The organism is Micromonospora sp. CV4, assembly GCF_003667455.1.
Lineage (GTDB): Bacteria > Actinomycetota > Actinomycetes > Mycobacteriales > Micromonosporaceae > Micromonospora.
On the sequence record NZ_RCVI01000204.1, the window covers coordinates 1 to 57671 of the forward strand.

36 protein-coding genes and 1 riboswitch (1 of these 37 running past the window's edge) are annotated in these 57671 nt (G+C 71.7%); of the genes, 11 read left to right on the forward strand and 25 right to left on the reverse strand.

Annotated elements, in window-relative coordinates:
* The coding region (locus tag EAD98_RS07500; protein WP_233583747.1) for an LLM class flavin-dependent oxidoreductase at positions 1-1020 on the reverse strand (1020 nt) is incomplete at its 3' end.
* A gap of 70 nt (positions 1021-1090) precedes the next feature.
* Here EAD98_RS07500 and EAD98_RS07505 point away from each other — a divergent pair.
* Positions 1091-1687 carry a MarR family winged helix-turn-helix transcriptional regulator gene (locus EAD98_RS07505; protein ID WP_199723331.1) on the forward strand — a complete coding sequence of 199 codons (597 nt, stop codon included), beginning with the start codon at positions 1091-1093 and terminating at the stop codon, positions 1685-1687.
* Positions 1688-1788: 101 nt separating this feature from the next.
* On the opposite strand, the gene EAD98_RS07510 is transcribed toward EAD98_RS07505, so the two are convergent.
* From EAD98_RS07510 to EAD98_RS31480, 3 genes are all read right to left on the reverse strand, one after another.
* Positions 1789-3297 carry a phosphoesterase gene (locus EAD98_RS07510; RefSeq protein WP_121653327.1) on the reverse strand — a complete coding sequence of 503 codons (1509 nt, stop codon included), beginning with the start codon at positions 3295-3297 and terminating at the stop codon, positions 1789-1791.
* Positions 3298-3484: 187 nt separating this feature from the next.
* Complete coding sequence (locus EAD98_RS07515; RefSeq protein WP_121653328.1) at positions 3485-5482, reverse strand: Xaa-Pro dipeptidyl-peptidase; 1998 nt, start codon at positions 5480-5482, stop codon at positions 3485-3487.
* 154 nt (positions 5483-5636) lie between these two features.
* Positions 5637-6296 carry a hypothetical protein gene (locus EAD98_RS31480; RefSeq protein WP_233583748.1) on the reverse strand — a complete coding sequence of 220 codons (660 nt, stop codon included), beginning with the start codon at positions 6294-6296 and terminating at the stop codon, positions 5637-5639.
* 288 nt (positions 6297-6584) lie between these two features.
* Between EAD98_RS31480 and EAD98_RS07525 the strand changes: the two genes are divergently transcribed.
* The gene (locus tag EAD98_RS07525; protein WP_147457352.1) at positions 6585-7547 is read left to right on the forward strand and encodes an AraC family transcriptional regulator; all 963 of its coding nucleotides are present in this window, start codon (positions 6585-6587) and stop codon (positions 7545-7547) included.
* A gap of 60 nt (positions 7548-7607) precedes the next feature.
* Here EAD98_RS07525 and EAD98_RS07530 read toward each other — a convergent pair whose 3' ends face one another.
* The 3 genes from EAD98_RS07530 to EAD98_RS07540 all read right to left on the reverse strand — a co-directional run bounded on the left by EAD98_RS07530 (position 7608) and on the right by EAD98_RS07540 (position 11531).
* Entirely contained in the window at positions 7608-10400 is a 2793-nt protein-coding gene (locus EAD98_RS07530) for a BTAD domain-containing putative transcriptional regulator (protein ID WP_121653330.1), read from the reverse strand.
* 158 nt (positions 10401-10558) lie between these two features.
* The gene (locus EAD98_RS07535) at positions 10559-11056 is read right to left on the reverse strand and encodes a GNAT family N-acetyltransferase (protein ID WP_121653331.1); all 498 of its coding nucleotides are present in this window, start codon (positions 11054-11056) and stop codon (positions 10559-10561) included.
* A gap of 70 nt (positions 11057-11126) precedes the next feature.
* On the reverse strand, positions 11127-11531 hold the full coding sequence (locus EAD98_RS07540; RefSeq protein WP_121653332.1) for a helix-turn-helix domain-containing protein: 405 nt from the start codon (positions 11529-11531) through the stop codon (positions 11127-11129).
* Positions 11532-11618: 87 nt separating this feature from the next.
* Between EAD98_RS07540 and EAD98_RS07545 the strand changes: the two genes are divergently transcribed.
* Positions 11619-12476, forward strand: a complete 858-nt coding sequence (locus EAD98_RS07545; RefSeq protein WP_121653333.1) for an NAD(P)H-binding protein — start codon at positions 11619-11621, stop codon at positions 12474-12476.
* A 54-nt stretch (positions 12477-12530) separates the two neighbouring features.
* Here EAD98_RS07545 and EAD98_RS07550 read toward each other — a convergent pair whose 3' ends face one another.
* Positions 12531-13229 carry a TetR family transcriptional regulator gene (locus tag EAD98_RS07550; RefSeq protein ID WP_121653334.1) on the reverse strand — a complete coding sequence of 233 codons (699 nt, stop codon included), beginning with the start codon at positions 13227-13229 and terminating at the stop codon, positions 12531-12533.
* Between the two features lie 58 nt (positions 13230-13287).
* On the opposite strand from EAD98_RS07550, the gene EAD98_RS07555 reads away from it, so the two are divergent.
* From EAD98_RS07555 to EAD98_RS07585, 7 genes are all read left to right on the forward strand, one after another.
* Positions 13288-14124, forward strand: a complete 837-nt coding sequence (locus EAD98_RS07555) for an alpha/beta fold hydrolase (protein WP_121653335.1) — start codon at positions 13288-13290, stop codon at positions 14122-14124.
* Positions 14125-14293: 169 nt separating this feature from the next.
* Complete coding sequence (locus tag EAD98_RS07560; RefSeq protein ID WP_233583749.1) at positions 14294-15241, forward strand: ion transporter; 948 nt, start codon at positions 14294-14296, stop codon at positions 15239-15241.
* A 145-nt stretch (positions 15242-15386) separates the two neighbouring features.
* A complete protein-coding gene (locus tag EAD98_RS07565) occupies positions 15387-16556 on the forward strand; it encodes an acyl-CoA dehydrogenase family protein (protein WP_121653336.1) in 1170 nt (389 codons plus the stop codon).
* Positions 16556-17401 carry a phosphate/phosphite/phosphonate ABC transporter substrate-binding protein gene (locus EAD98_RS07570; RefSeq protein ID WP_121653337.1) on the forward strand — a complete coding sequence of 282 codons (846 nt, stop codon included), beginning with the start codon at positions 16556-16558 and terminating at the stop codon, positions 17399-17401. Before EAD98_RS07565 ends, EAD98_RS07570 begins: the two co-directional genes overlap by 1 nt.
* A complete protein-coding gene (locus EAD98_RS07575) occupies positions 17398-18615 on the forward strand; it encodes a ferritin-like domain-containing protein (protein WP_121653338.1) in 1218 nt (405 codons plus the stop codon). Before EAD98_RS07570 ends, EAD98_RS07575 begins: the two co-directional genes overlap by 4 nt.
* 55 nt (positions 18616-18670) lie before the next feature.
* The gene (locus EAD98_RS07580; protein ID WP_121653354.1) at positions 18671-19024 is read left to right on the forward strand and encodes a TraR/DksA C4-type zinc finger protein; all 354 of its coding nucleotides are present in this window, start codon (positions 18671-18673) and stop codon (positions 19022-19024) included.
* A gap of 87 nt (positions 19025-19111) precedes the next feature.
* Positions 19112-20440 carry an alpha/beta hydrolase gene (locus EAD98_RS07585; protein ID WP_121653339.1) on the forward strand — a complete coding sequence of 443 codons (1329 nt, stop codon included), beginning with the start codon at positions 19112-19114 and terminating at the stop codon, positions 20438-20440.
* 53 nt (positions 20441-20493) lie between these two features.
* Here the strand turns inward: EAD98_RS07585 and EAD98_RS07590 are convergent, their stop codons facing one another.
* The 5 genes from EAD98_RS07590 to EAD98_RS07610 all read right to left on the reverse strand — a co-directional run bounded on the left by EAD98_RS07590 (position 20494) and on the right by EAD98_RS07610 (position 33916).
* Positions 20494-22410 (reverse strand): ABC transporter ATP-binding protein, encoded by a 1917-nt coding sequence (locus EAD98_RS07590; RefSeq protein WP_233583750.1) that lies wholly within the window; start codon positions 22408-22410, stop codon positions 20494-20496.
* Complete coding sequence (locus EAD98_RS07595) at positions 22407-24149, reverse strand: ABC transporter ATP-binding protein (RefSeq protein ID WP_121653340.1); 1743 nt, start codon at positions 24147-24149, stop codon at positions 22407-22409. The genes EAD98_RS07590 and EAD98_RS07595 overlap by 4 nt, the downstream gene beginning before the upstream one ends.
* Before the next feature lie 163 nt (positions 24150-24312).
* Positions 24313-25308, reverse strand: a complete 996-nt coding sequence (locus EAD98_RS07600) for a ribonucleotide-diphosphate reductase subunit beta (protein ID WP_121653356.1) — start codon at positions 25306-25308, stop codon at positions 24313-24315.
* A 41-nt stretch (positions 25309-25349) separates the two neighbouring features.
* Positions 25350-27683 carry a ribonucleoside-diphosphate reductase subunit alpha gene (locus EAD98_RS07605; protein WP_233583754.1) on the reverse strand — a complete coding sequence of 778 codons (2334 nt, stop codon included), beginning with the start codon at positions 27681-27683 and terminating at the stop codon, positions 25350-25352.
* A 199-nt stretch (positions 27684-27882) separates the two neighbouring features.
* Positions 27883-28100, reverse strand: a riboswitch (cobalamin riboswitch).
* Positions 28101-28297: 197 nt separating this feature from the next.
* Positions 28298-33916 (reverse strand): GH92 family glycosyl hydrolase, encoded by a 5619-nt coding sequence (locus tag EAD98_RS07610; protein ID WP_121653342.1) that lies wholly within the window; start codon positions 33914-33916, stop codon positions 28298-28300.
* A gap of 423 nt (positions 33917-34339) precedes the next feature.
* Between EAD98_RS07610 and EAD98_RS07615 the strand changes: the two genes are divergently transcribed.
* Positions 34340-35362 carry a LacI family DNA-binding transcriptional regulator gene (locus EAD98_RS07615; RefSeq protein WP_121653343.1) on the forward strand — a complete coding sequence of 341 codons (1023 nt, stop codon included), beginning with the start codon at positions 34340-34342 and terminating at the stop codon, positions 35360-35362.
* 28 nt (positions 35363-35390) lie between these two features.
* Here the strand turns inward: EAD98_RS07615 and EAD98_RS07620 are convergent, their stop codons facing one another.
* From EAD98_RS07620 to EAD98_RS07675, 12 genes are all read right to left on the reverse strand, one after another.
* On the reverse strand, positions 35391-36419 hold the full coding sequence (locus EAD98_RS07620) for a LacI family DNA-binding transcriptional regulator (protein ID WP_121653344.1): 1029 nt from the start codon (positions 36417-36419) through the stop codon (positions 35391-35393).
* A 345-nt stretch (positions 36420-36764) separates the two neighbouring features.
* Positions 36765-39863 carry a beta-L-arabinofuranosidase domain-containing protein gene (locus tag EAD98_RS07625; RefSeq protein WP_233583751.1) on the reverse strand — a complete coding sequence of 1033 codons (3099 nt, stop codon included), beginning with the start codon at positions 39861-39863 and terminating at the stop codon, positions 36765-36767.
* A gap of 41 nt (positions 39864-39904) precedes the next feature.
* Positions 39905-40966 (reverse strand): hypothetical protein, encoded by a 1062-nt coding sequence (locus EAD98_RS07630; protein ID WP_121653345.1) that lies wholly within the window; start codon positions 40964-40966, stop codon positions 39905-39907.
* A 65-nt stretch (positions 40967-41031) separates the two neighbouring features.
* Positions 41032-41664, reverse strand: coding sequence for a hypothetical protein (locus EAD98_RS07635; protein WP_121653357.1), 633 nt, complete (start codon positions 41662-41664; stop codon positions 41032-41034).
* Between the two features lie 24 nt (positions 41665-41688).
* Complete coding sequence (locus tag EAD98_RS07640) at positions 41689-44883, reverse strand: family 43 glycosylhydrolase (protein WP_121653358.1); 3195 nt, start codon at positions 44881-44883, stop codon at positions 41689-41691.
* Between the two features lie 59 nt (positions 44884-44942).
* Positions 44943-49682 carry a discoidin domain-containing protein gene (locus EAD98_RS07645; RefSeq protein ID WP_233583752.1) on the reverse strand — a complete coding sequence of 1580 codons (4740 nt, stop codon included), beginning with the start codon at positions 49680-49682 and terminating at the stop codon, positions 44943-44945.
* 93 nt (positions 49683-49775) lie between these two features.
* Positions 49776-51698, reverse strand: coding sequence for a glycoside hydrolase family 127 protein (locus EAD98_RS07650; RefSeq protein WP_121653346.1), 1923 nt, complete (start codon positions 51696-51698; stop codon positions 49776-49778).
* Between the two features lie 2 nt (positions 51699-51700).
* Positions 51701-52609, reverse strand: a complete 909-nt coding sequence (locus tag EAD98_RS07655) for a carbohydrate ABC transporter permease (protein ID WP_233583753.1) — start codon at positions 52607-52609, stop codon at positions 51701-51703.
* Positions 52610-52614: 5 nt separating this feature from the next.
* Positions 52615-53493 carry a carbohydrate ABC transporter permease gene (locus tag EAD98_RS07660; RefSeq protein WP_233579001.1) on the reverse strand — a complete coding sequence of 293 codons (879 nt, stop codon included), beginning with the start codon at positions 53491-53493 and terminating at the stop codon, positions 52615-52617.
* Positions 53494-53648: 155 nt separating this feature from the next.
* On the reverse strand, positions 53649-54893 hold the full coding sequence (locus tag EAD98_RS07665) for an ABC transporter substrate-binding protein (protein ID WP_233579007.1): 1245 nt from the start codon (positions 54891-54893) through the stop codon (positions 53649-53651).
* Between the two features lie 531 nt (positions 54894-55424).
* Complete coding sequence (locus tag EAD98_RS07670; protein WP_199723332.1) at positions 55425-56885, reverse strand: GTP-binding protein; 1461 nt, start codon at positions 56883-56885, stop codon at positions 55425-55427.
* Positions 56882-57671: the 3' portion of a dynamin family protein gene (locus tag EAD98_RS07675; protein WP_121653349.1), read on the reverse strand. Its footprint extends 1067 nt past the window's final position; 790 of the gene's 1857 nt are visible here — the last part of the coding sequence; its start codon lies off the right edge, out of view; its stop codon occupies positions 56882-56884. Before EAD98_RS07675 ends, EAD98_RS07670 begins: the two co-directional genes overlap by 4 nt.

A 57671-nucleotide genomic window follows, 5' to 3' on the forward strand; every position in this document is an offset into this window, starting at 1 on the left:
GTGCCGACCCCCGACGACGGCCGGCGGCGGCTCGGTGACCGCCGCCGGCTCGGTGACCGGCGTACGCTCCGGCGCCGTGGCCCGGTCGCGCTCGGCGGCGACCAGCTCACGGACGGCGGGGGCCACTTCGCCGGCGAACCGGCGCAGGTCGTCGGGATCGTCGCTGCCGAGGATGAAGGCGCTGATGCCGTCGTTGAGCGCGAGCTCGGCCAGCTCCCGCACCCACTGCTCGGCGGGCCCGTGCAGCGGGCCGCGCTCCGCGGACGCGAACTGGCCGGAGATGTTGAGCAACCGACGGACCTCCCCGGGCGAGCGGCCGGCCCGCCGCGCGGCGTCGTCGATGATCTCGTTGCCCTTGGCCAGGTCACCGGACTGGAGGTAGCCCAGCGACGGCAGCCACCCGTCGGCCCGGCGGCCGGTGAGCTCGAGCATGCGCGGCTTGTACGCGCCCAGCCAGATCGGCACCGCGTGCGCCGGGGCCGGACCGCGCTTCGCGCCGACGACCCGGTGGAACTCGCCGTCGACCCGTACGCCGCCCCGCGCCTCGGCGTCCCAGAGCTGGCGGATGACGTCGATGGCCTCCTCCAACGCCCGCACTCCCTGCCCGGGGGTCAGCCGTCGGCCGCCCATCGCCTCGATGGCCTCCCAGAACGCTCCCGCGCCGAGGCCGAGCTCGACCCGGCCGCCACTGAGCAGGTCCAGGCTGGCGACGCTGCGGGCGAGCACGGCCGGCGGGCGTAGCGGCAGGTTCGTGACGTTCGCCGACAGGTGCACCCGACCGGTCCGCGCGGCGACGTAGCTCAGCAGCGTCCAGGTGTCGAGGAACCTCGGCTGGTACGGGTGGTCCTGGAAGGTGACCAGGTCCAGCCCGACCTGCTCGGCCAGGACGGCGAGGGCGACGGTGCGCTCCGGATCGTCGCTGCCCGGCGTGATGAACGATCCGAAGAGCAGGTCGTGGCCGTAGTCGCCCATCTGCGGAGCCTCCCGATTTTCGCGCGACGCCTCGGTACGACGCGTCATGACCTAAACCTTATGCCACACAGAACATCTTCTGCCAACAAGGTCTGCGGTGCTGCGCTACTGTCGACGCATGACGGCTGCCACTGACACGCGGGACCGGCCCGATCCGCTCGACGAGGACCTGGGCTGGATGCTCGGGATCGTGTTCCGTGGCTACGTCCGGGCGGCCGAGCACGCGCTCACCGATTTTCCCGGCGGCCCGCGCGGCTACCAGGTGCTCACCGCCGCGATCAACGCGCCGGCCCGGAACCAGGGCGCGATCGCCGAGGAGCTCGGCATCGACCGCACCGTGCTCACCTACCTGATCGACGACCTGGAACGCCCCGGGTTCGTGGCCCGTCGGGCGGACCCGGCCGACCGGCGCAGCCGGCTGGTGGACGTCACCGACGCCGGCCGCGCGGCGTGGGAGGAGCGCCGGCGTGCGCTGCGGACCGTCGAGTCGCACCTGCTGGGGGCACTCGCACCGGCCGAGTCGGCGACGCTGCGGGCCCTGCTCCAGCGGGTCGCCTGCTCGGCCCAGGCGGTCGACCCGCTGCGCGACCTCTGCGAGGCGGTCGAGCAGGTTCGACCCGACCCCGCCACCCCTCCCCCGAGCCGGTCCGGGGCAGCGCGCGAGCCGGGCCGGCCGGCATCCGTCGCCCGCGCCCGCCGCCGCGGCACCGACTGACCCACCGACTGCCCGCCGAACGCGGCGCGGGTCCGCCGGCACCGCCCGACCGTCGTACGTCGAGCCGTGCCGGCGGACCCGCCGAGTCGCTGTCGTGTCGGTCAGCGCACGTGCACGAACACCGGGTTCGAGTAGAACCACAGGTCGTCCCACGGGCTCTCCAGCCCGTCGGCGAGGGGCTCGGCCTCGTCGGTGCTGGTGCCCCGTACCCGCGCGTAGGTATCGGCCTCGACGTTGCGCAGCGTGTGCCGAATGACGTAGTCCGCGCCCTGCCGGCGCCAGTCCCGCGGGCCGAACCGGGCCACCACCTTGGTGGTGGGGTTGGTGTCGGCGTCCGGGCTCGCGCTCGGGCCGGTGATCTGGCCGACGATCAGGTCGACCCGGCGGACCTCGGGACGGTCACCGTTGGCGTTCTCACCGTCCAGCGGGCGGAACTTGATCTCGATCTCGACGTCGGTGCGACTGCGGCGGCTGACCGTGATGGTCTCGCCCACCTCGGCGGTCCGGCCCTGGGAGCTGGCGGTGACGTCGAGGCTGCGGACCAGGTCGCCGGTGGTGACCCAGATCCGGCCGTTGCGCAGGCCGTCCATGATGTCGCCGTAGTCTTGGCGGGCGTGCACGTAGGTCTTGCTGTACTCGCCCGGCCAGAAGTCGGAGCCGCCACGCGTCCAGTGCACGTGCGAGTCCGAGGTCGCGGTGATCCACCAGCGCCGGCCCTCGCCGAGCAGCGAGTCCCACAGCCCACCGACCCGCGCGGTCATCTGGTCGAAGCCGCCGTAGGTGGGGTGGTTGCCGTACCCGCCCCGAGCGCCGCCGTTGAGCGGACCCGCCTGGTGCCCGGGCGCGCCCTCGAAGCCGATGTAGACGTCCGGCGCGGCGTTGTTGCCGTTACGGAACTCGCGCGGCGTGTCCTGGCCGTACACGCCGAGCCCGGGCGCGGAGCGGGACGCGTGGTGGGCGATCACCAGCGGCTTGTGCGGCATGCCCCGCGCGACCTTGAGGAACTCCACCATCTTGGCCTCGGTGTCCCGGGCCGGGTCGGTGGGGAACGCGTCGTACTTGGCGAACCGGCTCTCCAGCTCGAACAGCTGCTTCGCCTCGTCGTCGTGGCGCGGGATCATCAGCGTGTGGTGGTCCAGCGAGGGCGCGTCGAACTCCATGCCCCAGAACTGGAGCACCTCGGGGACCAGTTTGCGCGAGCGCAGCAGGTCGGGGTACGCCTGCTCGATGTTCACCTTCGAGTGGGTGGGTCCACCGTGGTCGGTGCACATGGCCCAGCTCAGGCCGAAGTTCTTGGCCATGATGGCGTTGGTGACGATCGGGTAGACCGCGTCCGCGCCCTTGTGGAACACCACCGGCGACTTCGTGGTGTCGAACTCGCCGCTGTACTCCGAGTGGACGTGGTGGTCACCGGCGCGCCACGCCCGGGCCTTCGAGTTGCCCCGGTCGTCCCTGTCGTCGCCGGGCCGGCGCTCCTCGTCCGCCCAGGCCGCGCCGGCGCCCACCAGCGGGCTGGCCGCGGCCAGCGTCGCGCCGACGCCCGCGTACTTGACCAGCTTGCGCCGCGACAGCTGCGCGCGCTCGACCTCTTCGGGTTGCTTGTCCCTCACGTGAGAGCCTCTCCTCGATCAAGCGAATGCTCTTTCGATCAAGGAGCCTCGGAGAGGGTCATGAACGGCGGCTGTACGTGACACGGGTCCACGATGAACACCCTGACCGGACCCACGGCGAGCGCTCGGACGCCACCGGCGGGACGCCCGTGCGGTCAGGCCGGGACGGCGCGGCGTGCCCGCCCGGTCACGGCACCTGCCGGGTGTCCCGCGTGGTCCGGGCGGCCGACGGGTCGGCCGGAGCGGTGGCCACCCGAGGCGCGACGTCGACCGCGGGCAGCCCGGCCCGGCCGGCGAGCGGGAGGATCAGCTCGCTGCGACCCAGGTCGACCCGGACGGTGGCGTCCCGGTCGTCGGTCTCGGTGAACTCCGGGTCGGTCTGGCCGAGCACCAACCCGAGCACGTGGCCGGCGGGCACCAGCGCGTCGTACGCGTTCAGCGGCACGGTCACCGTGTACCAGCGGTCCGGCCGCAGCGGGGTGCTGAACCGCAGTGAGCGGTGGTGGGCGGCGTCGAGCCAGCCCCGGGTCAGCACCGCGTGGTCGGAGACCTCGGTGATCTCCTCGGTGTCCCGGTAGCAGGCGTCGTCCGCGGCCGTGGAAGCTCCCCAGCAGGACTCGGTGTTCAGTGTCCGCACGCCCTCGGAACTGTCGTACCGGATCCGCTCGGCGGTGCCGTAGTCGACCAGCCGGGCGGTCAGCTCGGTGGTCGGCCGGTCCACCCGGACCCGCAGCCGCACCGAGGGTGTGCCGGAGATCCGCACCGGCGCGGCGAGCGCGCCGGAGAGGAAGACCAACCGCCCGGCGGTCGCGGTGCTCGGCTCGGCGACCAGCTCGGCCTCGGTCAGCGACTCGTCGACGTACGCCTGCTCGCGGCCCGGCCGCGCGCCCCGTCCCCCGAGGGTGCCGGTCACGCCGTCCCCGGCGCCGAGCGCGACCCGGACCGACCGGGTGCCGGGCGCCGGCCAGTCCCGCTGCGTCGTCCACGTCCCGGGCGCGGTCTCCAGGTCGACCCGCGGCTCGTCCATGACCCCGTTGCGCAGCCCCTGCAACCAGTAGTCGAACCAACGGTGCAGGGAGTTCACCCACTCGGCGCGCCGGACGTCGAACGGGTCCTCGTGGCCGGCCTGGTAGAGCCAGAGCTTGCGGGGCACGCCCTGCTCGGCCAGCTCCTGCCACCAGCGGGCGAACTGGCTGGTCGTGACGTTCAGGTCGTTGACGCCGTGCGCCACGAACACGCTCGCCCGGACCCGGCCGGCGTCGGGCCGGTAGTCGCGCTGCGCCCAGAAACCGTTGTAGTCACCGGTCTCCTCGGCGCTGTCCGCACGCAGCCGGGCCAGCACCTCCGCGCAGGCCTCGTCGGTGCGGCCGTTGACGTACGAGTGCAGGTATCCGGGGTAGTCGGCGGACCGCAGCACCCCCTGGTAGCGCATGTAGTCGTACCAGCTGGAGATCGCGGAGATCGGCACGATGGTCGCCAGCCCCGGCACCCCGGTGGCGGCGACGCCGTTGGCGACCGAGCCGTCCCAGGACTTGCCGATCATGCCGACCCGCCCGGTGCTCCAGGCCGCGCCGACCGGCCGTCCGTCGGCGGTGAAGGCGCGGGCCCGCCCGTTGAGCCAGTCCACCACCGCCTTGGCGCTGCCCACCTCGGCCGGGCCACCGACGTCCTCGCAGCCGGTGGACCGGGCGGTGCCGGCGAGGTCCACCGCGGCGAACGCGTAGCCGCGCGGCACGAAGTAGTTGTCGTAGAACAGCGGCGCCTTGGCGATCACGCCGGCCGCGTCGTACGTCTTGCGCTCGCTCTCGTTGCCCCGGCCGCAGCAGAGGTAGTAGGGCGAGGCGTCCATGATGACCGGCACCCGGACTCCCGCGGCGGCGGCCTCCCGGGGCCGGACCAGGTCGACGGCCACCCGGTCCCGTACGCCGTCGCCGTCGCTGTCCGCCCGGGTCTCCACCCAGACGCTCTCCCGGATCGCGTCGGCGTAGGAGTAGACGGGTACGGTCTTGTCGCCGACGACGTGCGGCGGGGTCGGGCGGTGCCGAGCTGCCGCCTCGGTTGCCTCGACGGTGGTGGCCGCCGAGGCGGCGGCCACCGGAGCGGTGGGCAGCGCCGCGACCAGCAGTCCGGTCAGGACAGCGGCGGTGAGGGCACGGGTGCGGGCGGGCGACGGTGCGGGCGACATCGGTGTCCTCCCCAGGGTGCGACGCGTGGATCACATTCCACCGCATCGATGTCCCTCTTGCCTAGTGTCCACGTCGATCCGGTCGGCTGAGCGCGCGCCTTCCCCGATGGTCGGAAGCGGCGAGCCGCGAGCGGCGGGACCGGGCGGGGCGTCGTCAGATCCGGGCGCGGGGCAGCCAACCGAGGAAGCGGAGCCGGGCCCCGGGCAACGGCAGCGTGGGCAGGTCCTGGGCAGCGGCGACGAGGCAGGAGCCGAGGTACACGGCGAGGGCGGCGCGGGCCCCGCCGAACTCGGCGAGGAGCTGACTCTGCTTGGTGGCGCAGGGCCAGTCTCGACCGCACCCGGTGCACGTCCAGCTCGGCGGGCTGGGCAGGTGCTCCGGCAGCCTCGGCCGGTACCGGCCGACGACGTTGTTGTCCGCGCGGCCGTGGCGGCGCCGCGGCACCGGCCGGTCGTTGCGGCGCCCGGGCCGCAGGGCGGCGGGCAGGTAGCGCCGGACGGTGCCGAGGAGCGCGCCCACGCGGATCAGGGCGTCCGGCCCCACGTGGTGGGTCAGCAGCGCCGTCAGCAGGTGGTGCCCCAGCAGGTCCAGGGAGTCGCGGTTCAGGCCCAGGTCGCGGCACAGGTCGACGAAGCGGGGCGTCGTGAGCGGCACCCGGTCGTCGAGCGCCCGGCGCAGTACCTCGCGCAGCGCACCGTCGAGGCTCCGCACCGCGTCCGTCCCGCCCAGCGCCAGACCGTCCTCGCTCGCCACCCGTGCCAACGTCTCGGCCACGGCCAGCCGGACGACCCGGTCGGATTCGGTGCTGTCCAACGGTTCCCCCCTAGGTGCGAGCCGCCCGGCAGTCGCGGCATCCCGGGAAGTCGTGACCAGAATTCCGCCGGTGCAAGGTGCACGGCTAGGTCAGCAGACGCAGGATCACCGGACGCGTTAGTCGGAAAGCGAAGTCCACGAAGGGCTGATTGGACGAGGGCGAGCGGCACAGCCGCGGCCTATCGTATTGTGAAATTCCCATCAATGGCTATTGCCATAGTGGGAATTCGATCCTCGTCGGTCCTGGTTCACCTCCCGGCAGCACCATCCCGGACGGAGACACAGCGGATGACGTCACCAGTGCAGACCCGCGGGTTCGACAGCGGCGATCCGTCGGCCATCCACGCCTTCCTGACCAGGACGTACGGTACCGACCTGCGCATCCGCGGTGGGGACGACGGATACCGTCTCGTCCACCAGCGCGTCGACGCAGGGCCGTTCGCCCTCGTGACCATCGAGCAGACGGCCTCCCTCGACATCGGGGTGGGCGAGATCGACGGCCTGGTCATCTGCCGTGCCCGCACCGCCCGCGTCGACCGCACCTGCGACGGCGCGACCCACCGACTCGTTCCCGGTGACGTCTTCCTCGCCACCAGACCCGAGCTGCCGTTCGCCGTCAGTTGGCACCCCGGCGAGGTGGAGATCTGCGTGCTGGACCTGGCGGTGCTGGCACAGGTCGCCACCGCCGCGCCCGCCCGACGCCCCGGCCGGATCCGGTTCACCGACATCAGCCCCGCCACCGCGCCCCTCGCCCGGCAGTGGCGCAACACCACCAGCTACGTCCGCGACGTCGTCCTGACCAGTCCGACCGGCCCCGCGCAACCGCTGGTGATCGGCAACGCCGCGCGGATGCTCGCCGCGTCGGCGCTCACCATCTTTCCCAACACCGCGGTCACCGATCCGACCATCGAGGACCGACGAGACGCGACCACCGCCACGCTGCGCCGGGCGGTCGCCTTCATGCACGAGTACGCGGACCGGGACATCACCGCGGCCGACATCGCCGACGCCGCCGCCGTTTCCCTGCGGGCGGTGCAGCTCGCCTTCCGCCGTCACCTCGACACCACCCCGATGGCGTACCTGCGTCGGATCCGGCTCGACCGGGCCCACCACGACCTGCTGCGGGCCGACCCGGGCCGGGACACCGTGTCGGCGATCGCCAGCCGGTGGGGGTTCGCCAGCCACAGCAGGTTCACCGCCCGGTACCACGCCAGCTACGGCGTGCCCCCGCGCGAGACGCTCAACGCCTGACCGGGCCAGCTCGGATCGCCCGTCCAGCACCCCCTTCCGGGCGCCGCCCGGGAACCGGCGCTACGGTGACCCGCCGAGCCGGTCGAGGTCGGCCCGTACCTGCTCGGCATCCGGATGGTCGAGCTGCCTCAGCAGGGTCAGGGCCGCCTCCAGGCAGCCCCGGGCCGCGTCGGGATCTCCGGTCGCCTGCCGCGTCTCCGCCAGGTGGCGCAGGATGTCCGCCTCGTTGAACCGGTCGTGGAACCCGCGGACCAGCTCCAACGCCCGTTCGTAGCATCGGGCGGCCTGCGCGTACTCCCCGAGGTGGTGGTGGGCGAAGCCGAGACTGTCCCACGCGCCGGCCTCCGCGTGCGCGTCGCCGATCTTCTGGTGCACCGCCACGGCCTCGGCGCAGAAGGCCAGCGCCTGTCGGTGTTCGCCGAGCAGCACGTGCAGCCAGCCGAGGTTGTTCAGCGCCAGCGCCTGCCCCGGCCGATGGTCGAGATGCTGGTAGAGCTTCAGGGCCTGCTGGTTGAAGTCGAGCGCCTCGGCCCAGTTGCCCCGCTGGTGGCAGATCCAGCCCAGCCCACGCGCGATGTCCGCCTGCCGACCCTCGTCACCCAGCTCGCCGAAGAGCGCGAGCGCCCGCCGCTGGTTGTCGTACGCCTCGTCGAGCAGCCCCAGCTGGGTGCCGGCCAGGCCCAGGCTGCGGTAGGCGTGCGCCTGCCGCAGGGGGTTCTGGAGTCGCCGGGCGGCGTCCAGCGCGAGGCGCTGGGTCTGCGCCCAGTCCCGCCAGTGACCCTGGTAGTCGAGGAAGGTCTCCAGGGTCCACGCGAGGTGCCAGGTGTGCCGGTCGAGCCCCTGCGCGGCGGTGTGCTCCAGGGCGGCGAGCAGCATCGGGTGCTCGCGCGCGAACCAGGCCAGCGCCTCGGGCTGGCCGGAGAACTCCGCCACCGACCAGCCGGTCGGCGCCGGCCACGCGGCCACCGGCTCCCGCTGGGGGTCGAGCACCCGCGCGGCCCGCTGCGCGGTGTGCAGGTAGTGCTCGACCAGCCGGAGCAGGGCGGCGGCCAGCAGCTCCGGCGGCTGGTCGCGGTGCGCCCGGTCGGCGGCGTACAGGCGCACCAGGTCGTGCAGCCGGTAGCGCTCCGGCCGGTGCTGCTGGACCAGATGGTGGTCCTGCAACGTCTGCATCAGCAGCCGGGCCCGCGTGGCCGGCAGGTCGGCCAGCCGCGCCACGGCCGCGAGCCCGATCTCCGGCCCGGGAGCGAGCCCCAGCAGCAGGAACAGGCGGCTCGGCGCGGCGGCGAGGCGGTGGTGCGAGGTGGCGAAGACGGCACGGAGGTCGGCGGTCAGGTCGCCCGCGTTCAGCGCGTCCAGCCGGGTCGCCTCCTCGCGCAGCTCCTCGGTCACCGCGTCGAGCGGCAGGCCGGGCTGCATCACCGCCCGCGCGGCGACGATGCTCAGCGCCAGCGGCAGCCCGCCACAGCGCCGCACGATCTCCCGGAGGCTGGCCGCCTCGGCGTCCGCCCGCTGCCGGCTGAGCAGCCGGGCCAGCAGGTCGTGCGCCTCGTCGCCGTCGAGGACGTCCAACCCGACCCACCGCGCGCCGTAGGTGGTGATCAGCCCGCCGAGTCGGACCCGGCTGGTGATCAGCACGACGCAGCCGGGGCCACCGGGCAGCAGCGGCACCACCTGCTCCAGGCCGTGCGCGTTGTCGAGCAGGATCAGCATCCTCCGGCCGGCGACCAGGCTGCGGTAGAGCGCGGCGCGGGCGTCCAGGTCCGCCGGTACGGACGTGGCCGGCACCCGCAACCCGTCGAGGAACCCGCGCAGCGCGACCTCGGGAGGCATCGGGCCGGCCGGATCGAAGCCGCGCAGGTTCACGTACAGCTGGCCGTCCGGGAAGCTGGCGAGATTGTCGTGGGCCCAGCGCAGCGCGAGGGAGGTCTTGCCGACGCCACCCGGCCCGCCCACGGCGCACATCGCCACCGCCTGCCCGCCGTCGTCGCGGACGGACAGCAGGCGGGTCAGCTCCGACAGCTCGCGGGCGCGGCCGGCGAAGTGGGGCGGCGGCGCGGGTAGCTGACGCGGGACCGTGGCCTCGCCGACCACGACCGTCCCGGCCCGGTCCGGCAGCTCGGTGTCGCCCTTGAGGACGTCCGTGTGCAGCCGTTGCAGCTCCGGCGTCGGGTCGACGCCGAGCGAGTCGGCGAGACGACGCCGCAGCCGGTCGTACTGGTCGAGCGCCTCCGCCTGGAGACCGGAACGGCTCAGCGCGAGCATCAGCTGACCGACGAGCCGCTCGTCGAGTGGGTGCTCGTCGACGCACGCCATCAGGTACGGCGCCAGCGTGGCGTGCTGACCGTGGCGCAGGGCCAGGTCGCTGCGGTCCCGGTCGACGGCGATCCGGTCGCGCTGCAACGCGTCCCGCAGGCCGTTCGCCCAGGGCGTGTCCAACGGCGTGAGCGGCTCGCCGCGCCAGAGGTTCAGCGACTCGTCGAAGATCCGTAGCGCCTGCGCGGCGTCCGGTGTCGTCCGGGCCAGCCCCGCCAGGCGGTGGAACCGGTGCAGGTCCACCGAGTCGGGGTCGGCGGCGAGCAGGTATCCACCGGACTGGCGGACGATCCGCACGTCGTCGGCGGTCGTGAGGCAGGCGCGCAGCCGGGAGACGTAGCTGTAGAGCGTGGCATTCACGCCCGCCGGCGCATGCTCGCCCCACACCCGGTCGACGAGTTGCCCGACCTGCACGACCTGGTTGACGTCGACGAGCAGCGCGGCCAGGACGCAGCGCTGACGGACGTGACCGACGTTGAGCGGTTGGCCGTCCACCTGCGCCTGGAGCTCACCGAGCAGGCCGAATTCCGTGGGCATCCACACCGTTCCTTCACCCGGGCATCACGCCGGGAAGCCGCGCCAGCCAAGCCTTCAAGCCTGTCCAAGGATTGTCCAAGATGGACGGGCTACGCGGGCCCCCGTTCCACGGCTCGGGAAGCGGGGCGGGTGCGTGGTCCAGGCGCCCGCCCCGGGTGTCAGGAGGCGCGCGGCAGGGCGAGCCATTCCTGCCAGGTGATGTCGCGGCCCAGGAAGCGGGGCTGCTGGAAGGGCCAGTCCGCGGCGATCCATCGCGGTACGAGCGCGTCGAGTGCGCGCTCCGCCTCGCCGCCGACCAGGTCGTCCACCACCCACCAGGCGATCTCGCCGTCGGAGCCGGTGCGCTCGGGCGGGTCGATGTAGACGCAGCCGAGGATCGCCGTCTCGTCCTCGTCGAGCAGCGCGTAGTTGAACGACTGGTGCGCGGCGATCTCCTTCTCGTGCCGCAGCAGGTCGACACGGTCCTCTTCGAAGGTCATCGTCTCGCTGGGCCACGCCCAGGCCGGGCCGAAGATCTCAAACAGGCGTTCCCGGGAGCCCATCACGGCGGGGTAGTCGAGCGCCGTGTCCGATTCCCGGATCGGCCGCAGGTGCAGCGTGGTGTTCGGCACGGGCACGTGGACGGGGTGGACGAAGGCGTCCGGCAGCCAGCTCATGAGGGCTGAGGCTACAACCCGCGATGATCTTCAGGGCGCGGGCGATCGACGAGACGCCTACCGGCAGGGGCTAGCCCCGGTCACGCTCGTGGGCGTCACGCGCCGTCTGCAACTCGGGCACCGAGGCCTCCAGCAGGTCAGCGAGGCCGCGAAGCTGCTCGGCGACCCGGGCGCCGAGGGGCGTGAGCGAGTATTCGACGCGCGGCGGGATCGCCGTGAGGACCTCGCGGGTGAGCATGCCGTCGCGCTCGAGGGTCTGCAGGGTCTGGGAGAGCATCCGCTCGCTGACCCCGTCGATGCGGCGGCGCAGCGCGTTGAACCGGTACCGACCCTCACCCAGTGCCAGCAGGGCCAGCGAGGCCCACTTCGAGGTGACGTCCTCGAAGGCCGCGCGGGAGGTGCAGCCCCGCGCGAAGACATCGCTGACGAGTTCCTGGGTAGGCCCCGCCGGGTCCCGGGCCGGCTTGTCGCTCACCGCACCAGGTTACCTCACGATTACGTAGTAGCATGCGCTGTAGATTAGTAAGTGCTTACCCGTTTGCATCACCCATCGGAGGTCGTCATGCCCACCTATGCCGTCACCGGCGCCACCGGCCGCCTCGGCCGCCTGGTGATCGAGCAGTTGCTCGACACCGGTGTGCCCGCCGCCGAGATCGCCGCCGTCGTCCGCACCCCGGAGAAGGCCGCCGACCTCGCCGCGTGTGGCGTCGAGATCCGGCGGGCCACCTACGACGACCCGTCGACGCTGCCCGGCGCCGTGGCCGGCGTACGTCGACTGCTGCTCATCTCCGGTGACACGCCCGGCCGGCGGGTGGCCCAGCACACCGCGGTCATCGACGCGGCCAGGCTCGCCGGGGTCGAGCGCCTGATCTACACCAGCATCCTGAAGGCCGACACCACCACCAATCCGCTGGCGCCGGAGCACAAGGCCACCGAGGAGGTCCTCGCCGCCTCGGGCCTCCCCCACACCGTGCTGCGCAACAGCTGGTACACCGAGAACTACACCGACCAGCTCCCGCAGTACCTGCGGACCGGCACGATCCTCGGCGCCACCGGTGGTAGCAAGGTCTCCGCCGCGACCCGGGCCGACTACGCGGCGGCCGGCGTCGCGGCTCTGACCCGCGAGGAGGACGGCAACGCGGTCCACGAGCTGGGTGGCACCGCCTTCACCTTCGACGAGCTGGCGGCGGCCGTCACCGAGGTCACCGGCACCACGGTCGTCCACCAGGACCTGTCGGCCGCCGAGCTGGCCTCGGCCCTGGAGAACGTCGGGCTCGACGCCGGCACCGCCGGGTTCGTCGCCGCGCTCGACCACTCAATCGCCATCGGCGAGCTGGCGACCGACAGCGACGACCTCCCCCGGCTGATCGGCCGGCCGAGCACCCCGCTGCGCGACGCGATCCGGGCGGCGCAGGCCTGATCATCGTTCGCGTCGCCACCACCGATGCCGGACCGCCCGACGTCGCGTCGAGGTTCAGCCCGACTCCGGGGGCTCGGCGAGGAGCAGACCGGTCAGCAGGCCACGCAGGGTCCGCTCGAAGAGGTCCGTCCGGGGCACGGGTGGCGACGGCTGGCTGAACGCCGCGACCAGGTGCGGGTACGCCGCGAGGTCGGCGCCGGCGAAGGTGACCGACCCGGCCGTGGCCTCGCTGCGGGCGAAGAGGCTCACCACGCCGGTCACCATCGCGATCGCCTCGAATTTCGCGGTCGCGGCGCAGCGGACGGGTTCCAGGATCCGGAGGCAGTTGTCGAACCAGGCCAGACTCTCCGGACCGATGCCGGACGGCCGGTGGATCACGTCGATCAGCCACGGATGACGCCGGTGCAGCGCCAACTGGCGGCGGGCCAGCAGCAGCATCGTGTCCAACCAGTCGCCCGCCGGCGGCGGGTACGGCCGCAACTCCCCCACCGCCCGGTCGGTCATCAGGTCCAGCAGGTCGTCGCGGGACGACAGGTACCGGTAGAGCGATCCCGCGCCGGTGCCCAGCGCGGTGGCGACGCCCCGCATCGACACGGCCGCGAGGCCGTCCGCGTCCGCCAAGGCGATGGCGGCCGCCACGATGGCGTCGCGACTGTGCGCCGGGGCGGGCCCGCGGCTGCCGCGTTCCGGCCTGGTCCAGATCGGCTGCCGGTCGGAGTCGCCGTCGCCGGATCTCGTGGGTGCGTCGCTCACCGATCTACTGTAAACTGCAAACGTCGTTCGCAGTTCAATCACGGGAGGTGGGCCGACGATGGAGCGGATCACGGCACGGGACGGCGCGAGCATCGTGCTGCACTCGACGGGCACCGGCCCGGGTGTGGTCGTGGTGCACGGCGGCGGGGTCACCATCGACGTCTACCGACGGCTGGCCACCGCGCTGGCCGACCGGTTCACCGTGCACCTCTACAACCGGCGGGGGCGCGGGGACGCCCCGGCGAGGTCGGAGCCGTACACCTTCGAGCAGGACATCGACGACCTCGCCGTGGTGCTGGAGCACACCGGGTCCGGCAACGTCATCGGCCACAGCTCCGGCGGCTTCATCGCACTCCAGGCCGCGCTCCGGCTGCCGATCCACCGGCTCGCCCTCTACGACGCCGCTGTCTCCATCGACGGGGGCTTCCCCGCCGCGTGGCTCGACGCCGCACAGGAGGCGCTGCGGGTTGGGGACACCGCTCGGAGCTTCGCCATCACGGCCGCCGGCATCAACCCTCAGATGGCGGCGGCGAAGCTTCCGCTCGGCGTACGACTGGTCATCATCCGCGCGTTCCTGCGGACGCCGATCGGACGGATGATGGGCGACCTGCTGCCGATGACCCTGGACGAGTCCGCCCTGATCCGGGCCAACGACGGCCCCGCCAGCCGGTGGGAGGGCGTCACCGCGGAGGTGCTGCTGACCTGCGGCGCCGACGGCCCGCCCTACTACGTCGACCTCAACGAGGCGCTGGCCCGCACGCTGCCCCGAGCCCGGACCCTGGTGATTCCCCGCAGCGGTCACGACGCCGTCAACCGGGCCCACCCGAGGCTCGTCGACCCGCTCGCCACGTTCTTCGGCGCGCCGGTGACGCCGGAACGTACCGGCCACCCCTGACCCGCCGCCCGGTCGCCCCCGCCCGCAGCCGAGCGCGAGACGCTCGGCTGCGGCTCGTGCGCTTGGTTAGGGTGATGGGCATGCCCGCACGCCCCCCGCACCGCCACGACGACGGCCGGAGGTGGGCCCGCCCGGCGGCCTCGGCACGCACCAGCGAGCCGGGCGTCTGGTGAGTGGCGCGCGCGTGCCCGTGCAGCGCGGCGAGCCGACCGCACCCGCACGCCCGACGTCCAGAGTGGTCGACGCGTGCGCACGGCTCGCCCGGTCGCGCCCGTTCGAGATCGGCATCGTCGTGGTCATCCTCGCCAACGGGGTGGTCCTCGGCCTGGAGACGTACCGCGACCTGACCGTGGCGAGCGCCGCGCTGCACTGGCTGGAGTTGCTCTTCCGCGCCGTCTTCGTCGTCGAGATCGGCATCCGGCTGGCCGCCTACGGCCGCCGCCCACAGGACTTCTTCCGGCACGGCTGGAACGTGTTCGACTTCGCCGTGATCGCGGCGATCTTCATTCCGGGCCTGCACGGCGACCCGGCCCTGCTCCGCGTGGTGCGGGTCGCCCGGATGGTCCGGTTGGTGCGTTTCTCCCCGGGCCTTCGTACCATCGTGTCCGCCCTGTGGCGCAGCCTGCCCGGCGTGGGTGGCTTCCTCGCCCTGGCCGTGGTGACGCTCTACGTGTACGGCATGGCCGGCTGGCTGATCTTCGGGAGCAGGTTCCCGGACCAGTACGGCGACATCGGCCGGTCCCTGCTGACGTTGTTCGTGCTGTTGTCCCTGGAGACGTTGCCGGACCTCATCGAGCAGGGCATGACGATCTCGCCGTGGACGCTGCTCTACTACGTCAGCTACGTGGTCATCACCGTCAACCTGCTGCTCAACATCCTCATCGCGGTGATCGTCAACTCGATGGAGGAGGCACGCCGGCTGGAGATGACCGAACGCCTGGCCCCGGGGTTCGACGAGGACGGCGACGGCGTACCGGACGAGGTGGACCGCATCGCGATCAGCCAACGCCTGGACGACCTGCGCGCGGTGATCGCCGAGCTGGAGCGGGAGCTGCGGATCGACCGCGAGGACGGGCACGGCCGCCCGCACCGCGAGGACGCCCGCGCCGGACGCTGAGTCTGCCGCGGTGCTGCTCGTCCTCCGCGGCGGCGCCACCGGAACGACTGGCACGCATGACGGGCATCCGACGTTCTCGCCTCTCGACCCTCGGCTGGGTTAGCCTCGATGGCGGTGCCATCGGTCCGGCCGAAGGGACATCCACATGACCGCCAGTGTCGACAATGTCCGCTCGAACACCGACGATCTGGATCCGCTCGGCAGGCTGATCGACGACGTGATCCGTCCGCAGGCCGCGACCGTCGACCGGGACGGCACCTTCCCCCGGCAGAGCGTGGACGCCCTCGCCGCGGCTGGTCTGCTCGGCCTGGCCTCCTCGACCGAGGTGGGTGGTGGCGGCAGGGGCATGCGCCCGGTCGCGGAGGTCGTCGAACGGTTGGCCGCCGAGTGCGGCTCCACCGCGATGGTCGTTCTCATGCACTACGCGGCGACCGCCGTCATCGAGGCGCACGGCCCGCGTGATGTCCGTGCGGCCATCGCCGCCGGCCAGCATCTGAGCACGCTGGCGTTCTCCGAGTTCGGCTCGCGCAGCCACTTCTGGTCGCCGACCGGCACCGCGACGGCCGGCGATGACGGCGCCGTCCGGCTCGATGCCAGGAAGAGCTGGGTCACCTCGGCCGGCGAGGCCGACAGCTACGTCTGGTCGAGCCTCCCCCTCGCCCCCGGAGCGGGCCCGATGACGCTGTGGCTCGTTCCCGCCGGCAGCGGCGGCCTCCGCATCGCCGGTGAGTTCGACGGGCTCGGCCTGCGTGGCAACGGCTCCCGGCCGATGACCGCCGACGGGGTCCGCGTCCCGCCCGGCGCGATGATGGCCGCCGACGGGGCCGGGCTCGACACCGCGCTCGGCGCGGTCCTCCCCCGGTTCCTGGTGCTGAACGCCGCGTTCTGCCTCGGCCTCGCGGACAGCGCGGTCGGCGAGGCCGGCCGGCACCTGACGAGGACCACGCTCGCGCACACCGGCGCCGCCCTTCGCGACGCGCCGGTCACCCGGCGCGCCTTCGCCCAACTGAAGATCCGCACCGACGCCCTGCGCGCCTTCCTCGACGACACCCTGACCGCGCTGGAGACCGGCCGGGAGGACGCGATGCTGCGGGTGTTGCAGGTCAAGGCGCTCGCCGGTGAGACGGCCGCCGAGGTGACCGACGGCGCGATGCAGCTCTGCGGCGGCAGCGCGTTCCGCAAGGAGTTGGGTCTGGAACGCCGGTTCCGGGACTCCCGCGCGGCCCGGGTGATGGCACCCACCACCGACGCCCTGCACGACTTCGTCGGCAGGGTCGCGACCGGGCTGCCGCTGCTCGACGAGACCAACCGCTGATGCCGGCGCCAGCTGTCCTGATGGGCGCGGTCGCGTACGACCCCAAGGTGGTGACCATCTGGGAGGGCTTCCGCGCCTGGCTGCGAGGGCGCGGCCTGGACTTCGACTTCGTCCTGTACTCGCACTACGAGCGGCAGGTCGAGGATCTGGTCGCCGGGCGGATCGACGCGGCGTGGAACTCACCGCTCGCCTGGCTGCGGGCCGAACGGCTGGCGGCGGCCAGCGGCGGCACGGTGAGTGCCCTCACCATGCGCGACACCGACCGTGACCTCACCTCGGTCGTGGTGGTGCGCGCCGACTCACCCCTGCGACAGGTCGAGGACCTGTCCGGCTCGCTCGTCGGCGTCGGCGCGGTCGACAGTCCACAGGCGACGCTGATCCCGCTCGGGCACCTCGCGGCGGCGGGAGTCGAGGTGGACGTGCGCCGGTTCGACGTCGGTGTCGGGTTGCACGGTGACCACATCGGTGGCGAGCGCGACGCCGCCCGGGCCCTGATGGCCAAGGAGGTGGACGCCGCCTGCATGATCGACGCCAACCACCTGGCGTTCGTCCAGGAGGGCACGCTGCCGCCCGAGGGCACCCGGATCGTCGCGCAGACCGCACGGTACGACCACTGCAACATGACGGTGCGCGATCCGGCGTCCGCCGGGGTCCGGCTCTTCGGCACGCTGCTGCGCGGCATGTCGTACGCCGACCCGGAGGTACGCCCACTGCTGGACCTCGAAGGGCTGACCGCCTGGGAGGACGGCCGCACCACGGGATACGACGCCCTCGCCCGGGTGGTCGACGCCAGCGGGTTCTACGCGGCCGACGGGCGGGTGACCGCCGCGGACTACCGGCCGTGACCGGCGCGCCGGCCACCGACGCCGAGGTCCACCTCGAGGGTCTGGGCTTCGGTCGGGGCGCGCACCTGCTGGTGCAACGCGCCCTCGCCGCACTTCCGCCCGGCGGCCGGTTGGCGGTCTCCGGCCGCGACCCGACCCTGCCCGTGCACCTGCCGGCCTGGTGCCGCAGCCGCGGCCACCGGGTCGAATGGCCGGATCCGGCCGACCGGAGCGAGCTGGTCGCGGTGGTCGTGCGCGGCACGGCGGATGACGACCGGTGGTTCGGCGCGGAGCGGGCGGGGCCTGCCCTGCCGTCGGCGCTCAGCAGGCGCCCCCCGCCACGGTGGGGGCTCGGCGCCCGAGGTGCGCTGCTGGAGGCCGGTGGCCCCGAGGCGCGGTTCGACCTGGACGAGCGCGACCTGGTGTGGGCCGACGTCGCACCCAAGCTGTACGCGCAGGCGGCGGCCCGGCAGTGGGACCCGGAGACCGCCGTGCCGTGGGACGACGCGTTCGCGCTGCCGGCGGACGTCGAGGCGGCGGTGGTGCAGGTGATGACCTACCTGGTCGAGAACGAGCAGGCCGCACTCGTCGTGCCGGCGCGGTTCGTCGGGCGGATACACCCGCACTTCCGCGAGGTGATGCAGCTCCTCGCGGTGCAGATGGCCGACGAGGCCCGGCACATGGAGGTGTTCAGCCGGCGGGCGCTGCTCCGGGGCGCCGCACTGGGCACGTCGTCGGCGGGCGGTCGGCAGTCGCTCTTCACGCTCGTCGCCGAGTCCGACTTCGCGTTGGCCTCGTTCCTGCTCTCCGTCCTGGGTGAGGGCAGCTTCGTCGACCTGCTCTCCTTCCTGGAGCAGCATGCGCCGGACCCGGTGACCCGTCGCGTCTGCTGGCTGGCGATGCAGGACGAGCGCCGGCACGTGGTGTTCGGCATGGCGCACCTGGAGCACCAGGCGACCGTGGACCCGCTGCTGCGGGACCGGCTCCGCGCGGCCATCCACCGCCGCCACGACGCGCTCGTCGACACCGCCGGCCTCAACGCGGACGTGTTCGACGCGCTGGTGGTGCTCGCGGCCGGTGGCTGGCACCCCGATGACGTGTCCGCCGGCTTCGAGCAGGTGCAGCGGTTGCAGCACGTGATGGACCAGGGCCGGCAGCGCCGGCTGGTACGGCTGGGCTTCCGGCCAGACGAGGCGGCGGCGCTCTCCGCCCTGCACACCCGCAACTTCATGTAGACGCCGTCGACGGGGCGACGCCGGGATGGGCCGTCCGCAGTACGGTGGAACGGCCATGAACAGGGATGTCAGCCCGATCCGTGCGGAACTGCTGCACCTACGCGACCAGAGCCGGGCTCAGGCCGCCGCGTTGGACAGCGATCTGCGGAGTCTCTTCGAGGCCTCCCGGTCGTCCAACGCCGACGACGAACACGACCCGGAAGGCAGCACGATCGCGTTCGAGCGGGCCCAGCTCACCGCCGTTCTGGAGGCGACGCGCCGACGCCTGGCCGAACTCGACGTCGCCCTGCGGCGGATCGAGGCCGGCACCTACGGCGTGTGTGAACGATGCTCCCGCCCGATTCCCGCTGAGCGACTCGCCGCCCGCCCCTCAGCGAGCACGTGCGTCGGCTGCGCCGGCCGGAAGTAGCGAGGAAGGTGTGGACCACCGACCGCCACCCTGAGACGATACCTGCACTGCTGGTGCAGACAGTTCGTCTACCGAGGTGGAGGATCGATGCACACGTTCCGACGGAGACTGCTCTCCCTGATCGCCGGTGTGGCGCTCGCCGCAGGCCCGGCCGTCGCCGCCGTCCCGAGCGTCGCTGAGGCCGCCGCCGCGCCGGCGTACCGTCCAGTGATCTTCGTGCACGGCAGCGCGGGGTCGGCGTCGCAGTTCCAGACCCAGGCCAAGCGCCTGGCCAGCAACGGCCACCCGATCGACATCATCGAGGCGCACGAATACGATTCGCCGAACATCGCCTCGATCCTGCCTCAGGTGTACGCGGGACTGGACGCGCGGATCTCCCGGCTGCTGGCGGCGACCGGAGCGGACCGGGTGGATCTGCTCGCACACTCCCTGGGCACCTTCGTCATGCAGGGCTACCTCAGCAGTTCCCCCGACCGGGCCGCCCGGGTCGCGCACTACGTCAACCTGGACGGGCGCACCGCGGCGTCACCACCGGGCGGCGTACCCACGCTCGCGATCTGGGGCGAGGGGGACCCGGCGCGGGCCGTCGCGGGCGCGCGCAACGTCTACTTCCCGGACCAGTCCCACACCCAGACGGTGTCGTCGCGGGAGTCGTTCCGCGAGATCTTCCGGTTCCTCCGGGACCGCGCGCCACGCACGACGAGCATCGTGCCCCAACTCTTCGGCACCGCCCGGGTCTCCGGCCGCGCGGTGCTCTTCCCGAGCAACGCCGGCGTCGACGACGCGACCCTCGAGGTCTACCCGGTCAGTTCCCTCACCGGCGGTCGACTGTCGAACCGACCCGCGCATCGGGTGCCACTCGGCGGCGACGGCTCGTTCGGACCGTTCCCGGTGCTCGCGACCGCCCGGTACGAGTTCGCGATCGTGCGCGCCGGAGCGGCGACCCACCACTTCTACTTCCAGCCGTTCCTCCGCTCCGACTCGTTCCTGAGGCTGGCGACGAGCCGGCCGGGCGAGGGCCTCGGCGCGCTGGTCGACACCAGCGACCGGCACACGGCGCTGACGATCCAGCGCCAGAAGGAGTGGTGGGGCGACCAGGGAGACGCCGGCGACCACCTGTGGATCAACGGCCGGGATGTCCTGAACCCGGCCAACACGCCGCGCGTGAAGCGGACGATCGCCGTCTTCGCGTTCGACGACGGCAGTGACGGCGTCACCGACCTGACCGCTCCGCTGCCGGAGTTCTTCAGCCAGACCTTCATCACCGGCATGGACGTGTTCATACCGGCCGCGCCCGCGCACCTCGGCGTCGTGCGGATCACCGTGGGTCAGCGCGGCGGCGGATACGACGTGATCAACGTGCCCAACTGGAGATCCAGCGAGCATCGCGTGTCGGTGAACGTCGACGACGTCTGAGCGGGCGCGACGACCCGGCCGACCGAGAGCTCGACCAGAGGACGGCCCGACGGCTACGGGGCCGTCGTCGACACGCCGATTCCGTCCAGTGGGCCGCCCTCGGCGTACTCCTCGCTCCCGCGCCGCTGCCGCATGACCGGATCGGGCGTGCTCCAGGAGCGCCACAGGCGGCTGTAACCGCCGCCGGCCTCCAGCAACTGGTCATGCGTGCCGTGCTCGGCGACGCGCCCGTGTTCGAGGACGACGATGCGGTCCGCGGTGGCCGCCTGGCTGAGGCGGTGGGCGACGATGAGCGTCGTGCGGCCCTCGGTGGCCGCCGACGCGGCGCGGTCGAGGTCGCGTGCGCCCGCGCTGCCGGCCTCCGCGGTGGCCTCGTCGAGAACGGCGACGGCGGCGTCGGCGAGGACGAGCCGAGCCAGGGCGAGCTGCTGCGCCTGGGCGGCGGTGAGGTGCCAGCCGCCCTCGCCCACGGCAGTGGCGAGGCCGTCCGGAAGGGTACGGATCCAGGCGGTGGCGCCGACCAGGTCGAGGGCGGCGGTCATCTCGGCGTCCGTGGCGTCCGGGTCAGCGAGGCGCAGGTCGTCCGCGAGCGGCCCGGCGAAGACGTGCACCTCCTGGCTGATCAGGGCGATCTCACGGCGGACCCGGTGCTCGCCCAGCTGCGCCAGCGGCACGCCGCGCAGCCGCACCGAGCCACGGGTGGGCGCGATGAGCCCGGCGGTGATGCCGGCGAGTGTGCTCTTGCCTGCCCCGCTCGCCCCGACGAGCGCGACGCGTTCCCCGGGCGCGAGCCGGAGCACGACGTCCTGCAACACCACGGGTCCGTCGTCATAGCAGTGCTGGTCGACGACCACCTCCAGCGCCGCGGGCTCGGCCGTGCCACGACCTGCCGTGCCGCGAACCGCCGTGCCGGACCGTCCCTCCCGGGCGGGCCCGCGACCGTCGGCGGAATCGGTGCCCGGCAGCGAGGTGACGCCGACGAGCCGGGCGAGGCTCGCCCCGGCCTGGAGCACGGAGTCCGACTCGAGCAGCAGCAGGCCGATCGGGTTGAAGAGTCGGTGGAAGTAGAGGGCGGCCGTGGTGGCGGCGCCGACGGTGGACAGGTTGTCGCGCACCAGCAGGAAGCCGGCGAGCAGCACGGCGGCGAGTCCCACGAACTCCGCCCGATTGATCCGCAGGCCGAACCGGGTGTGCAGGTTGAAGATCTCCAGCGACAGGTCGCGGGCCACGGCGGAGCGGTCGGCGATCCGGCCGACGTGGGCGTCTTCCGTCCGGTAGGCGCGCACCGTCGCCGAGCCGCGCAGCGCACCGGCCATCGCCTGCGCCCGCTCCCCCGTCGCCACCCGCTCACGCGCGTAGTACGGCACCGAGCGCTTCAGGTACCAGCGCAACGCCAGCGCGTAGGCCGGGGCCGCGGCCAACCCGGCGAGCCCGAGCCGCCAGTCGAGGGCGAAGAGACCTGCCGCGGTCAGCACGACGGACAGCAGCGCGCCGAGGAAGGCGGGGCCACTGGTGGTGATCACGTTCGTCACGACGGCCACGTCGTCGCCGGCCCGTGCCACCAGGTCCCCGGTCCCGGCCCGCTCCAGGGTGGCCGAGGGGAGGTGCAGGGCACGGTCGAGGACCCGCTCCCGCAGCCGCGCCAGCACGGTCTCGCCGAGGCGGGCGGCGACCGTCGCCCCGGCGGCGGTGAGGAGACCGGCGAGCCCGGCGGCGCCCGCGATCACACCCGCCCAGGACACGACCTGCCGCGTGCCGGAGCCGGCGATGACGTCGTCGACGAGGCGACCGAGCACCCAGGGGGCGACGAGCCCCGCCCCGGCCGCGGCGACGAGCAGTGCGCCCGCGGCGGCGCTGAGGCCGGGCAGCCGGGCGAACTCGGTTCGGAGAGCGGCCCAGGTCCGCCGGCCGGTGGCTGTCGGGAGCAGTTGCCGGGACGCGTCGCCGGGCACAGTCGTCTCGTGGGTCACCGCAGGACCTCCTCCCGGTAGCGGGCGTCGCTGGCGAGGAGGTGCTCGTGGGAGCCCTCGGCGACGACCCGTCCTCGATCGATGACGGCCACCCGGTGCGTGACCCGGAGCAGCGCCGGGCTACTGGAGATCAGCACCGTGCTGCGGGCCCCCGCCGTTCCGTGGGCCCCCGCCGTTCCGCGTGCCGAAGCCAACCCGTCGGCGAGGTACGCCTCGGTCACGGCGTCGATCGCCGTCGTGGGGTTGTGCAGCACCAGCACCGGGGGGTCGGCGACGAGTGCCCTGGCCAGCCCGATCCGTTGCCGTTGCCCACCGGAGAGGTTCGCCCCCCGCTCGGTGAGCTGGCGGTCGATGCCCTGTGGGTGCGCGTCGAGGACGTCCTCGGCGGCCGCGGCGCGCACCGCCGCGCGCAGGACCGTCTCGTCCACGTCGGCGCCGGCGGCGAGGTTGTCGCGCAGCGTCCCCTCGAACAGCGCCACGTCGTGCTGCTCAACCAGGACCGCGCCACGCAGGGCGTCGATGTGCAGGTCTTCGGCGGGCACGCCGTCGACGTACAGCGTCCCCCGGTGGTCCTCGCGGGGCACGCGACCGGACAGCAGCGCGACCAGCGCCTCGGCCTCGCTCGGATCGTAGGCGAGCACGCCCAGAACCTCGCCGGCGTCGACGCGCAGGCTGAATCCGTCGAGCCCCGCGTACCCGACGCTGTCGAGGACGAGTCGCGACGGGCTCGGGTCGGGCGGTCCGGCGGTGCCCGGCCGGACGACCGGCGCCGCTCCCAGGACCCGGGCGACCCGTCCCGCGGAGCCGCGGGCCATGGCGAAGAGCTGGACGCAGTACCCGAGTGTCTGCACGGGCTCGGCGATGAACTGGGCCAGGCCCACGACCGCGACGAGTTCACCGATGGTGAGTCGACCCTGTAGCGCGAGCCAGCCGGCGACGCCGGCGACCACCGCGAGGAAGAGGCCGTTGACCGTGGTGGTGAGCCCGGCGTGCAGGCCCTTGGTGGTGGCCGCGCGCAGGGTGACCCCGAGTGCCTGCTGGCTGGTGGCCGCGTACCGACGTGCGGCGTGGTCCTGGGCGCCGATGCCGCGCAGGACGCGGAGACCGCTGACGAGGTCCACGGCGAGCGCGGTCGTGGTGGCCAGCGCCTCCTGCTGACTCGCGCTGCGCCGGGTGAGCAACGGCGCCATCCGCTGCAGGGCGACGACCACCAGGGGTACGCCGACGAGCACCCCGAGACCGAGCGGAACGTCGACGACGAGCAGCGCGACCGCCGCGACCACGATCGCGGTGATCGCCGCGGCGGAGAGCCCCGCGACCCGCACCACGAGCGCGGACAGCTCGGCGTCGGAGGCGGTGACCGAGAGCAGTTCGCCGTCGCGCATGCCCGAGCGGTGTCCGCGCGGGTCCAGGGCGCGCCCGGCGATCTCGACCCGCACGGCGTGCGCCTCCCGTTCCACGGCGGCGTAGGCCAGCCGGGCGCCGGTCCGGTAGGCGAAGGCGAGGACGGTGAAGAGGGCGGCGAGGCCGGCGAGCGAGAGCAGCAACGCCGGCACGTCCCCGGTGGCGACCGCGCGGTCGATGATCACGCCGATCGCCACCGGGACGAGGACCTCGGTGACCTGGTGCAGACAGAGCAGCAGGGTGCCAGCCAGCACCCGGCCGCGCTGGCGCCGCAGGGCGCGGCGCAGCACGACACCACCGCTGGTCTCGCCGGCCGCCACGGGCGGGCGGATCATGACAGCCGAGCCGATGGTCGGGCCGCGCCGTCGACGAGCCGGACAGTTGCGTACACGAGATGAACCCTCCCTGCGACCACGACAGGTTAGCCTCACCTAATTTCGGCGGCGTCGGGGCCCGTCGAGCAGGCGACGGCGGTCTCCCGCCGTCGCCTGATCGGCACTAGAAGTCGTCGTCGAAGGCGACCGTTCCGCTGACCCCGACCTGGTACGCCGACACCCGCCGCTCGAAGAAGTTGGACAGCTCCTGCACGTCCTGCAACTCCATGAAGGCGAACGGGTTGGCCGACCCGTAGTGCGGCGCGATCCCGAGCTGGGCGAGACGCCGGTCGGCGACGTGCTGGAGGTACTCCCGCATGTCGGCCAGCGTCAGGCCGGGCACGCCGTGGCCGAGCAGGTCCTCGGCGAACTGGACCTCGCACTCCACGGCCTCGGCGAGCATCTGACGGACCTGGTCGGCGAGGTCGTCGTCGAACAGGTCCGGCTCCTCGGCGCGCACCGTGTCGACGACGTCGAACGCGAAGGCCATGTGCATGGACTCGTCGCGGAACACCCAGTTCGTGCCGGAGGCGAGGCCGTGGAGCAGACCGCGGGAGCGCAGGAAGTACACGTACGCGAACGCGCCGTAGAAGAACAGCCCCTCGATGCAGGCGGCGAAGCAGATCAGGTTGAGCAGGAACATCCGCCGGTCCTCGCGGGACCGCAACTCGCGCAGGTCGTTGAGGGAGTCGATCCACCGGAAGCAGAAGTCGGCCTTGCGGCGGATCGAGGGGATGTTCTCGATGGCGGCGAAGGCGGCGAACCGCTCGTTCTCGTCGGGCACGTACGTGTCGAGCAGGTTGAGATAGAACTGGACGTGCACCGCCTCCTCGAACAGCTGCCGGGACAGGTAGAGACGGCCCTCGGGGCTGTTGACGTGCTGGTAGAGGTTGAGCACGAGGTTGTTGGCGACGATGGTGTCGCCGGTGGCGAAGAACGCCACCAGCCGGCTGACCAGGTGCCGCTCGGCGGGCGAGAGCTTGTCGAGATCGGCGAGGTCGGCGTGCAGGTCGACCTCCTCGACGGTCCACGTGTTGCGGATGGCGTCGCGGAACCGGTCGAAGAAGTGCGGGTAGCGCATCGGGCGGAGGGTGAGGTCCATCCCGGGGTCGAGCAGCATGTGCGTGGTCCTCGTGTCGGTGGTGGCGTCGGCGGCGGCGGTCACTGGCAGGCCTCGCACGACTCGGGGTTCTCCAGGGAGCAGGCCAGCGCCTCGGCGTCGGCCGTGGACGGCGCGACGAGAGCGACGGCAGTGGGCGCGACGGTGGCCTGCTGGATCCGGGTGGCCGGGCGGGACCGCAGGTAGTAGGTCGTCTTCAGGCCGGCCTTCCAGGCGTACAGGTACATCGAGGAGAGCTTGCCGATGGTGGGCGAGGCCAGGAACAGGTTCAGCGACTGCGACTGGTCGATGAACGGCGCGCGGGCGGCGGCCAGGTCGATCAGCGCCCGCTGCGGCAGCTCCCACGCGGTGCGGAACAGCTCGCGCACGGCGGCCGGCAGCTCCGCGATGTCCTGCACCGACCCCTCGGCCCGCTTGATCGCCGACCGGACCCGCTCGGTCCACAGGCCGCGGGCCTTCAGCTCGCGTACCAGAGCGGTGTTGACCTGGAGGAACTCGCCCGACAGGGTCTCGCGCTTGAACAGGTTGGACACCTGCGGCTCGACGCACTCGTAACACCCGGCGATGGAGGCGATGGTGGCGGTCGGGGCGACCGCCACCAGCAGCGAGTTGCGCAGCCCGTGGGCGGCCACCCGCTCGCGCAACGCGGTCCACCGGGCGGTCTGCGTACCCTCGACACCCCACAGGTCCGGCTGCAACCGGCCCCGCGCGGCCCTGGTCTGCCCGTACGCCGGATGCGCGCCGAAGGGGCGGGCCAGGTCGGCGGAGGTCTCCAGGGCGGTCAGGTACAGCTCCTCGCTGACCCGGGTGGACAGCTCCCGCGCCGCCGGGGAGTCGAACGGCAGCCGCAGCGCGAAGAACACGTCCTGCAGGCCCATCAGCCCGAGCCCGACCGGCCGCCAGCGGGGGTTGCTCGCCGCCGCCTGCGCGGTCGGGTAGTAGTTGATGTCGATGACCCGGTCGAGGAACGTCACCGCGGTACGGACCGTGGCGCGCAGCCGCTGCCAGTCGATGCCGCCGTCGGTGAGGTGCGCCGCGAGGTTCACCGAGCCGAGGTTGCACACGGCCGTCTCGGCGTCGCTGGACACCTCGATGATCTCGGTGCAGAGGTTGGACAGGTGCACCACGTTGCCCGGTTCGGCGGTCTGGTTGCACAGCCGGTTGGCCGCGTCCTTGAAGGTCATCCACCCGTTGCCGGTCTGGGCCAGGGTGCGCATCATCTTGCCGTACAGCTCCCGCGCCGGGACCTGCCGCACGTAGCGGCCCTGCGCCTCGGCCGCCCGGTACGCGGCGTCGAACTCGTCGCCCCACAGGTCGGGCAGCTCCGGCACCTCGTGCGGGTCGAACAGCGACCACACCTCGTCGGCCTCGACCCGGCGCATGAACTCGTCGGGGATCCAGTTGGCCAGGTTCAGGTTGTGGGTGCGCCGGGCGTCCTCGCCGGTGTTGTCCCGCAGTTGCAGGAACTCCTCGACGTCCGGGTGCCACGGCTCCAGGTAGACGCAGGCGGCGCCCTTGCGCCGGCCACCCTGGTTGACCGCGGCGACGCTCGCGTCCAGCGTGCGCAGCCACGGCACGATCCCGTTGGACTGCCCGTTGGTGCCGCGGATCAGCGCCCCCCGGGACCGGACCCGGGAGTACGCGATGCCGATGCCGCCGGCGAACTTGGACAGGTTGGCGACCTGGGCGTACCGCGCGTAGATCGAGTCCAACTCGTCGCGCGGGGAGTCGACCAGGTAGCAGGAGGACATCTGGGTGTGCCGGGTGCCGGAGTTGAACAGCGTCGGCGAGCTGGGCAGGTAGGCCAGGCTGGACATCAGCCGGTAGAAGTCGATCGCCTCGTCGGGCGTACGGGACAGGCCGCAGGCCACCCGCAGCAGCCAGTACTGCGGCGTTTCCAGCACCAGCCGGCTGGTCGGGTGGCGCAGCAGGTACCGGTCGTACACCGTGCGCAGGCCGAAGTACTCGAACCGCCGGTCGCCGTTCGGGTCGACGGCGTCGTCCAGCGTCCGGGCGTGGGCGGCGACGAAGGCGGCGGTCTCGTCGCCGATCAGTCCCTCGGCCTGGCCGATCCGGATCGCCGCGCTGAACGAGGTGATGCCCTGCCGGCGCACCTCCTTGTCGACGTAACCGGCCAGCAGACGGGCGGCCAGGCGCGAGTACTGCGGCTCCTCGCCGATCATCTCGGCCGCGGTCTGGATGGACAGCCGGTCCAGCTCCGCCGTCGTCGCACCGTCGTAGAGGCCGCTGATCGTCCGGGTCGCCACCCGCAGCGGGTCGACGTCGGTCAGGTCGTCGGTCCACCGCTCGACCGCACGGACGATCTTGTTGACGTCCACCGGTTCGCTGGCGCCGTCGCGCTTGCGGACGTGCATCTGCGTGCGCCGCCGGCCCGGCTGGGCGGTGTCGCCGCCGGTCGGGACCACCTGGGTGACTGTCACCACTCACTCCTCGCGAGTTCGAGACCTGATGGCCCTCGGACGCGAGGAGACAGACACCGGCGGACGCCACGCCGGGCGTGGGTCAGGGGGCGTCGGCCGTCCCACGCGGCGTCGGACCGCCGCACACCCGGGTGCGGGTGCGCGGCGCGCTGGCAGGTCTTCGGACTCGTGGGCACGACCGGGATCGCCGGTCTCCTACTGGCCGTCGCTTCCCAGGCCGCGTGGCGGCCCAGTGCTGATGACGGCGGTCGTTCCCACTCACCGCTGCGGGGCAGTCCCGGATTTCCACCAGGTTCCCTCTTGCCTCGACCACTGCGGATGAGCGGCCGAACCAGCTGCGCTCGACACCATATATAGGGACGACCTCGTTTGTCACACCCCACATGTCGGGGTCGGGCGTGTCGCGATCGGTGGCGACGGCCGTCATCGATCCGGGCTGGCCGGCGAGTGGTCGGTGGCTTGCGCAGCGCAACACCACCGACGGCGCGGGCCGTACGCCCTGCCCGCTGTGGGCGGGCCCTGACCCGGCCCGCCCACAGCGGTGTCCGCTACCCGGTGACGGTGAAGGGCTGCGCGACCCTGGTCACCGAGATGGCACCCGTCAGCGCGACGCTGGTCGGGCCGACCTTCGCCGCCCCGGGGACGCTGACCGTCGCGCCGGCGATGACGCCATCACCGTTCGCGCGCACCGTGCGGACCGCGAGGCCGTCACCGAAGCTGACCGTGACCTCCTCGTTCGGAGCGAAGCCGGCGCCGTCGACCGTGATCGACGTGCCCCGCGGTCCCGACGTGCTCGTCAACGCCGCCTGCGGTTCGTAGGTCGGCTTCTCCACCTTGTCGGTCACCTGGACGGTGGCCGTCGCCGGCGTCCGGGAGGACGCGCCGGTGGCGGTGACGGAGTACCGGCCGGGCGGCACGTCACCGGACGTCGCGACGGAGGCTCGTACCGCTCCCGCCGCCGAGGCCGCGACCGTGACGGTCCGCGCCGGACTGGTGCCGAGAGTCACCGTCACCCGCTCACCGGCCGCGAACCCGCTGCCGTTGACGGCGACCGCGTCACCGCTGGTGACAGTGGCGGACGACGACACCTCGATCGCCGGCTGAGACCCGCCACGCGCCACGGTCACCGTGAAGGTCGCGGTGCTGCTCGACACCGTGTCCCAGGCGGTGACGTGCACCGTGTAGGTGCCCTCCTGCGCGTAGGTGTGCCGTCCACTCAGCGCACCGTCCGAGCCGACCGTGACGTCGTCCGGAACCGTGCCGTCGCCCCACTGCACCCGGGCGCGGTAGCCCGTCGTGCCGGGAACGCCTCCGCGCACCGACCCGAGGGCGGCCGTGAGGACCTGACCGGCGTTGGCCGTCTGGTTGGCCGGTGCGGTGGTCACCAGCGCGGGGGCCGGTGTGCCGTCGTTCGCGATGGCGAACACGTGGATCCGGCCCGCCGAGCCGGGGTCGCCGGTCTGCGTCGGCAGGGTCACCGAGACCAGCGTCTTGCCCGCCGGGATCTGGTACGGCGCGGTGGCGAACAGGAACGGCTGCGCGCCGTCCCGGCTCGTGCCGCTCAACCGGTACGCGGCCTTGGCGACCACGATGTTGCCGTACGACGGGGTGCCGTTGGCGTTGCCGCCCAGCGTCCAGTCACTCAGCTGGATCGGGATGCTGGCGGTGCTGCCGTCGCTGAACGTCGCCGTGCCGGTGGTGCTCTGGTTGCCCTGCGTGCCGGCGCCGATGAACGAGATGCTCCGGGCGTCGGCCGGAAGGTCGAGAACGACCGTCCTGCCGTTGCCGGTGGCGTTGTCCGGCTGCCCTGCCGGGATCTCCGGCAGCGCGAACCGCAGCTCCGTTCCGGGCACCTGGTGCCGCTGGCCCTGGGTCACGCCGGCCGCCGTCAGGGCGGCCCGCGAGTACGCCCACGACTTGGCGTCGCAGTTCGCCGCGACGGCGCCCTCGTCACCGACGCAGACCGTGTCGAACGCCGCGGTGAGGCCGGAGCTCGGCGCGTAGGCCACGTCGACGCCGACCGTGACCGAGCCCTGGCCGGTGCCGTCGGTCACCGTGACGCTCGCCTGGTGGTGACCCGGCGTGGCGTAGGTGTGCGAGCCGCTGACGTTGTAGACGGCCCGTGAGCTCAACGTCAGGGTGCCCTCGGTGACCGGTGAGCCGTCACCCCAGTCGATGGTGGCCCGGTAGCCGCTGGCGGTGCCCCCGGTGACGGAGGCCAGTGGCACCGAGACGGGTGCGCCGGACGTCGCGTGCACGGCGCCCGCGGCGGTCACCGTGATGTCGCCGCCGCCGACCTCGATGTCGCCCCCGGCGAGCAGTTCGATCTCGGCGAGGTTCGCCTGCGCGGCGCCGACCGTCCTGGTCACGACGAGGCGGAACTGCGTGAAGCGGCCCGGATTGTCGATGGCGAACGGACGGGTCTGGTTACGCCACCGGAACGCCTCGCCCCTGCGGGAGTCGACGGTGCTCCAGGTGATGCCGTCGTTGGAGCCCTGCAACCGCCAGTCCGCCGGATCGCCCACGTTGGCGCCCGAGGTGAGGGTGTAGTAGGTCGGCTTCTGCCTGACGCCACGGGAGGCCCAGCTGACCTGCGGCGTCGCGGTGGCGAACGTCAGCTGCGTGGTCGACGAGTCGTCGAACAGCTTCGACGCGTCCTGCCCGCCCGTCGCGGTCGCGGTGCCGAGACCGGGGCCGGTGACGTCCTGCAGCGGCTGGGGCGCCTTGTCGCCCCGGGTCAGGGACGGCGGCGCGTCGTTCTTTCCGGTGCCCCAGGTCGACGGCTTGGAGCCCATCTGGAAGTCGATCGTGCCACCCCTGGCGAGCGCGGACACGTCGACGGACAGCTCACGCTGCTTCTTTCCGTTGACCTTGACGCCCTGCACGTAGACGTTGCTCGTGCTGTTGTCCGGCGCGTTGACGACGATGTCGCCGGTCGTGCGGCGGACGGTCATCTTGGTGAACTGCGGCGAGCCGATGGTCCAGTGGGACGACCCGGCCTGCAGCGGGTAGATGCCCAGCGAGCTGAGGATGTACCACGCCGACATCTCGCCGTTGTCCTCGTCGCCCAGGTAGCCCTGGCCGATCTCGCTGCCGACGTAGAGGCGTTGCAGGATCTCCCGCACGATCGCCTGCGTCCTGGCCGGGGCGCCCGCGTAGGCGTACATGTAGGGGATGTGGTGCGACGGCTGGTTGCTCATGCCGAGCTGGCCCATCCGCACCGCGCGCGCCTCGAGCATCTCGTGGATCGTGCGGCCGTACCCGCCGGGTCGGTCGGCGTTCTCCGGGGTGGCGAAGAACTGGTCGAGCTTGTCGCGCAGCGCCTTCGGCCCACCGTGGAGATTGGCCAGTCCCTGGCCGTCCTGCTGTGCGGTGAACGCGAAGTTCCACCCGTTGGTCTCGGTGTAGACGCCGCCCCAGTCCAGCGGGTCACCGGCGAGGAAGGCGCCGGAGGCGTCGCGGCCCTGGAAGAGCTTCGTCTTCGGGTCGAACAGGTGGACGTAGTTGCGGGCGCGCTCCAGGAAGTACCGCGACTCCTCCTTGAGCCGGTCGCGCTCCGACTTCGGCGTGGCCGGGTCCTTGGCCAGGGCCGCGCCCATGTTGCCGATGCCGTAGTCGTTGATGAAGCCTTCCAGCGCCCACGACACCGACTCTCCGGTGGAGGTCGGCGTGTAGCCGAGGAACAGCGAGGTCTCGATGCCCTTGCGGCCCACGGCGCTGCGGCCGGAGGCGACGGTCGCGTCCTTGACCGCCGCGTCGTACGCCGCGAGCGGGTCGGGCAGCTTCACGCCGGTGAGGTACGCCTGGGCCAGCGCCACATTGGCGCTGGTGCCGGTCATCAGGTCGGCGTAGCCCGGGGACGACCAGCGGGCGATCCAGCCGCCGTCACGGTAGTGCTGGACGAACCCGTCCGAGATCCTGGCCGCGACGTCCGGGTACAGCAGCGCGTAGGCGGGCCACACGGTGCGGTAGGTGTCCCAGAAGCCGTTGTTGACGTAGATCTGACCGTCGACGATCTTCGCGCCGGTGTGGGTGGCGGTCGACGTGCCGGTGGGCGCCGACACCGGGCTCGCGTACTGCCAGCGCGGCGCGGCGGCGGTGCCGGTGTTCTCCGACTGCGAGTTCGGGTACAGGTTCAGCCGGTACAGGTTCGAGTACATCGTCACCAGCTGCGTCTCGGTCGCGCCCCGCACCTCGACCCGGCCGAGCCGGTCCTTCCATGCGGCGGTGGCGGCGGCGTGGACCTGGTCGAAGCTCTTCCCGGTGACCTCCAGGTCGAGGTTCCGGCGCGCCTGGTCGACCGAGAGGAACGAGGTCGCGATGCGCATCGTCACCTGGCGGTTCGCGGACACGTCGAAGGTGGCGGCCGTCGCGGAGGACGCCGTCGGCGCCCGGTCGAACGCGCCGGACACGAACATCCGGCTACGACCGGCCGACAGGCCACTTCCGTTGTCCACCCAGCCGGTGAACGTGCCGTCGGCGCCGATGGTGAACGTGCCGTTGTAGAAGACGAGGCTTCCGGTCGCCTGCCCGGACGGGAAGGTGAACCGCATGATCCCGGCGTGGTCGGTCGGCGACATCTCGGCGATCAGACCGTTCTGCAGCGCGACCCGGTAGAAGTCCGGCTGCGCCGTCTCGTCGTCGTGGCTGAACGCGAGCCCCCGGCTGCTGGGCGGCCCGGTGAGGGGTCCGTCGCCGGTCACCGGCATGACCGACATCTGGTTGCGGTCACCCATCCACGGGCTCGGCTCGTGCGAGATCGCGAGGCCCTGGAGCGTGGGCAGGTTGGCGGCGTTGTTGACCCGGTGGTACTGGTACTCCCACGAGTCGGACGTCGCGTCGGTCACCGGCGTGAAGAAGTTGAAGCCGTTCGGCACCGAGGTGATCGGCAGGTTGTTGCCGCGCGAGAACCCGCCCGTCGAGTTCGTCCCGCGCCGGGTGTCGACGTAGTTGGTGAGCCGTGATCCGTCGATCGACGCCGGGGAGGCCGTCACGGCGACGTCGTCGAGCCAGCCCTGGAACCGGGTGTCCGCCGTTGCCTGCGGGTTGTCGTACGCGAGCAGGATGCGGTCGATCGTCTTGCCGCGCGCGATCGCGCCGATGTCGGCCCGCACCGCGTTCCACTGCTCGGCGTAGAGCACCTTCGACGCGCCCTGTCCGGCCGGGGTGAGCGCGTAACCGTGCTGGTCGACGGGCGACAGGCGGCTCAGGTAGCTGCCGTCGGTGAAGTGCAGGTCGACGGCCGCGAAGGTGGACGGGTACCCGGGGTCCTGGCCGGTGTATTCGGGGAAGATCTTGTAGGACAGCCGCGTCTTCGGTCCCACCGGGATGTGCACGTCGAACAGCCGGTTGGTCGCGTACGACCGGCCGTCGTCCTCGGCGCCGCCCGCGTACCGCAGCGAAGCCAGTCCGGTGAAGCCGACCCCCGGCTTGGTGGTGTAACCGTCGGCCGGACCGGCGCCGACGACGCTGACCATGGGGGCGGCCGGCGGTCGGACGGTGGAGCCGTCGCTGATGTCCCAGCCGGCGAGCTGAACGAGGGGGTCACCGGTGTTGGCGGTGATGTTCAGCCGGTAGTAGCCGTAGGCGGTCGTGTTCGCGAAGCTGTAGGTCCTGGTGGCGAACCGCCCGGCGAAGCTCTGCCCGGTCTGCCGGTTCAGGTCGACCCAGGTGTCGCCGTCGTTGGACCCCTGCACGGTGAAGTCCCTGGGGTCCCGGGTCGGCTCGTCGTTCGCGGAGGTCAGCGCGTACCGCACCACGGTCGACGGCTTGGCCAGCTGGTACGTCACCCAGCCGGTCCGGCTGCGCGCCAGCCACTTGGTCGACGGATCGCCGTCCGCGAGCTTCGCGGCAGTCTCGTTCGGCGCGTTCTCGGCGCTCGCGGTCACCGCGCCGACCTGGTCGAGCAGGCTGCCGGGCAGCACCCGGCGGCTCGATCCGGTCAGGTTCGCCTGGACCGGCTTGCCCTTCGCGTCGACCTCGACGGTGGTCGCGGCGGGTTGCGGGTCGGCCGCCTCGAACGAGGAGTTGAAGTTGCCGGGCGGCGCGGTGGTGGGCGCGGCGCTGGCCAGGGGCGCGCCGATGATGAGTCCCACCGGCAGCAGGATCGCGGTTGTCGCGGCGATCAGGCGGGGGGACAGGCGGCGCGCGGTGGGGGGATGCGACATGAGGGGCAGGGCCTTTCGCCTCGAGCGGGGTCGAGTACGTCGAACGTCTGGGCAGAGTGGACCGTCGCTGGTGCGGTCGGTCCTTCGGAGCCGCAGCCTGACATCGTTGTCATGGAAACTCGTGACGCCGAGGCAGGAGCAGTGGACTGTCGCTGATGGTTCCGGTGGATCACAACCGTGTCAATGGGTTCAGCAGAGCGAAACAAGCCGGCCCGGAGCGGGTCGACCGCGACGGGACTTCACGGTGACGGGCCGAAAGTCCCCTCCGAAAACCGTTTCAAAGCGGGGTCGAGGGCATCGAGCGATCGCCGGTCTCGGCAGCTCCGCCGACTTCCCGGGAGGCAGCCTGCGCACTACGCTTGCGAGGAGCAGGAGGCAGCTGACACCCGCTCATCACCCTGAAATGATTGCGAAAGGCTTTCGGTGGGCCGACGACGATCCCAGTCAGTGACGTTGAGCGACGTGGCGAACCGCGCTGGCACCTCCGTGGCCACCGCGTCCAAGGCACTCAACAGCCGAGCCGAGGTGGCCCCGGAGACCCGCGAACGCGTCCTGCGGGCCGCCGCCGAGTTGTCGTTCCAGCCGAACGTGCTGGCTCGCGGGCTGATCTCCGGGCGCACCCGCACGGTCGGGCTGCTCACCGACGAACTCGGCGGCCGGTTCGCCATACCCATCCTGCTCGGCGCCGAGAACGCCCTCGGCAACGGGCAGATGTCCGTGCTGCTCTGTGACGCGCGCGGCGACGCGATCCGCCGGCAGCACTACATCCGTACCCTGCTCGCCCGCCAGGTCGACGGGTTCATCGTGGTCGGCGACAGCAACGACGTGCGCCCGTCGTTGACACAGGACATCCCCGTCCCGGTGGTCTACGCCTACGCCGAGTCGACCGATCCGAACGACCTGTCGATCGTGGCGGACGACGAGGGCGGCGCCCGGCTGGCCGCCGAGCACCTGGTGTCGCACGGCCGCCGCAGGATCGGGCACATCACCGGGCCGGACACGTACCGTGCGGCACGTGATCGCGCCGCCGGCCTCCGAACGGTGCTCGCCGAGGCGGGGCTCACCCCGGCCGGCGACCCGCTCTACGGCGAGTGGTCGCAACGGTGGGGCCGGCACGCCGCGCGGCTGCTGCTCGCCGCCCGGCCGGACGTGGACGCGATCTTCTGCGGCAACGACCAGGTCGCCGCCGGCGCGGCCGACACCCTGCGCGACCTCGGTCGGCGGATCCCCGACGACGTGGCGATCGTGGGATACGACAACTGGGAGTTCTTCGCGGCCGACTGCCGGCCGCCGCTGACCACCGTGGACCTCAATCTGGAACAGCTCGGGGCCGCCGCGGTCAACCATCTCTTCGCCGCGATGGACGGCAACGCCGGCAGCGGGGTCATCCGGCAACCCGGCCGCCTGGTGGTCCGTGAGTCCACCGGCCCGGTTCTGCACCACTGAAACCGCCACCGCGACGGCGGCACGGTGCTCAGCCGACGGGCAGGGTCGACTCGCGCATCACGACGCGACCGGGAAACTCTTCCGAACTGGGCGCGGCGCCGTCGATCGCCGCGAAGAGCCGCTGGCCGGCCACCTCGCCGAGGTGCTTCAGGTTCATGTCGATGCTGGTCAGTCGCGGGCGGGAGTCAGCGGCGATGGCCTCCCAGTTGTCGAAGCCGATGACCGAGATGCTGCGCGGCACGTCCCGTCCGAAGTCCCGCAGCGTCTCCAGGACACCACGGGCGATCTGGTCGCTGCCGCAGAAGATCGCGTCGACCTCGGGATGCTGCTCGATGACCATGTGCGCGGCGGCTCTCCCCCAGGACTCGTCCCACGACCCGAAGTAGGGCCGGTCGCCGACCATGGGCAGGCCGGCGGCGGCGAGGGCGGCCGCCGCGCCCTCCGCCCGGTCCCTCGCCGCCTGGAACCCGGCCTCCCCGGTGATGTGGGCGATGGCGCGTCGGCCGCACGCCAGCAGATGCTCGATGGCGAGCCGGCCACCACCCACGTTGTCGACCGTGATCGAGATGTCCGCCGGGTCGGCGGAGGGGGCGTAGACGTACACGACCGGCACGGGGATGGTGCCGGCCAGCGGCGGCCGGGGGTCGGTGCGGGAACCCACGACGATCAGGCCGTCCACCCGCCGGGACAGCAGCGCCTGCACGTGGTGCTTCTCCCGGATCGCGTCGCCGCGCGCGTCGCAGAGGAAGACCGAGACCTGCCCGGCTCCGGACGCGTCCTCGGCGCCCATCAGGATGGGGATCGAGAAGCGCCCCTCCAGGTCACTCGTCAGCAGGCCGACGGTGCCGGTGCGCCCGCTGAGCAACCCACGGGCCAGGGCGTTCGGCGCGAAGGACAACAGCTCCGCGGCCTCCAGCACCCGGACCCTCGTGCTCGACCGCACCTCACCGCGACCGTTGATGGCCTTGGACGCGGTGGCGACCGACACCCCGGCGAGCTTGGCGACATCGGTGAGGGTGGGTGGGCGGTAGGCGGGGACCTCGGGTTCGGTGGTCATGCGATGCTCCCTCTCAGCGACCGACACAGGTGCGCTGCGCGTCGGCGAGGCCGTCGCCGGGTGTCTTGTCGATCAGCCAGCGGAGCACATCCTAAAACCTTTTCGGAGATCTTGCGGCGCGGGTGTGCCCCGGCAGCGGGCGCAGGCCCCCCTACCGGGGCGGACACTACCCGGGGAGCTGGTCGCCCCGGCACGGGCCGGGTCGCCCATCCCGAAAACGCTCGAAACGTCGGTGCCGCCCATCGGCAGCGCCGACGGTGGCACCGCCACCGGAACCGCCGTGGCCCGGTCGGGTCGACCGGGCCACGGCCATCCGGCACGCGGGCGTACCGCGTCCGGCGACGCCTACGGAGCGAGTTCCTTGTTGGACCGCGCGGCGCTCGTCACGACGATCGACCTCTCCTCCCGGCTCAGGAGCCCGTCCTTGACGAACGACTGCGCGAGGTGGTTGACGGCCGACACGAACTGGCCGTGGTTGGAGAAGGGCGCCTGATCCCAGAGCAGGTCGAGGAAGGTCGGGCCGTCAGTGCCGGGTGACGGCACGCCCGCCACGGGTACGTCGTAGTTGGGCAACCCGTCGTTCCGCTTGCGGTTGGGCACACCGGTGTCGACCGACCCGAACACGATCATCGGCTCGACCCGCCGGAAGTACGACGAGGCGGCCTGCGTGTCGCCGATGTGGTACGGCCGCAGGGTGAAGCCGTGCGTGGTGAAGAGCGCGTCGCCCGCCTCCGTGCTGCCGGCGGCTGTGATCGCCGCGCGGGCGTAGTCGCCGTCCCGCTTCAGGTGGCGGTACAGGGACAGTTCCCGGTAGTTGCCGACACCCGGGTTTCCGAGGATCTGCAGCAGGAGGGGACCCCAGAAGATCGATTGGGTGTCGGGGCGGTCCAGCGCCCGCTCGATCCGGATGCTGAACGGCATCCGGATCTCGATGGTGTCGCCCGGCTTCCACGTCCGGCTCACGGTCAGGTAGGTGCCGGGCTTGGCGGCGCCCTTCTGAACGACGCCGTTGACCGTCACGACGAAGCCCTTCTCCACCCAGCCCGGCACCCGCAGCTTGATGTCGAGCCGCCCGCGCCCGTCGACGGTCAGCCTGGTGCGGTCCTCCCGCGGGTAGTTCGTCTCCTGGGTGACGACGAAGCCCTTCTCGGCCCAGGTCAGCGTCGACGGCACGTACAGGTTGACCCACAGCGCCCTGCCGTCGGCCGACTTGAAGTAGACCGTCTCCTGGTACTTGGTGTGGTTCTCCATGCCGGTCCCGCCGCAGCAGGTGCCGGTGTTGCCGTAGCTGCGGGTGGCGCCCGGGGTCAGCGGTTGGAAGTAGGTGACCTGCGGGTTGTTGACGTTCGTGTTGTCGGCACGCGAACCGAGGATCTGGTTGAGCAGGCCGCGCTCGTAGTAGTCCAGGTACGCCGGGTCGTGCTCGTGCAGGAACAGGTTACGAGCCAGCTTGATCAGGTTGTAGGTGGTGCAGGTCTCCGCGCCACCCTGGGCGATCGAGTTCGCGATGTTGTCCCGGTTCTGGAACAACTCGGTGTTGTTGTTGGAGCCCGGGTAGTTGCCGCCGGTCCCGCCGTTGGCGTACATCCGGTGCGGGACGACCATGCCGAAGAAGTTCTTGGCGGCCTTGAGGTACTCGGGGTCACCGCTGTGCTCGTAGACGCGCAGGTAGCCGACGAACTGCGGCACGTGCGAGTTGGCGTGCAGTCGATCCGGTCGGCGACGACCGGGACGGGTCTGCGGCGTCGTGACGAGGATGTCGCGGTTCTCGACGCAGGCGTCGAAGAGTGACTCCCGGTTGTCGAAGCGCTTCGCGGTGTCCAGGTGCCGTGCGTCGCGGGTGAGCGCGTAGATCTCGGGGAACACCTCGTTCGCGCCACCGGTCTCACCGGCGATGTAGAGGTCCCACATGTAGTTCAGGTTGTCCCGGGTGATCGGGCCCGTGTACGCGGGATGGTTCTTGTCCCCGACGGTCAGCGCCAGGTGGGCCCACTCGGCCATCCTGACGACCACGTCGAGGGCCTTGGGGTTGTCGGTGTGGTAATACGCGTCGAGCAGACCACGCATGATCTTGTGCTGCGTGTACCACGGCGCCCAGGTGTTGGTGCTCAGGTCGCCGCCGTAGACGGCCCACCGTGGCGGACCGAGCCGGAGCACCGCGTCCTCCGGGATCGCGCCCAGGTAGCCCGGGTGGGTCGGGATCCAGTCGGCCGCTCCCCCGCTCTGGCTCGCCACGATGCCGCCGTCCCGGCCGTTGGGCGAGGCGTCCCTGATGGTGGAGCCCCCCTCCTCGTCGAACCGGTACCAGGCGATCGACCCGCCGCCGGTGCTCCCGGCAGCCGAGTCCAGCAGCGACCGGACCTCCGGCTGGCTCAGGGCCCGGTCGAAGATGTGGAACTCGTCGACGGTGGCGTCCAGGTACGCGTCGCCGTACTGCGACCGCCCGATCCACCGGTTCCCGGGGTTTCCGAGGTTGGCCGGGCTGAGGGTCATGGCCGTGTTCTGGCCGGCCTGTTCACCGTTCACGTACAGCGTGCCGGTGTTCTGGGTGAGGGTGACGGCGAGGTGCACCCACTGGTTCGTGGGCAGGGCCGCGGCGCCGTCGATCCGTTGCTCGCCACCGCCCCCGCTGACCGTGATCGCGAACCTCGGCACGTTGCCGGTGACACCGGCGCGCGGGGTCAGGAACATGTTGACCGTGGTGTTCTGACCGAAGTCGAACAGCCGGCTCCAGCTCTGGGTGGAGGCGAGATTCACCCAGGCGGCGATCGTGAAGTCGGCGAGCTGGCTGATCGCCTCCTGCGGCAGGGCCACGTGCTGTGCCTGGCTCGGGCCGTTCAGGCGCAGGCCGCTTCCGAAGCGACCCGGTACCCGGCCGATCTGCGGCTCCTCCGGTTCCTCGCCGCCCGGGCCGCCCCCGCCCATCCGCGCGGTGATCGCGGCCTGGCACGCCGCCAACTCGTCGACCATCCAGTCGAGCTTGCTCTTGAAGATCGGTTCGCCGTGGTCGGCGTAACCCTGCGCCAGGGCCGTCATGAAGTGGCCGGCCCAGTGGCCGCTGAGCAGCCCACCGTCCTCCCAGCCCCCGGGGACGGAGACGCCCGGCGGGTTCGGTCGTCCGGCCTGGTTGTTGAACAGCACAAGGAAGCGCCGCTCGTCGAGCTGCCGCAGGTAGCTCTTCATGCGGTCACGCTTCTCCTGGAGCAGGCCGTCGCCCAGCGTCACGTCACGCAGCTGGAACGGCCGGACCGGGGCGGTGCCGCCGGGGCCGGGATCGGCCGGGACGGCGCCCGGAGAGGCCAGGCCGGTCGTCGTCCCGGTGGCCGTCGCTGCCTCCGCGGCGGTCGCCGGGAGCGCGCCGGCGGCGGCCACTGCCGCGGCGCCGATGGCCGATGCCTGAAGTACCTGACGTCGGCTGACGGGCATCTTGTCGGATTCCACCATTGCGGATCGTCCTTTCGAGCGGGGATCTTTCGAGCGGGGGGTCAGGGAGCCGTTGGCGCGTTGCCGGCCAGGGCCGATGTCCGGGCTTCCGCCCGGCCCTCGTCCCGGGCGTCGGCGAGCAACTGCGCGAGTCGCCGCCGGCGTCGGCGACGGGTGCTCCGGATTGCGAGGGCGAGGGCCGCGACGGCGGCAGCGAGGGCCAGTTGCGGCCACGGCAGCGTCCAGATCGTGACGGTGGCGGTGGCGGGCCTGATCTCGGCGCCGGCCCCGTCACCGCCGAGGACGGCCGGTGTGAGGTCGACGCGCGTCTGGAGTCGTCCCACCGCCCAGACGCCGTCGAGGCGGGCCTCGACCTCGCGGCTACCGCCGGGCAGTGTCTCCTCGACGTTCGTCGTGGTCCGCCGTGTGGTCAGACCGAGCGGACCGGCGGCGGTCGTCCGGCCGTCGCCGGTCACCGCGACGTTGCCGTCGTTCGTCGTGGTGTAGCGGAGGTGGACGGTGCCGGCCGAGAAGGGGTTCCAGGAGCGCTCGTACCGGGCGGTGAGGCCGCTGATCGCCAGGGACGCGGTGACCGTGCCGCTGGCTCGCAGCATGACCCGGAACCCGACCCGGCTCTCGACGGCGACCGTGCCGCCCGCGCTCGTGACCGCCGCCGCGATGCCGGCCGGGTGGTCCCCCGGCGTGGCGTCGCGGGGCACGGTGATGGTGAACGGCACCACCTTCGTCTGCTTGGGTCCGACGCTGACCGTCTCCTGCACCCGGATCCAGGTGCCACCGTCCACCGACTCGCGGTTGGACGGGAGCATGTTGAACCGCCCCTTGTCGGTGAGGTAGCCATCGGCCGCCTTGAGCGCGAACACCACCGCGCCGTCGCTGAGGTTCCGCACGGCCAGGTGCTCGGTCACCACCTGGCCCGGGTCGAGGGTCCGTTCGACCCACCGGCGGCCGTCCGGGCCCTGCTGGTTGGCCGGCTGGACCGCCCAGGTCAGCGTCGGGCTGGTTGGTTCCGCCATCGCGGTGGCGGGTGCGATCGGCACGGTGACGAACACTGCGGCCAGCACGGCGAGCAGTCGCAGCGGCGTCCGCGGCGAGGTCCGGATCATCGCGGGGTCCTTCGACGGAGGGATGTGGGTGTGGGGGCCACGGCGACGCGGCCCCCACCCGGGCGTCACTCGAACAGGGAGAGGGTCAACGTCGAGGTGTACGAGCCGGCGGCGACATCCGCCGGGGTGCGCAGGTACAGGTCGGCGTCGACGGAGTACGCGTCGCCGGTGACCGCCTCGGAGTCGAACGTCGACACCAGCAGCTCCTGGTCGACCAGGCCCACGTTGTTGCCGGGCTGGGTCGGCTCGTCCAGCACGGTCACCACCTCTTCGCCTTCGGTGACCAGGCCGGTGTCACCGCCGTCGAGCAGGCGCGGCTTCCAGCCGAGGTGGCCGGCGCTGATCGGCGCCTGGCCGGCGCCGCCGACGAAGTCGGTGGCGCTACCCAGCACGGCCCAGGCGGCGTCGTCGGGCACCTCCTCGGCCGTGCGGGTGTCGGTGACCGTCACCGTCGGCAGGCTGCCGACGAACTGGCGGACCAGCAGGGTCGAGCCGTCCTCGGACAGCGCGACCGAGTTGCCGGCGATCGACATGGCGAGCACGCCGGGTTCGACGATCTCCTCGATGTCGACCGTCACCCGCACGTCGGTGCTGTCGCCGGGATCGGCCTGGACCGGGGCCTGCAGCGCCACCGTCCCGGCCAGCATCGCGCCCGCGGCGCCGGCCGCGAGCAACCGCCTACGTTTTCCTGCGTTCATCTGCCGCTCCATCGTCACTAGTGGTTACGGGGCCTGACGGGGATCGCCGGCACAGTCGGCGCCGGCGTGGTCTGCGGTGCGGACGGTCGTCACGTCCACACCGTTGATGGGCCCGGTGGCCCGGACGGTCGCCGAGCCGGCCGGCGCCGAGGCCGTCCGGGTGGCGAACGACTGGTAGGCGTTCGCACCGGGTGCCACGTCGGCCACGGAGCGCTGGCCGTAGGCCGTCTTTAGGACGATGTCCACCGGCGCGTCGTGCTCGTTGCGCGCCTGCACGGCGATGTACGCCCGACCGCCGACGCACCGCGCCTGCGCGCTGACCGTGACCGGCACGACGGGTTGGACGCCCGGGTCGTCGGCGACGACCCGCCACTCCGTGATCGCGACCGCGGAGTACGTGGTGCCGTTCCCGTTGGCCCGGATCGTGGCCCGCACCCGGGGCGTGGTGACCGGATCGAACGTCACCGTGTTGAACGCGGTGGTGCTCGTGCCGTAGGCGGACGCGCCGGTCACGTCGCGCCAGGCCGAGGTCGCCTCGTCCCAGTACTGCAGCACCCACCCGTCGGGTTCGGCGACACCGTCGCCGGTGCCGCGGTTGGAGTCCCGCCAGAACTTCAACTCCGTACCGGTGACGCGCACCGGTCGCGTCCAGTCGTACTGGACCCACTGGGTGGCTGGACGGTTGCCGGACCAGGTGCCCCAGACCTGCGCCTGGCTCGGGTTCGCCGGGTCGGCGCCGTCGTTGAGGGCGGCGACGCTGTTCCACCCCGCCGTGTAGGAGGCGGTCGGGGTCGCGATGGGCCCGATGTTGCCGGTCAGTGGCCCCGACAGGTCCGCCGGGATGGTGACCGTCTTCGCGGTCTCCAGGTTCCCGGCCGCGTCGAGGGCACGGAACGACACGGTGTGCCGGTTCGGGTCGGGCGCCGCGACGGCGCCGCTGTAGGCGGTCCACGCTCCGGCGTCGATGGCGTACTCGATGCGGGTGACCCCGGAGGTGGCGTCGCTCGCGGTCACCGTGACCGCCCGGGTGGCGCTGTCCACGGTGGCCGTGCTGGCCGGTGCCGTGGCGTCGATGCGGACGGCCAGGCTCGCGGGCTCCGAGGTGTTGCCCGCGCGGTCGGTCGCGGTCGCCGTGACGGTGTGCTGGCCGTCGCCGGAGACGGTGGCGTCCAGGGACCGTACGGCGCTCGCGACGACCGGCTCGGCGTCGTCCACCCGCGACCGGATGGTCATCCGGCCGCCCCGATCGTCGACGCCGGCGATGCGCACGCGCACCGCGGACCGGAACCAGCCGGCGGTGCCGGCGCTGCCGCTGGGCGTGAGCGTCAGCGTCGGCGCGGTCTCGTCGCCCTCGGTGTCCTCCGGTGAGATGACCCGGACCTGCGCGGAGACACGACCGGCGGCGTAGCCGAGCACGCTTCCCCCGACCGTGAACGTCCCGGGCGTCGCGACGTCCTGCGGCGTCACCGGGTCCCAGTAGACCGGCACCCGCAGCGTCTGGGCGCCGAACGACACCGGCAGACCGTCGGGCAGGTCGGTCTCCCCCACCTCCACCGTCATCGCCGGCGGGGTGACGGACTCGGGCTGAGCGGCGAGGACCTTCCACTCCTCGACCGCCACGCCCGAGTAGGTGCTGCCGTTGGTCGACGCGTCGAACACGGCGCGCACCTGGGTGGTGGTCACCGGGTCGAACGAGGTGTTCTGGAAGCCCTGCGTGCCGGTCGGAAAGCCGCTGGGGTTCGGCACGTCGGCCCACTGACCGCTGTCGAGGTTCCAGTACTGGATGCGCCAGCGGGCGGGCGCCGCGACGCCCGCGCCGGTGCCCTGCGGCTGGTCGTTCCAGAAGTCGATCTGCGACCCGGAGATCCGCATCGGCTGGTCCCACGTGTACTGCACCCACTGCTGGGGCGGGTTGTTGCCCGTCCAGGTCCCCCACATGTCCGGCGGCAGCGGGTTGGACCGGACGATCTCGTCGTTGAGCGCCTTCACCCAGTACTGGGTGGGCACCGGCTGGTTGGAGACGGTGACGGTCGCCGCCTGGGCGATGTTCGCCCGCGGGGTGCGGTCGGGTCCCCTGACCGGCGTCGGCGTCACGAGTTTCAGCCGCGGCGGGCTCTGCGTGTCGTCCCACTCGACGGGGTCGATCGCCACGGAACGGCGGAAGTGGCCGCCGCCCACGGCGTCGGCGGTGTGGTACGCCATGTACCACCGACCGTCGAACTCCAGGATGCCCGGGTGGCTCGTCGTCGAGGAGACCGGCCGGAGCATGGTGCCCCGGTAGGTCCACGGCCCCTCCGGCGACGACGCCGTCGCGTACGCGATGCAGGCGTGGTAGTTCGCCGGGGTGCACTGCGAGGTCGGGCCGGCGTTGTTCCCGGCGTACGCCATGTAGTAGGTGCCGTTGCGCTTGAAGGCCCAGGCCGCCTCGAAGAATCCGGTCAGGCCGGTGACCGGGCGCTGGGTGGTGACCGGCGTCTTCATGTCCTGCTGGAGCTCGATCATCCGCAGTTGGCTGAACGAGCCCCACCACAGGTAGACCCGCTGGTTTCCGGCGGTGCCGTCGATGAGGATCGTCGGGTCGATGTTGTGGATGGTGTTGGGCGTGGGCACCCGCTGGGAGATGATCGGCCCGCCGGCGTGGTCGGTCCACGGGCCGGTCGGGCTGTCCGAGACGGCCACGCCGATCGCGAACTTGTCCGAGGCCGGGCTGTCCCGTTCGTTGATCGGTACGTACCAGTAGTAGCGACCGTCCACGCCCCGGACGACCTGACCGGCATACGCGCGCCCGGGTGTCGCCCAGGCGAAGACCTGTTCCGGGCGCATCAGCGACGGGTAGTGGGTCCACTCCCCCGCCTCGACGTCCGTGGTCCGGAAGGCGCCCCACTCGTTCATGATGAAGTCGTTGGTGGACGGCCCGGCCTGGTCGTGCCCGGTGTAGATGTAGAGCTGGTCCGTGCCGCTGTCGTTGCCGGGAGCGCCGGCCGGCACGACGACCGGCGCCGGGTCGGCGGAGTAGTAGGTGCCGTCGCCGAGGATCGGGTTGACGGTGTTGGTGAAGGTGTACGAGTCGGCGGCGTGGGCCGGGGCGGCGACCCCGACCAGGCCGGCGGCGACGAGTCCGGCGACCGCCGTCGCGGCGAGCGCCCTGCGGAGCCGACGCGCCGGCCGGCCGGTTGGTGGGGCGGCGCCGCGCACCACGGTGGTGTTCACGGTGTCGATCTCCTCACTGTTGTCCGGAGGTGGTGGCGGCGCCGGTGCGGCGCCGCCACCACGAAGGGTCAGCCGCAGGCGAGCGCGCCGAACGGCGCCTCGAACGTCACCGTCACCGGCTGGCCGTCCACGCTGCCGGTGGCCTTCACCGTGGCGACCCCGGCCGGCACCGCCGAGGCGCGGGTGGTGAACGCCTGGTAGGCGGACGCGCCGGGGGCGACGTTGGACACCGTGCGCGACCCGTACGGCGTGCTCAGCTCGATGGTGAGCGGCACGTCCTCGGCGTTGCGCGCGTTGACGGAGACGTACGCCCGGGTGCCGATGCACTGGGTGCGCGCCTGCGCCTCGACGTCCCACGTCGGGGTTTCCGGCGGGTCGCCCACGGTGAGGGTCAACGTGGTCCGGGTGGCGCCGGCTTGGCTGACGTAGTCGGGCAGGATCAGGTTGCCGATGATGGTGTAGCGCCCGGGGGTGTCGACGATGTCCTCGTCGAAGTCCCAGTCGACGCCGATGGCCTGGTTGTCCCGTGACCCGTCGTTGTAGGAGACCTCCACCTTGTCCGGCAGGTGGGGAAGCTCGCCCACGTCGACGGTCCGCTCGAACGTCTCGGCGCCCTGGATGGAGATGCCACCCGGGGCTGTCTCGGGCCGCACGTAGACGCGGGCCTCGGCGATGAGGCCGTACGCGTCGTTCGTGCCGTAGACCACGAACGGTTCGACGTTGGTCTCGGCGACCATCGCCGGCGTGATCTCCTGCCAGTTGAACGCGACGGTGCCACGTGCGCCGCTGGCGTAGACCGCGTCGAGCGGGCTCGGCAGGGTGGGAACGTCGCCCACCGTGGTCCGGATGAGCACCGGTGAGCGCACCGAGTCGACGGTCTCGCCGTTGGCGCGCCAGCGCAGCACACCGGTGCCCGCGCCGCTGCCCATGAGGCCCCAGATGCGGACGCGCAGGTAGCTGGTGGTGACGGGTTGGAAGTCGAAGTGGTTGTAGGCGTTGGTGGCGAGACCGCCGGCGTACGTCGAGTCCCCGGTGAGGGTGACCGGCGTCCAGGTGGTGCCGTCCGCGGAGCTCTCGATCGCGTACGTGGTGCCGGTGGGCCGGCGGGTGCCGCCGTTGTCGTCGTACCAGTAGATGTCGGTCGACGACAGCCGCACCGGCGCGGTCCACCGGTACTGGATCCACGCCTCCCGCTCCGGGCTGGTGCCGTTCTGTGGCTGGCCCCAGTTGCCCCAGCCGTTTCCGGCACCCGGGTTCGAGCTGTTCGGTGTGGTGCTCTCCTTGACCCGCTGGTGGTTCTCCCACGACGAGGTGCCGCTGGTGCTGATCGTCGCGGACGAGCCGAACTCGGCGACCACGTCCCGCTTGGCGAGGGTCACCGCCACGGTGGCCTCCGACCGCTTCTCGCCGTCGCTGGCGAAGAGCCGGAACACGTAGTCGCCCTCGACCGTGCCGGTCACCCGGGTGGTCAGCGCCTTCGAGTCGGAGAAGATGACGCCCGCACCGGGTGGGGCCGAGACGGTCTCCCAGCCGAAGGTGAGTTCGCTGTCGTAGGGGACGCCGTCGTCGGACGCCGTGCCGGCCAGCCTGGTGGACAGGTTGCCGTCCGCCGAGCCGTCACGCGCGGCGGTGACCACGGGAGCCTGGTTGGAGACCTCCGGTACGTCCCGTCCGGAGTTGAACACCTGGATCTCGGAGATCGCCGTGTAGTGGGTCGGGTTGTTCGTGAAGGCGATGCGCAGCTTGCTCGACGTCACGGTGTCGAACAGCGCCTCGTTGAACTTCGCCGACGGGACGGTCGGGTTCTTGAACTGGCCGGGCACCTCCTTCCAGCCGCCGTCGCCGTCGGGCACCTGCACCCACCAGCGGGCGGGCTCGCGGTAGCCACCGGCCTGGCGGTCGCTGACGGCGTACAGCTTGACGTTGTCGAAGGATTTGGCCGACCCGAGGTCCAGCTCGATGTAGCCGTTCTTGTCGGTCGTGCCGTAGTTGCCCCAGTAGGGCTCGTTGGCGGTGACGCCGTCGGTCACGGCCGCGAGCGACACCGGCCGCTCGGTCTCCTTGATGGCGCCGGGTGTGTGGTTCATCGAGGTGCTGCTCCAGCCGGGCGTGTGGAACTGCCGCCACGGCGCGGGCCGCGCGCCCTGCTGGGTGTACGACGAGCTGAGGTCGGCGCCGGCCGCCAGGTTCGGCGCGTCCTCGGTGAGGTCGATGCCGGCCGTCTTGAGGTAATCGACGACGCGGGTGTCCTCGATCGGGGTGTCGACGGCGCTCGGGACGTCGGCCCCGGTCGTCGCGGTGAACGTGACGGTCAGGCCGTCCTCGGCCTGGACCTGGTTGGTACGCGGGTCGTAGGTGAGCTTGCCGAGCTTGTCGGTGCTGACCTTCTTCTCGCCGTTGAGGAACAGGCTGTAGCCGGCGCCCAGGCCGTACTCGCTGCCGTCGGGGTCCCAGACGATGGTGACGTCCTGGCCGTGGTAGCGCAGGTTGTTGGCCATGAAGTGCTCGTAGCCGAAGGTGATCGGCGACAGCTCGATCTTGTCGTCGGAGCGCGGCTGGAGGCCGGCCATGTCCTCGACGAAGATGTAGTTCATGTTGCCGAGCATCACGTGGTTCGGGTTGTTGCGGTTGTAGGTCTTCGTGGTGGGGTTCCAGTTGGAGTAGTACTCCGCCTGGTTCGGGGCGCGCAGGTCCGCGTTGGGGTAGATGCTCCAGGCCATCCAGTCCAGCAGCCGCTTGGCGTACGCCGGGGTGATGTACTTCTGCTCCGGGTCGTAGTGGCGCAGCGCCGAGCGGACACCGCGGTACTGCACGGTGAAGTTGATGTTGGAGAAGTTGTTGGAGCCACCGATCCCGTAGGCCGTCCGGTCGTACTGGTTGGCGGTGTAGAACGGGAAGATCGGGAAGTTGTCGCCGTAGGTCAGGAAGCGGTAGCCGTCGACGTAGGTCCGCCACTGGTCGAACGGGATGAGGTTCTCGGCGTAGACGTCGTAGAGGTTGGACTCCCGGGCCGGGATCAGGTCACGGGCCGACTCGGGCAGCGGGTTGGGCCGGCCGTTGGCGGTGGCCGCGCTCGTGGCGCCGTGCGACGTGCCGGCGAGGAACATCCGCATGTCGGGGCTCCACAGCCGGTCCAGGATCGCCGCGCGGATGGCGTCGGCGCCGCCGGCCATCTCGTCGACCTTGCCCTGGTCGGCGCCGGCGAGCTGGTAGAGCTGGCGGGCGGCGTCGAACGCGCCCCACACGTACGCGGACTCGGGGCGCTCGATGGTGCGTGCGCCGGGCGCGCCGGCGTTGGCCTTCGGGTAGCCGAAGGTGATCGCGTCGGCGTCGTTGCCCGGCATGTAGTTGGTGTCGTACGCGATGAGCTTGTCGTCGTTGCCGTCGTAGTGCTCGAGCTGGCCGACGCCGTCGCCCTCGAAGTAGCGGGCGAACTTGCGGGCGATTTCCTTGCCGCCGCCGTGCACGTTGTAGGCCTCGAGTCCGGCGGTGCCGAGGTACTGCGAGTAGTGGTTGTTCCAGCTCGTGTGCCCCGGGCTGTCCAGGAAGGCCGAGGAGCCGGACAGCTCGCCGATGTTGAGGACCTGGCCGTACGGCAGGTACGGCGTGCGCAGCCACTTGGTGTCCTGAAGGTGCATCGGCTGGGTCAGCGCCACGGCGTTCTGGTAGAGGTTCACCCCCTCGATCGTCGTGGGGTACTGGTAGACGTGACCGGGCGCGTTGGCGTCGAGGGTGTTGTACCGCTCGCCCCACCAGCGGTAGACGATGGCCTTCTCCAGCGCGGGATCGGGCACGTCGATGTAGGGCACGTCCTGCGCCCAGCGGCGGTTGAACGCGGTGATGCCGGTGCGCACGGCCGTGGCCGGCGGCATCTCGGCGTACTCCTGGTAGCTCTGCACGGTCTTGGTCAGGGTGGCCGAGGAGACCGTGCCGACCACCGACAGGGACACCGTGCCGCCGGCCGGCACGGTGATCTCGCGGTCCAGGTTGGCTCCGGTACGACTGAAGCCGGCGCCGGTGAGGTCGACCTTGATCGAGTCCCACGCGGTGTCGACGAGCCCGTTGTTGGAGCCGCTGGTGATGGTGCGCGTGCCGGTCAGCGACGCCGCGCCCGGCCCGGCCTGGGTGGCCAGCGGTGACGCGGCGCGGACGGTGAAGGTTGCCGGCGCGTCGCCGGGGTTGTCGAAGTCGAGGGCGGTGACGGCGACGTTGTCCTCGGTGATGAACTTGGTCTGGTTGGCGGTGACGCCGGTGGTGCCGATCGTGTACCGGCTCTTCGCGTGGCTCGGCGCGTTGAACCGGTTGGCGTTGACCTCGGTGACGGTCTGCCCGGGCACCGTGACGGTGTACAGGTTGCCGAGGTTGTTGGGGCCGCCGACGTACGCGCTGCCGGCGAAGCCCATGATGGTGAAGTTGTTGTTGCTCGCGCCGCGCATGTAGAGGGAGCGGCCCCGGGTCATGAGCACCGCCGACCCGATCGTTCCGGGGACGCCCAGCACCCGGTCGAGGTAGTAGTCGGTGCCGCCGGCGGCCAGATCCTTCTCGAAGATCGACTGGTGCATGTTTCCCGCGGTGAACGGCACACCGGGCTTGAGCTGGTTGGCGACGTCACCGACGTTGCTGTAGGTCGGGTCGCCGATCTCCATGGCATGGTTCTGCCCGTTGGTGTAGACGCCGACGTCACCCTCGTTGCCCGGCAGGACCGGGCTGTCGGCGTGGGCCGGGGACGGTACGCCGACCGCCCCTCCCACCACCAGCGCGGCCAGGGCGGCCCAGAGGGGCACCCGCCTCACTCGTCTATGGATCATGTCGTTCCTCCCTGTCGTCGGTGCGGCTGAACGGGGCGGCGCGGAGAAGCGTTAGCGCTAACATCAGGGGGCCTCCCGGCCCGTGATCTCTGGTCAGCGCCCGGTCGGGAGCCAGACGCGCATGGTCGAGGGCCCTCGGTTGGCCCAGTCGTGGTACTCCACTAGCGGCACCTCGTCGAGGGTCTCGCCGACCGTCGGCGCCGACTCGACCTGCTCGGACCGGTAGGGCCAGTCGTGGTCACGCGGGTGGACGCGCCAGCAGCGCACGGTGACGCGGTCCTGGACGAGGCGGGGCGGTTGGCTGGTGTCGACACGGAGCTCGTCGACCGTCTCGACGCCGGGGACGTCCACGGACTCCAGGGCGAGCACCAGGGGTCCGTGCTCCACCGCGACGCATCCACGCACCGCGTCGATGCGCTCGTCCGGATGGGTGAACCGGGGCGCCATCGGCAGGGACAGAACGACCTCGTCGCCCCGCCGCCACGTCCGGGTCTCGGTGACCAGGCCCGGGCCGACCGGGCGGGTGTCGCCGTCGACGGTCAGCGTCGCACCCTGGGCCGCCCAGCCGGGCACCCGCAACGACAGCGACCAGGGGCGGTCGTCGTCGCTCTCGATCCGCACCCGGACCTGCCCGCCGTGGGGGTAGTCGGTCGCGACGCTCACGCGCAGGTCCCGCCCGTCGGCGAGGCGGTGCTCGACGGTGCCGGGCAGGTACTGGTGAAGCTGGAGGCCCTCGTCGTCGGACGTCGCGACGTAGGCCGACAGGCTGGCCAGGGTGCGGGCCACGTTCGTCGGGCAGCAGGAGACCTCGAACCAGGGCGCCCGCAGCGAGGCCGCCGCGCGGAGGCTGGGCCGGTCGGCGTCGGGAAGCGTGCCGAGTTCACGGCGGTGCAGCGTGTTGGTGTAGAAGAAGCTCCGCCCGTCGGCCGCCGGCGAGGTCGACACCACGTTGAACAGCGTCCGCTCGATGAGGTCGGCATACCGGGGATCGCCGTCGGCGAGCAGCAGCCGCCACGCGAGCATCACCGAACCGACGCCGGCGCAGGTCTCGGAGTAGGCCCGGTCGGGGGGCAGCACCCAGTCCTCGCCGAACGCCTCGTCCTGGTGCCGGGAACCCTGCCCGCCGGTGACGTACGTGCGCCGGGCCACCCCGTTGACCCACTGAATGCGTACCGCGTCCAGCAGGCTGGCGTCCTTCAACTCGACGGCGACGTCGGCGGCGCCGGAGGCGAGGTAGTTCGCCCGTACCGCGTGCCCCCGCAGGACCGTCGCCTCCCGGACGGGCTGTTCGTCCTGGAAGTACTCCCGGCCGTACTCCACATCGCTGAGCCGGCCGTGACCCCGCCGGTCGACGAAGAGCGCGGCCTGGGTCAGGTAGCGGTCGTCGCCGGTGACCCGGGCGAACTCCACCAGCGCGGTCTCGATCACCGGGTGTCCGCACAGGCCGTCGATACCGTCCGGTCCGAAGGTCTCGCACACGTTGTCGGCGGCACGGCGGGCGACCTCGAACAACCCGTCGTCCGCGCCCGGACGCGTTCGGGCGCGGGCGACCGCGGCCTGGAGGAGGTGACCGATGCAGTAGAGCTCATGACCCCATTCGAGGTCGGACCACCGGGGCGCCTGCCCCGGGCGACCGAACCGGGTGTTGAGGTAGCCGTCGGCCTCCTGCGCCGCGGCCACCCGACGCACCATGGCGCGAAACCTGGACTCGAGCTCCGCGTCGCCGGTCCGGCCGATCTCCCAGGCCGTCGCCTCGAGGAACTTGTAGATCTCCGAGTCGGAGAACTCGCGTCCGCGGCGGTCGCGCGACAGGTCGCCCCGCACGGCGAGGTCGAAGTTGCCGATCCAGCCGGCGCGTTCGAGCCAGTGCTCGATGTGCGGGAGAGTGGCGGCGGCGTTGGTCGATTGACGCTGCGCCCAGAATCCCCCCGTGATCCGGACCTGGTCCAGCCCGAGCGGCCGGAGACGGCCACGGATCGGCACGACAGGGGCGGCCGTGGGTACGGTGCCGCTCATGGTCATCCTTTCATCGCGCCGGACATGAAGCCGCGCACGTAGTGTCGTTGGAGCAGCAGGAACAGGACGATGCACGGCAGGGCGAGAACGACGACGCCCGCTTCGGTCGCGCCGTAGTCGACGACGCCCTGGACCTGGCCCCGCAGGTTGGACACGGCGAGCGGAAGGGTCATGCGCTCGGTGTCGTTGATCAGGATCAGCGGCGCCATGAAGTCGTTCCACGCGGTGAGGAACGCGAACAGCCCGACGGTGATGAGGCCCGGCTTCACCGCGGGCAGCAGCACCCGCCACAGAGCGCTGAACGTCGAGCACCCGTCGACCATCGCGGCCTCGTCCATCTCGCGGGGCACCGCCTCGAAGGAGATGCGCATCAGGAAGGTGGAGAACGGCAGCTGGAACATCGTGAGCACGAGGGCCACGCCGACGAGCGAGTTCTCCAGCCCGACCTGGTTGAGCAGCACATAGAGCGGGATCAGCAGCGTCGCGTACGGGACCATCAGGATGGCGAGCGTGACCAGGAACAGGATGTTCTTGCCGGGAAAGCGGAACCGGGCGAACGCGTAACCACCGAGGAGGGAGATCAGCAGCGTCAGGACGACCGCGAGCAGGGCGACGAAGGCCGTGTTCGCGAGGTAGCGCCAGATGCCGGCCTGATAGTTGGCCAGCGTCTCGTAGTTGCCGAAGCCCCAGCCGTCGACCTGGTTGGTGCCGGCCCGCGGGCCCACCGAGGCGACGGCCGTCCAGAGCAGCGGCGCCAGGAAGATCAAGCCCACCGATCCGGAGAACACCCAGTACGGCGTGCGCAGCGCGATGCCGGCGATGGTGAGGCCCCTGGGTCCGGCGGGGCGGCCGGGCGCCGCGGGTGGCAGGGAACCGCCGCGAGCGGTGTGGGAACGGGATACGGCGACCATCGACGTCAGCTCTCCTCGGACCGGAAGGCGCGCAGTTGCAGCGCGTTGATGAGGACCAGGGCCAGCAGCACGATGACGGAGAGGGCCGCCGCCACACCGAGGTCGTTCTGCCCCTGGAACGCCACCATGTAGATGAGCTGGACGACGGTGATCGTGCTGTTGTCCGGACCGCCCTTGGTGAGGATGTAGAACTGCTCGAAGGCGAGCAGGGAACCGGTCACGCAGAGCACGGTCGTCAGTGCGAGGGTCGGGCGCAGCAGCGGCAGGGTGATCTTCCGGAAGGTCTGCCACCGGCTGGCGCCGTCGGCGCGGGCGGCCTCGAACACGTCCGCCGGTATGCCCTGCAGGCCGACCAGCATGAGCACCATGTAGAAGCCCGCGTAGCGCCACACGATGAGAAACGTCGTCGAGATGAGCGCGGCGGTCGGTGAACCGAGGAAGCTGACGCCCAGACGGTCCATCACCGACGCCAGCGGGCTCGCGTACGGCGAGTAGAGCACGTAGAACAGCAGCGAAGCCGACGCCAGCCCGAGGGCGCTCGGAATCAGGAACGACGCGCGGAGCAGGTTGTTCCACCGGCTCGACTCCTGCACGAGCAGGGCCAACCCCAGGCCGAGGGCCAGCAGCAGCACGGTCGCGAGCACGGTGTACTTGACGGTGAACACCACCGAGTCGGTGAAGAACCGGTGGTTGACCGCCTTGACGAAGTTGTCCGGAGCGTTGATTCCCTGGTCGCCGGTCAGCAGCGGCCACCTCGACACCGACATCTTGATGACGAGCAGCAGCGGCACGGCGAACAGCGCCGCCACGAACACCGCGGTCGGTGTCGCGTAGAGCCAGCCCAGCAGGGCCTGCCGGCCGCGTGGACGGGCACGGTCCCGCATCGCCGCACTGGGCGGGCGAGACGGTGCGGTGACTCTCATGGGAACCTCTCGATCGGTCGACGGCGGGCGGTCGTTGACACGTGCGGATCGGATGCCTCCGCAGGCGTGTGCCGGCCCGGGAGAGCCGCTGGTCGGCACACGCCCGCGAAGGGCAGCTACTGCTTGAGCACGGCGGTGATCTCGCCGTTGTCCTTCTGCAGGTCGCCGCTGCCGTTCAACACCCGGTTGCGGATGAGGGTCAGCCAGGGGCTGTTCGGCGCGTTGAACGCCTGCTGGAAGTTCATCGCCACGGGCGTGTCGCCCTTACCGGCCGCCTCGTTGATGGTGACCAGGCGCGGGTCCTCGGCGGCGTACTTGTTGTTGGCGAGGTCGGCGCGGGAGACCACGTCCTTGTTCTTCGCCAGCACCTCGACCTGGGCCTCCTCGGACATCATCCAGCTGAGGAAGTTCCAGGCCTGTGCCGCCTTCTTCGAGTCCTTCGACACGCCGAGGCCGTCACCGCCGACGAAGGTCGAGCCGCCACCGCCGGGGCCGGGGATCGGGGCCACACCGACGTCGAACGGGGTGGAGGAGAGCAGCGTCGCCGGGTAGAGCATCACCCCGACCTTGCCCTCGGTGAACGGGGCGGTCCAGGTCGGGCCGGTCTCACCCGCCGAGGCCGGCAGCACGGCGCCGGACTTCCACAGGTCGTTCCAGGTGCTGTAGACCTTCTGGGCGGTGTCGTCGGCCAGCTTGGCCTCGGTGCCGTCCTCGCTCAGCACCTCACCCCCGGCGGCCCAGACCGACGGGAACCAGGTGAAGACCAGACAGCCGCCGCAGTTCAGGCCGGTGGCCGTGCCGTACACGCCGTTCTTCTTGGTCGCCTGGACCGCCTTCGCGGCGGTGGCGTACTCCTCGAGCGTCGCCGGGGCCTTCTCCGGGTCGAGCCCGGCGTCCTTGAACAACTGCTTGTTCCAGAACATCATCGACAGGTCCAGCACGAAGGGCAGGACGTGCTTCTTGCCGTCCATCGTGCCGGCCGCGAGGTGGCCCTTGTTGATGGAGTCCTTGAAGCTGAGGCCGTCGATGTTGGCGCTGAGATCCTGGAAGAGGCCCTGGTTCACCCAGTTCGGCACGTAGACGATGTCCGCGGCGAAGAGGTCCGGAAGCCCGTCCGAACCTGCCGCCGCACCGACCTTCGCGACGTAGTCGTCGTTCGGTACGACGGTCAGCTTGACCTGGTTCTTATGGCCGGCGTTGTACGCGTCGACGAGCAGCTTGGCCTGCTTCTCCAGCGGCGCGCGCGTCCAGAGGGTGAGCTCGCTGCCGTCGTCGACGCCGTTGGGGCCGGCTTCGGCCGCACTCGTGCCGCCGCCGTCGTCGCCGCTGCACGCGGCCACGCCCACGGTCAGCGCCGCCACGAGAACTCCTGCCAGTGAACGCAGAGCAGTGCGCCTGCCCAAGGTCCTTCTCATGGTTCCTCTCCTGGGGTTCATCGTTCGGAGGGAGCCGCCGCGCGGGTCCCGCGAGCGAGGATCAATCCGGTTGCTGGTTCGTTCGTGTCGTTCAGGAGGGCTGGATCCGCTACGCCTGAGCGTTGCTGTGGGCAGCCGTATGTGCCGGTCCACGGGGGACCGTCCGGCAGGTCGCGAGATTGCTGCATCCTCATCGCGCCCCCGCCTCCCGCCGGATCCGGCGCGGCTGGCGCATCATGCGTTACCGCCGCGACCGGGGTGGTGGATGTCACGTTCCGCCGCTAGCGTCGCGCACGAAAACGGTTTCGGCAAGATGTCAGGCGGGTAAAACCTGAACCACTCTCGCCGACCCTTTGACCGTCCAATGTGGGCGGACGAACGCACCTGGCCTGCCCAGAAGCTGCTTCCGGGAGCGACTGTCCCGACTCCTGAAAAGCTTGCGAAAGGGTTTCGGTAGACCGGCAACGCCGGTGGATCTCACCGGCCCCCTGCGGCCAGCTCGGCGAGCATCCCCTCGCAGCTGCGCACGACGACCTGCGCACCGCGCCGCTGGGCCAGTGGCAGCACCGGGTCCTCCGCCCGGTCCCGCCACCGCCACTGCGCATCGGCGGCGACCTCCCAGAGCCGCTGCACGGTCGCGTCGTGCTCGACGCCGAGCCGGGCGGCCAGCCCGACGCCGTCCCCACCGATCAGCCGCTGCGCCTCGGCGACCAGCTCGGCGTCGAAGCCGAGCCGGCTGTTGCGCAGCGCCACCAACAGGCGAAGCTCCCGGAACTCGTGCGCACCGGCGAGGATCTGCTCGACCGTGCCGACCAGCTCGTCGGCGCCCCGGACGGGCTCGGCCCGCACCAGCGCCTCCACGGCGGCCAACGCCGACCGCGCCTTCAGCGTGTCCCGGCGGTCGATGAAGCAGCGGGTCATCGACTCGCGCAGCTCCGTGAGCCCGCTACGCCGGATGAGCTCGGCGGACAGCTTCACCCGACTGTCGAACCCGCTACGGACCAGGGTGGTCGCCAGCCGGATCCCGAAGAGCCCGAACCGGTCCAGCAGTGCCGCGCGCACCTCCGGGTCCAGCCGTACCGGCAGCTCGCCACGGAGGAAGCGGTCGGCGGAGAGCAGGTGCGCCTCCAACTCCGCGCGGGACACCCGGGCCAGCATCGCGAGCGCGGCGAAATCCGACTCACTGAGCATCCGGCCCGCCAGACCTATCGACCCGCTGCACGCCACCACGTTCACGCACAGCGCGCCGACCCGCGGATCCCGGTGCTGGCGCCGGGCCAGCTGGCGGGCGGTGAGCAGCCCGTCGATCCGGCCACCACCGGTCTCGTCCGCCCGGGACAGCACCATGATCACGTTCACCGGGGCGGCCTGCCCGACCGCGCTCTCCCGGCCCGACTCCAGCACCCGCAGATCGCTGTCGCGGCCGTCGCGGGTCAGGTACAACACCGCGTCCGCGTCGCGCAGCACCCGGTCCATCACCGGCGCACGGCCCTGCTCGCCGGCGCCGGTGACCGCCGGCGTGTCGATCAGGGTCACCTGGCGCAGTGCCCGCGTCGGCCACTGCACCACGATGTCCCGCACCTCCCCCGCCCCCCAGCCGAGGTCCACCCGCATCCCGGTCGCCGACTTGACCACCGTCAACTCCTGCGGAGGCTGGCCGGCCGGGTACGCGGTGGCGCGTGGCTGGGCGCCGTCCTCGTACCAGGTGAAGACGCCGTCGGCTCCCTCGACCGGCGCGACCTCCTCCCCCATCAGCGCGTTCAGCACCGTCGACTTGCCGGCACGCCACGGGCCCGCGACCGCGATCCGCAGCGGTTGCTCCAACCGGGCCACCTGGTGCCGCAACTGCCCGACCGCCCGGGGATTGTCCTGGTAGAGGTCGATGGCCTGGTGCAGCAACCCCCACGCGGCCTCGTCCAACCGCAGCCCGACGGTCACGCCCGAGGCTCCAGCAGCACCGGGGCCGAACGGGTGCCGCTCAGTTGCTGAGCCTGCTCGTAGAGCGCCGCCAACCGGGTCATCTTCAGCCGGATCTCACGCTGCCGCTGGTCACGCAGGGCGGCGTCGGTGTCGGCCTCCTGCTTCGCGCTGCGGAACGACTGGACGATGGCCTCCTGGAGTTCCTCGGTCAGCCCGGTGAAGTGGTCCCGCAGCATCCGCTGCACCTGCCGGGTGGCGTCCCGGCAGTCCCTGATCATCCGGACGAAGAAGTCGTCGACGTGCCGCTGGATCGCGGTCTTGACGGTGGCCTGCCGGCGGCGCAGCAACTGCTTGCTCTCGTCGCGGATGCTCTTGCCACCGAACAGCGCGCCGATGCCGACCGAGACCGGATTGATCATCGGCATCCCTGCCAACGTTGTCGCCAGGCCGAACATCAGCATGCCGCCGTACGAGCCCTTCATGCCGGTGAACAGCTTCTGACCCGTGGTGAACCGGTCGATGTTCGGCCGTTCCAGCTCCGGCAGCCGGCCACCGAGGTCCTCCGGCATCGTCATCGACCAGGGCGGCAACACGTCGTAGCCGTACCGGGCGAAGTTGGCGGCCACCCGGCGGGCGATCCAGTCGCAGCGCTGGATCAGCCACTCGTGGTTCGCCTCCGCCGCCTCCACCAGGCTCCGCTGCAGCCAGTCCTCGAAGGTGTCCCAGGCGACCAACGGATCGGCCGTGTCGAACGCCTCGTCCACGGTGCGCAGGATCTGCCGGGTCCGGTCGCGCAGGTCGTAC

Coding starts and splice junctions, on each gene's coding strand:
- EAD98_RS07505 (WP_199723331.1), top strand. CDS start 1,091: ATGACGGCTGCCACTGACACGCGGGACCGGCCCGATCCGCTCGACGAG.
- EAD98_RS07515 (WP_121653328.1), bottom strand. CDS start 5,482: ATGTCGCCCGCACCGTCGCCCGCCCGCACCCGTGCCCTCACCGCCGCT.
- EAD98_RS07525 (WP_147457352.1), top strand. CDS start 6,585: ATGACGTCACCAGTGCAGACCCGCGGGTTCGACAGCGGCGATCCGTCG.
- EAD98_RS07530 (WP_121653330.1), bottom strand. CDS start 10,400: ATGCCCACGGAATTCGGCCTGCTCGGTGAGCTCCAGGCGCAGGTGGAC.
- EAD98_RS07535 (WP_121653331.1), bottom strand. CDS start 11,056: ATGAGCTGGCTGCCGGACGCCTTCGTCCACCCCGTCCACGTGCCCGTG.
- EAD98_RS07545 (WP_121653333.1), top strand. CDS start 11,619: ATGCCCACCTATGCCGTCACCGGCGCCACCGGCCGCCTCGGCCGCCTG.
- EAD98_RS07555 (WP_121653335.1), top strand. CDS start 13,288: ATGGAGCGGATCACGGCACGGGACGGCGCGAGCATCGTGCTGCACTCG.
- EAD98_RS07565 (WP_121653336.1), top strand. CDS start 15,387: ATGACCGCCAGTGTCGACAATGTCCGCTCGAACACCGACGATCTGGAT.
- EAD98_RS07570 (WP_121653337.1), top strand. CDS start 16,556: ATGCCGGCGCCAGCTGTCCTGATGGGCGCGGTCGCGTACGACCCCAAG.
- EAD98_RS07580 (WP_121653354.1), top strand. CDS start 18,671: ATGAACAGGGATGTCAGCCCGATCCGTGCGGAACTGCTGCACCTACGC.
- EAD98_RS07585 (WP_121653339.1), top strand. CDS start 19,112: ATGCACACGTTCCGACGGAGACTGCTCTCCCTGATCGCCGGTGTGGCG.
- EAD98_RS07595 (WP_121653340.1), bottom strand. CDS start 24,149: ATGATCCGCCCGCCCGTGGCGGCCGGCGAGACCAGCGGTGGTGTCGTG.
- EAD98_RS07600 (WP_121653356.1), bottom strand. CDS start 25,308: ATGCTGCTCGACCCCGGGATGGACCTCACCCTCCGCCCGATGCGCTAC.
- EAD98_RS07605 (WP_233583754.1), bottom strand. CDS start 27,683: ATGCACGTCCGCAAGCGCGACGGCGCCAGCGAACCGGTGGACGTCAAC.
- EAD98_RS07610 (WP_121653342.1), bottom strand. CDS start 33,916: ATGTCGCATCCCCCCACCGCGCGCCGCCTGTCCCCCCGCCTGATCGCC.
- EAD98_RS07620 (WP_121653344.1), bottom strand. CDS start 36,419: ATGACCACCGAACCCGAGGTCCCCGCCTACCGCCCACCCACCCTCACC.
- EAD98_RS07625 (WP_233583751.1), bottom strand. CDS start 39,863: ATGGTGGAATCCGACAAGATGCCCGTCAGCCGACGTCAGGTACTTCAG.
- EAD98_RS07630 (WP_121653345.1), bottom strand. CDS start 40,966: ATGATCCGGACCTCGCCGCGGACGCCGCTGCGACTGCTCGCCGTGCTG.
- EAD98_RS07635 (WP_121653357.1), bottom strand. CDS start 41,664: ATGAACGCAGGAAAACGTAGGCGGTTGCTCGCGGCCGGCGCCGCGGGC.
- EAD98_RS07645 (WP_233583752.1), bottom strand. CDS start 49,682: ATGATCCATAGACGAGTGAGGCGGGTGCCCCTCTGGGCCGCCCTGGCC.
- EAD98_RS07650 (WP_121653346.1), bottom strand. CDS start 51,698: ATGAGCGGCACCGTACCCACGGCCGCCCCTGTCGTGCCGATCCGTGGC.
- EAD98_RS07655 (WP_233583753.1), bottom strand. CDS start 52,609: ATGGTCGCCGTATCCCGTTCCCACACCGCTCGCGGCGGTTCCCTGCCA.
- EAD98_RS07660 (WP_233579001.1), bottom strand. CDS start 53,493: ATGCGGGACCGTGCCCGTCCACGCGGCCGGCAGGCCCTGCTGGGCTGG.